45 protein-coding genes and 2 pseudogenes are annotated in these 49,647 nt (G+C 65.6%); 36 read left to right on the top strand and 11 right to left on the bottom strand.

What is annotated here, in order from left to right; all coding sequences use genetic code 11:
- From VF617_RS03110 to VF617_RS03100, 3 genes and pseudogenes are all read left to right on the top strand, one after another.
- Nucleotides 1-271 (top strand): annotated as a pseudogene (locus VF617_RS03110) (chemotaxis protein); the annotation flags it as partial.
- Between the two features lie 24 nt (nucleotides 272-295).
- Nucleotides 296-1,000, top strand: a complete 705-nt coding sequence (locus VF617_RS03105) for an SDR family oxidoreductase (protein ID WP_331013397.1) — start codon at nucleotides 296-298, stop codon at nucleotides 998-1,000.
- On the top strand, nucleotides 997-1,962 hold the full coding sequence (locus tag VF617_RS03100; protein ID WP_331013396.1) for a 50S ribosomal protein L11 methyltransferase: 966 nt from the start codon (nucleotides 997-999) through the stop codon (nucleotides 1,960-1,962). Before VF617_RS03105 ends, VF617_RS03100 begins: the two co-directional genes overlap by 4 nt.
- A gap of 6 nt (nucleotides 1,963-1,968) precedes the next feature.
- On the opposite strand, the gene VF617_RS03095 is transcribed toward VF617_RS03100, so the two are convergent.
- Nucleotides 1,969-2,508: a winged helix-turn-helix transcriptional regulator gene (locus VF617_RS03095; protein ID WP_331013395.1), complete on the bottom strand. Its 540-nt coding sequence runs from the start codon at nucleotides 2,506-2,508 to the stop codon at nucleotides 1,969-1,971.
- A 73-nt stretch (nucleotides 2,509-2,581) separates the two neighbouring features.
- On the opposite strand from VF617_RS03095, the gene VF617_RS03090 reads away from it, so the two are divergent.
- From VF617_RS03090 to VF617_RS03050, 9 genes and pseudogenes are all read left to right on the top strand, one after another.
- Nucleotides 2,582-2,986, top strand: coding sequence for a VOC family protein (locus VF617_RS03090; protein WP_331013394.1), 405 nt, complete (start codon nucleotides 2,582-2,584; stop codon nucleotides 2,984-2,986).
- On the top strand, nucleotides 2,979-3,446 hold the full coding sequence (locus VF617_RS03085; RefSeq protein ID WP_331013393.1) for a DUF6265 family protein: 468 nt from the start codon (nucleotides 2,979-2,981) through the stop codon (nucleotides 3,444-3,446). The genes VF617_RS03090 and VF617_RS03085 overlap by 8 nt, the downstream gene beginning before the upstream one ends.
- 164 nt (nucleotides 3,447-3,610) lie before the next feature.
- The gene (gene mdh / locus VF617_RS03080; protein WP_331013392.1) at nucleotides 3,611-4,573 is read left to right on the top strand and encodes a malate dehydrogenase; all 963 of its coding nucleotides are present in this window, start codon (nucleotides 3,611-3,613) and stop codon (nucleotides 4,571-4,573) included.
- Between the two features lie 80 nt (nucleotides 4,574-4,653).
- Nucleotides 4,654-4,915, top strand: a pseudogene (locus VF617_RS03075) (GIY-YIG nuclease family protein).
- A gap of 51 nt (nucleotides 4,916-4,966) precedes the next feature.
- Nucleotides 4,967-5,851 carry a succinate--CoA ligase subunit alpha gene (gene sucD, locus VF617_RS03070; RefSeq protein WP_331013391.1) on the top strand — a complete coding sequence of 295 codons (885 nt, stop codon included), beginning with the start codon at nucleotides 4,967-4,969 and terminating at the stop codon, nucleotides 5,849-5,851.
- Between the two features lie 56 nt (nucleotides 5,852-5,907).
- The gene (locus VF617_RS03065) at nucleotides 5,908-8,835 is read left to right on the top strand and encodes a 2-oxoglutarate dehydrogenase E1 component (RefSeq protein ID WP_331013390.1); all 2,928 of its coding nucleotides are present in this window, start codon (nucleotides 5,908-5,910) and stop codon (nucleotides 8,833-8,835) included.
- Between the two features lie 2 nt (nucleotides 8,836-8,837).
- Nucleotides 8,838-10,064, top strand: coding sequence for a 2-oxoglutarate dehydrogenase complex dihydrolipoyllysine-residue succinyltransferase (gene odhB, locus VF617_RS03060; RefSeq protein WP_331013389.1), 1,227 nt, complete (start codon nucleotides 8,838-8,840; stop codon nucleotides 10,062-10,064).
- A gap of 10 nt (nucleotides 10,065-10,074) precedes the next feature.
- Complete coding sequence (gene lpdA, locus VF617_RS03055) at nucleotides 10,075-11,487, top strand: dihydrolipoyl dehydrogenase (protein WP_331013388.1); 1,413 nt, start codon at nucleotides 10,075-10,077, stop codon at nucleotides 11,485-11,487.
- A gap of 40 nt (nucleotides 11,488-11,527) precedes the next feature.
- Nucleotides 11,528-12,055, top strand: a complete 528-nt coding sequence (locus VF617_RS03050) for a DUF2314 domain-containing protein (RefSeq protein WP_331013387.1) — start codon at nucleotides 11,528-11,530, stop codon at nucleotides 12,053-12,055.
- Nucleotides 12,056-12,085: 30 nt separating this feature from the next.
- Here the strand turns inward: VF617_RS03050 and VF617_RS03045 are convergent, their stop codons facing one another.
- A complete protein-coding gene (locus VF617_RS03045; protein ID WP_331013386.1) occupies nucleotides 12,086-12,733 on the bottom strand; it encodes a YoaK family protein in 648 nt (215 codons plus the stop codon).
- A gap of 53 nt (nucleotides 12,734-12,786) precedes the next feature.
- Here VF617_RS03045 and VF617_RS03040 point away from each other — a divergent pair, with 53 nt between their 5' ends.
- Nucleotides 12,787-13,422, top strand: a complete 636-nt coding sequence (locus VF617_RS03040) for a trimeric intracellular cation channel family protein (RefSeq protein WP_331013385.1) — start codon at nucleotides 12,787-12,789, stop codon at nucleotides 13,420-13,422.
- Here the strand turns inward: VF617_RS03040 and VF617_RS03035 are convergent.
- The 3 genes from VF617_RS03035 to sppA are packed head-to-tail and all read right to left on the bottom strand — an operon-like array spanning nucleotide 13,419 to nucleotide 16,298.
- Nucleotides 13,419-13,787 (bottom strand): hypothetical protein, encoded by a 369-nt coding sequence (locus VF617_RS03035; protein ID WP_331013384.1) that lies wholly within the window; start codon nucleotides 13,785-13,787, stop codon nucleotides 13,419-13,421. The two genes, VF617_RS03040 and VF617_RS03035, sit on opposite strands and share 4 nt — an antisense overlap.
- Nucleotides 13,788-13,845: 58 nt before the next feature.
- Complete coding sequence (locus VF617_RS03030) at nucleotides 13,846-14,406, bottom strand: N-acetyltransferase family protein (protein WP_331013383.1); 561 nt, start codon at nucleotides 14,404-14,406, stop codon at nucleotides 13,846-13,848.
- On the bottom strand, nucleotides 14,403-16,298 hold the full coding sequence (gene sppA, locus VF617_RS03025) for a signal peptide peptidase SppA (RefSeq protein ID WP_331013382.1): 1,896 nt from the start codon (nucleotides 16,296-16,298) through the stop codon (nucleotides 14,403-14,405). Before sppA ends, VF617_RS03030 begins: the two co-directional genes overlap by 4 nt.
- Before the next feature lie 200 nt (nucleotides 16,299-16,498).
- Here sppA and groES point away from each other — a divergent pair, with 200 nt between their 5' ends.
- The 4 genes from groES to pepF all read left to right on the top strand — a co-directional run bounded on the left by groES (nucleotide 16,499) and on the right by pepF (nucleotide 20,929).
- Complete coding sequence (gene groES, locus VF617_RS03020) at nucleotides 16,499-16,819, top strand: co-chaperone GroES (RefSeq protein WP_331013381.1); 321 nt, start codon at nucleotides 16,499-16,501, stop codon at nucleotides 16,817-16,819.
- Nucleotides 16,820-16,875: 56 nt separating this feature from the next.
- Nucleotides 16,876-18,519, top strand: coding sequence for a chaperonin GroEL (gene groL, locus VF617_RS03015; protein WP_331013380.1), 1,644 nt, complete (start codon nucleotides 16,876-16,878; stop codon nucleotides 18,517-18,519).
- Nucleotides 18,520-18,771: 252 nt separating this feature from the next.
- Nucleotides 18,772-18,945, top strand: coding sequence for a hypothetical protein (locus VF617_RS03010; RefSeq protein ID WP_331013379.1), 174 nt, complete (start codon nucleotides 18,772-18,774; stop codon nucleotides 18,943-18,945).
- A gap of 124 nt (nucleotides 18,946-19,069) precedes the next feature.
- Nucleotides 19,070-20,929 carry an oligoendopeptidase F gene (pepF, locus tag VF617_RS03005; RefSeq protein ID WP_331013378.1) on the top strand — a complete coding sequence of 620 codons (1,860 nt, stop codon included), beginning with the start codon at nucleotides 19,070-19,072 and terminating at the stop codon, nucleotides 20,927-20,929.
- Nucleotides 20,930-20,947: 18 nt separating this feature from the next.
- On the opposite strand, the gene VF617_RS03000 is transcribed toward pepF, so the two are convergent.
- A complete protein-coding gene (locus tag VF617_RS03000; RefSeq protein WP_331013377.1) occupies nucleotides 20,948-22,009 on the bottom strand; it encodes a mannose-1-phosphate guanylyltransferase/mannose-6-phosphate isomerase in 1,062 nt (353 codons plus the stop codon).
- Nucleotides 22,010-22,174: 165 nt separating this feature from the next.
- On the opposite strand from VF617_RS03000, the gene VF617_RS02995 reads away from it, so the two are divergent.
- The 6 genes from VF617_RS02995 to VF617_RS02970 all read left to right on the top strand — a co-directional run bounded on the left by VF617_RS02995 (nucleotide 22,175) and on the right by VF617_RS02970 (nucleotide 31,045).
- Complete coding sequence (locus VF617_RS02995; protein ID WP_331013376.1) at nucleotides 22,175-23,563, top strand: TIGR03013 family XrtA/PEP-CTERM system glycosyltransferase; 1,389 nt, start codon at nucleotides 22,175-22,177, stop codon at nucleotides 23,561-23,563.
- Nucleotides 23,563-25,650 (top strand): XrtA/PEP-CTERM system histidine kinase PrsK, encoded by a 2,088-nt coding sequence (gene prsK, locus VF617_RS02990; protein ID WP_331013375.1) that lies wholly within the window; start codon nucleotides 23,563-23,565, stop codon nucleotides 25,648-25,650. The genes VF617_RS02995 and prsK overlap by 1 nt, the downstream gene beginning before the upstream one ends.
- Nucleotides 25,647-27,005 (top strand): PEP-CTERM-box response regulator transcription factor, encoded by a 1,359-nt coding sequence (prsR, locus tag VF617_RS02985; protein WP_331013374.1) that lies wholly within the window; start codon nucleotides 25,647-25,649, stop codon nucleotides 27,003-27,005. Before prsK ends, prsR begins: the two co-directional genes overlap by 4 nt.
- On the top strand, nucleotides 26,989-29,058 hold the full coding sequence (locus tag VF617_RS02980) for a tetratricopeptide repeat protein (protein ID WP_331013373.1): 2,070 nt from the start codon (nucleotides 26,989-26,991) through the stop codon (nucleotides 29,056-29,058). The genes prsR and VF617_RS02980 overlap by 17 nt, the downstream gene beginning before the upstream one ends.
- A gap of 32 nt (nucleotides 29,059-29,090) precedes the next feature.
- On the top strand, nucleotides 29,091-29,900 hold the full coding sequence (locus VF617_RS02975; protein ID WP_331013372.1) for an ATP-binding protein: 810 nt from the start codon (nucleotides 29,091-29,093) through the stop codon (nucleotides 29,898-29,900).
- A gap of 128 nt (nucleotides 29,901-30,028) precedes the next feature.
- Nucleotides 30,029-31,045 carry a sensor histidine kinase gene (locus tag VF617_RS02970; protein ID WP_331013371.1) on the top strand — a complete coding sequence of 339 codons (1,017 nt, stop codon included), beginning with the start codon at nucleotides 30,029-30,031 and terminating at the stop codon, nucleotides 31,043-31,045.
- On the opposite strand, the gene VF617_RS02965 is transcribed toward VF617_RS02970, so the two are convergent.
- Nucleotides 31,042-32,817 carry an ABC-F family ATP-binding cassette domain-containing protein gene (locus VF617_RS02965; RefSeq protein WP_331013370.1) on the bottom strand — a complete coding sequence of 592 codons (1,776 nt, stop codon included), beginning with the start codon at nucleotides 32,815-32,817 and terminating at the stop codon, nucleotides 31,042-31,044. The genes VF617_RS02970 and VF617_RS02965 overlap by 4 nt on opposite strands.
- Nucleotides 32,818-32,892: 75 nt before the next feature.
- Here VF617_RS02965 and VF617_RS02960 point away from each other — a divergent pair, with 75 nt between their 5' ends.
- The 3 genes from VF617_RS02960 (at nucleotide 32,893) to VF617_RS02950 (ending at nucleotide 35,326) form a co-directional block, all read left to right on the top strand.
- On the top strand, nucleotides 32,893-33,228 hold the full coding sequence (locus tag VF617_RS02960) for a hypothetical protein (protein ID WP_331013369.1): 336 nt from the start codon (nucleotides 32,893-32,895) through the stop codon (nucleotides 33,226-33,228).
- Between the two features lie 26 nt (nucleotides 33,229-33,254).
- A complete protein-coding gene (locus tag VF617_RS02955) occupies nucleotides 33,255-33,917 on the top strand; it encodes a response regulator transcription factor (protein WP_331013368.1) in 663 nt (220 codons plus the stop codon).
- A 101-nt stretch (nucleotides 33,918-34,018) separates the two neighbouring features.
- Nucleotides 34,019-35,326: a HAMP domain-containing sensor histidine kinase gene (locus VF617_RS02950; protein ID WP_331013399.1), complete on the top strand. Its 1,308-nt coding sequence runs from the start codon at nucleotides 34,019-34,021 to the stop codon at nucleotides 35,324-35,326.
- Between the two features lie 19 nt (nucleotides 35,327-35,345).
- On the opposite strand, the gene VF617_RS02945 is transcribed toward VF617_RS02950, so the two are convergent.
- Nucleotides 35,346-36,335, bottom strand: a complete 990-nt coding sequence (locus VF617_RS02945) for an LLM class flavin-dependent oxidoreductase (protein ID WP_331013398.1) — start codon at nucleotides 36,333-36,335, stop codon at nucleotides 35,346-35,348.
- A 64-nt stretch (nucleotides 36,336-36,399) separates the two neighbouring features.
- On the opposite strand from VF617_RS02945, the gene VF617_RS02940 reads away from it, so the two are divergent.
- Genes VF617_RS02940 through VF617_RS02925 form a run of 4 tightly spaced genes read left to right on the top strand, consistent with a single transcriptional unit; the run spans nucleotide 36,400 to nucleotide 39,731 of the window.
- Nucleotides 36,400-37,068 (top strand): pyrimidine 5'-nucleotidase, encoded by a 669-nt coding sequence (locus VF617_RS02940; protein WP_331013367.1) that lies wholly within the window; start codon nucleotides 36,400-36,402, stop codon nucleotides 37,066-37,068.
- Nucleotides 37,065-37,865, top strand: a complete 801-nt coding sequence (dapD, locus tag VF617_RS02935; protein WP_331013366.1) for a 2,3,4,5-tetrahydropyridine-2,6-dicarboxylate N-succinyltransferase — start codon at nucleotides 37,065-37,067, stop codon at nucleotides 37,863-37,865. Before VF617_RS02940 ends, dapD begins: the two co-directional genes overlap by 4 nt.
- 4 nt (nucleotides 37,866-37,869) lie before the next feature.
- Nucleotides 37,870-38,628 carry a tryptophan 2,3-dioxygenase gene (locus VF617_RS02930; protein WP_331013365.1) on the top strand — a complete coding sequence of 253 codons (759 nt, stop codon included), beginning with the start codon at nucleotides 37,870-37,872 and terminating at the stop codon, nucleotides 38,626-38,628.
- Nucleotides 38,625-39,731 carry a class V aminotransferase gene (locus VF617_RS02925; RefSeq protein ID WP_331013364.1) on the top strand — a complete coding sequence of 369 codons (1,107 nt, stop codon included), beginning with the start codon at nucleotides 38,625-38,627 and terminating at the stop codon, nucleotides 39,729-39,731. Before VF617_RS02930 ends, VF617_RS02925 begins: the two co-directional genes overlap by 4 nt.
- Here the strand turns inward: VF617_RS02925 and VF617_RS02920 are convergent.
- Nucleotides 39,718-40,146 carry a CoA-binding protein gene (locus VF617_RS02920; protein ID WP_331013363.1) on the bottom strand — a complete coding sequence of 143 codons (429 nt, stop codon included), beginning with the start codon at nucleotides 40,144-40,146 and terminating at the stop codon, nucleotides 39,718-39,720. The two genes, VF617_RS02925 and VF617_RS02920, sit on opposite strands and share 14 nt — an antisense overlap.
- Nucleotides 40,147-40,148: 2 nt before the next feature.
- On the bottom strand, nucleotides 40,149-41,105 hold the full coding sequence (locus VF617_RS02915) for a P-loop NTPase (protein WP_331013362.1): 957 nt from the start codon (nucleotides 41,103-41,105) through the stop codon (nucleotides 40,149-40,151).
- Between the two features lie 70 nt (nucleotides 41,106-41,175).
- Here VF617_RS02915 and VF617_RS02910 point away from each other — a divergent pair, with 70 nt between their 5' ends.
- The 5 genes from VF617_RS02910 to VF617_RS02890 all read left to right on the top strand — a co-directional run bounded on the left by VF617_RS02910 (nucleotide 41,176) and on the right by VF617_RS02890 (nucleotide 47,487).
- Entirely contained in the window at nucleotides 41,176-42,294 is a 1,119-nt protein-coding gene (locus VF617_RS02910; protein WP_331013361.1) for a protease modulator HflK, read from the top strand.
- Complete coding sequence (locus VF617_RS02905; protein ID WP_331013360.1) at nucleotides 42,291-43,148, top strand: protease modulator HflC; 858 nt, start codon at nucleotides 42,291-42,293, stop codon at nucleotides 43,146-43,148. Before VF617_RS02910 ends, VF617_RS02905 begins: the two co-directional genes overlap by 4 nt.
- 106 nt (nucleotides 43,149-43,254) lie before the next feature.
- Nucleotides 43,255-44,757, top strand: coding sequence for a Do family serine endopeptidase (locus tag VF617_RS02900; RefSeq protein ID WP_331013359.1), 1,503 nt, complete (start codon nucleotides 43,255-43,257; stop codon nucleotides 44,755-44,757).
- Nucleotides 44,758-44,845: 88 nt separating this feature from the next.
- Nucleotides 44,846-46,507, top strand: a complete 1,662-nt coding sequence (locus VF617_RS02895; RefSeq protein ID WP_331013358.1) for a helicase HerA-like domain-containing protein — start codon at nucleotides 44,846-44,848, stop codon at nucleotides 46,505-46,507.
- A 77-nt stretch (nucleotides 46,508-46,584) separates the two neighbouring features.
- The gene (locus VF617_RS02890) at nucleotides 46,585-47,487 is read left to right on the top strand and encodes a glycoside hydrolase family 43 (protein WP_331013357.1); all 903 of its coding nucleotides are present in this window, start codon (nucleotides 46,585-46,587) and stop codon (nucleotides 47,485-47,487) included.
- On the opposite strand, the gene VF617_RS02885 is transcribed toward VF617_RS02890, so the two are convergent.
- The gene (locus tag VF617_RS02885; RefSeq protein ID WP_331013356.1) at nucleotides 47,488-48,630 is read right to left on the bottom strand and encodes a cellulase family glycosylhydrolase; all 1,143 of its coding nucleotides are present in this window, start codon (nucleotides 48,628-48,630) and stop codon (nucleotides 47,488-47,490) included.
- Nucleotides 48,631-48,856: 226 nt separating this feature from the next.
- Here VF617_RS02885 and VF617_RS02880 point away from each other — a divergent pair.
- On the top strand, nucleotides 48,857-49,647 hold a 791-nt coding region (locus VF617_RS02880; RefSeq protein ID WP_331013355.1), incomplete at its 3' end, for an OPT family oligopeptide transporter.

The following is a 49,647-nucleotide window of genomic DNA, read 5'->3' as shown; positions in this document are numbered from 1 at the left end:
CTCCACCGTCAGCGAAGTGCAGGAAAGCGCGAACCGCATCCGCAGCGCGATGGAAGTCCAGGCCCAGACCGTCACGGCGATCACCGCCGCGGTGGACGAGACCGCCTTGGCCGCCGATTCCATGTCGGCGACGATCAGCGCAATCCGCGAAGACAGCAAATCGGTCACCAGCGAGATCGACACGCTCCAGCGCAACGTCACCGAAGTCGATGAGCGCCTGCATTCGCTGCGCGACTCGGCGGAAAGCTTCTCCTCGTCGGTGGCGGCCTGATCGGATAATCGCTAATGGGGACCGATGGCTTCCACGCACATCCTTCTCACCGGCAGCAGCCGCGGCATCGGCGCAGCGATCGCCGCTTCCTTCACGGGCGATGACGTCCGCCTGATCGGGCACGGAACCCGAAGCGGCATCGCCGCCGATTTCGACAGGCCCGGCAGCGCGCAGACGCTTTGGCAGCAAGCGCTCGATGCGCTCGATGGGCGCATCGATGTGCTGATCAACAATGCCGGCGTCTTCGAAAGCAACCCCATCGGCCTCGCGCACGACGATTGGGTGACCGGCTGGGAGCGGACGATGCGAGTCAACCTGACCGCCTCGGCCGAGCTTTGCCGGCTCGCCATCCGTCACTGGCAGGCGGAGAATCGCGGCGGGCGCGTCGTCAACATCGCCAGCCGCGCCGCCTATCGCGGCGATAGCCCAGCCCACTGGCATTATGCGGCGTCCAAGGCGGGCATGGTTGCAATGACCAAGTCGATCGCCAGGGGCTATGCCAGCGAAGGCATCCTGGCATTCGCGGTCTCCCCAGGCTTCACGATGACCGGCATGGCCGAGGACTATCTGGCCAGCCGCGGCGGCGACAAACTGCTCGCCGACATCCCTTTGGGCCGCGTCGCCGAACCCGCCGAGGTCGCCACCCTCGCCCGCTTCTGCGCGTTGGAAGCCCCGCCCTCGATGACCGGCGCGGTGCTCGACGTGAATGGCGCGAGCTACGTGCGATGAGCAGTTGGAAACTCGTTCTGCCCTGCACCCGCGATGAGGCCGAGCAGCTCGAGGTGGAGGATCTCGCCCTCGATCCCCTGCCGGTGCTGCTCACCAGCGAGCGCATTCCCGACGATCCGGCAAGCTGGCAGCTCGAGGCCTATTTCCAGGGCAAGCCCAACACCGCGGCGCTCGCGGCTGTGCAGGCGCTGGTGCCGAGCGCGGCGGGGCTGAGGCCCGTCGCCCAGCGGATTCGCGATGCTGACTGGGTCACGCTGAGCCAGGCGGGCATCGAGCCGGTCCAGGCGGGGCGCTTCTATGTGCATACCGAGACCAACAAGGGCCGCGCGCCGGCGGGCGCCAAGGCATTCCGCATAGACGCCGGCCTTGCCTTCGGCACCGGCACGCATGAGACGACTTCGGGCTGCCTGATCGCCTTGGGGGAGCTGAGGGATCGCGGCGAGCAGGTCCGCAACCTGATCGATATCGGCACGGGCACCGGATTGCTCGCATTCGCCGCGTTGCATTTGTGGCCGCGCGCTTATGCCACCGCTTCCGATATCGATCCCCGCTCGATCGAAGTGACGGCGGAGAATGCCGGTATTAACAATATAACGCTCGGGGGCGGGCGCGGGCGATTGTCGCTAGCCGCGGCGGCAGGGCTGGAGCACCCCTTGCTGATCGGCCGCGCGCCCTACGACCTGGTCATCGCCAATATCCTCGCGGGTCCCCTGACGGAGCTGGCCCCGACGATCGGCATGGCGTTGGACGACGGCGGAACGCTGATCCTCGCCGGGCTGCTCCATTCGCAGGCCGAGACGGTGGCGCGCGCCTATCGCCGGCAGGGCCTTCGCCTGACGGGCAGGATCGATCGCGGCGACTGGCCAACGCTCATCCTCCAGAAGCGCCACCGCCACGGCGCAGACCGCGTCACTCGGCTAAGCCGCGGCAAGGGAGAGGCGCCCGGCTTCGGAAGCTGGTAGCTCGCCTTAGCCGGTGATTGCGCCCGCCAAGTCCTTGCCTCGCCCTGTAAGGCCATAGAGCGCGACGGGCGGATAACGGTCTTCTAGGCGGCGGCGCACCAGATCGTGCCCGATCATCGCCTGCAAGGTTTGTGACAAGGCGCGCGGGCTAACCGGGCGCAATCGCGCTTGGAGCTCGCCGAAGCGTGTCCAGTCCGGCGCCAGCCCCGCGACGATCGGCAGCGACCAGCGCGGCAGGTCCGCTGCCGAAAGCGCCAGCCGCTCGCGCTTCGCCGCGATACGCTCGCAAACCGCTCCGATCGGCCGGCCCATGTCGCTCAGCAGATATTCGGGGCGCAGCGGATGCCCGTGCCCCGGATTGGGAATCACCCAGCCGGCAACGCGCAGATATTCGAGGCATCGCGCCAGACTGTGATGCGAGAGATCGAACGCTCGGGCGATGACCGCGAAGCGCGCGCCGCCCTCGCGGCTGAGCAACGCCATCACCGGCACCGCCCAGCGGTTGCCGCCCAGGCTACGCAGCATTTCGGCAGGAACAGCGGGCATTGACACGATAGTTGACAGCGGCTCCGTAATGATATCGACTATATAAACGGAACTATAGAGTCGGAGGAATGCGATGGCAACGGTGGAAACGGAAGCACGCGCGAAGGGCATTGCGTATGACGGCGGACTCACGTGCTCCATCGGCGTCTCCAGCCTCGACAACGCGATTCCCTGGTATGAAAGCGTGCTCGGAATGACCCTGCTCTATCGCCGCGACGACATTGCATGGTGCGAGCTTTCGACCGGCGTCGACAAGGTCAATGTGGGGCTCAGCGCGCGCGAATCTGTGACCCAGGGCGGTGGCGCGACGCTCACTTTTGGCGTGAAGGACATCAACGCTGCCAAGGCAGCGCTCGAAGCCGGCGGCGTGCGGCTGGACGGGGACATCATGGAAATTTCCGGCATGGTAAAGCTGCTCACCTTCTACGATCCCGACGGCAACGCGCTGATGTTTTATCAGGACCTTGCCATTGCGTAGTGGGTTCGCCGCCGCCCTTCTCTTGCTTGCGGCCAATCCCGCCACGGCGCAGGAATCACACGTTTCAATCGACGATGCCGCCTGGCTCGCCGGGCGCTGGGTCGGCGAAGGACTCGGCGGGCACGTGGAGGAATCATGGTCCGCTGCGATGGGTGGACAGATGGTCGGCCATTTCGCTCTGGTCCAGAACAACAGGCCCGTCTTCTACGAAATCATGCTGATCGACGTGCAGCCGGGTGGGCTGCGGCTGCGGGTCAAGCACTTCAATCCAGACTTCACTGCCTGGGAAGACAAAGCCGGCTGGCATTCGTTCGAGCCGGTGGCGGCAGCCCGCGAGGATCTGCGCTTCCGCGGCCTGTGGCTACGGCGCGACAAGGAGGAATTGCTGATCACTGTCACGCTGCGTGGCGACGACGGTGTCCCGAAGGAGCACTTGCTAAGGCTGCGCCGCGCGCCCTGACGCCTAAGCCGAAATTATCTATTGCTCTTGCGAATTAGTTGCAAAGATAAAGCGGTGACTGCGCCCATCCGAGGTTGCGGGCAGCGCCCAATCGGCCTAAGCCGCGCGCGAATTCGCGGCGGGTCTCCCCGTGCGCGTGCCTGATCCAACTCAAGGGAGATCACATGGCCCGCAAGAAGATCGCGCTTATCGGCGCCGGCAATATCGGCGGCACGCTCGCCCATCTCGCGGCCCTCAAGGGGCTTGGCGACATTGTCCTGTTCGACGTGGTCGAGGGCGTTCCGCAGGGCAAGGCGCTCGATCTCAGCCAGTGCTCGCCGGTCGAGGGCTTCGACGCCAGGATCACCGGCACCAACGATTATGCCGATATCGCCGGCGCCGACGTGATCATCGTCACCGCGGGCGTCGCCCGCAAGCCGGGCATGAGCCGCGACGATCTGCTCGGCATCAACCTGAAAGTGATGAAGGCCGTCGGCGAAGGCATTGCCGCCAACGCGCCGGACGCATTCGTGATCTGCATCACCAATCCGCTCGACGCGATGGTCTGGGCGTTGCGCGAATTCTCGGGCCTGCCGCACCAGAAGGTCGTCGGCATGGCCGGCGTGCTGGATTCGTCGCGCTTCAGCCATTTCCTCGCCGAGGAATTCCAGGTCTCGGTCAAGGATGTCACCAGTTTCGTGCTCGGCGGACATGGCGACACGATGGTGCCGGTCATCGAGTACTCGACCGTCTCCGGCATCCCCGTCCCCGATCTGATCGAAATGGGCTTCTCGACACAGGAACGCATCGATGCGATCGTCGCGCGCACCCGCGCCGGCGGCGGTGAGATCGTCGCTCTACTCAAAACCGGCTCGGCTTATTATGCGCCGGCCACCAGCGGTATCGCGATGGCCGAGGCGTATCTCTATGATCAGAAGCGCGTGCTTCCGGCCGCGGCGCACCTCACCGGCCAATATGGCATCGACGATCTCTACGTGGGCGTACCTGTCGTGATCGGGGCGGGCGGCGTTGAGAAAATCGTCGAGATCAAGCTGGGCGACGAAGCCAAGGCCAACCTCACGGTCTCGGTGGATGCGGTCAAGGAGCTCTTGGTCGCGTGCAAGGCGATCGACGGCAGTCTGAACTGATTTCTGGTCCCCTGCGAAGGCAGGGGACCAGACTTGGAAGGTGAAGAACAACGGTGGAGAAGTCCGGCTACGTCTACATTATGGCGAGCGGCCGGAACGGAACGATCTACATCGGCGCGACCAGCGATTTGCCCGCAAGGCCTATCAGCATCGCAACGGATTGATCGATGGCTTCACCAGGAAACATGGTTGCAAGTTGCTGGTCTGGTATGAAGGGCACGGCGATATCGAAGCCGCCCGGGCTCGCGAGTTGCAAATGAAGAAGTGGAAGCGCTCTGGAAGCTGCGCGTGATTGAAACGATGAATCCGGGCTGGGACGATCTGTTCGAGTCTTTGTTTTAGGGCTGGGCCCCTGCCCTCGCAGGGGAACAAGGTAAGGAATCGGGAGCCGGCATGAGCATCCTCGTCGACAAGAACACCAAGGTCATCACTCAGGGCATGACCGGTGAGACCGGCAGCTTCCATACCAAGGCCGCGCTGGAATACGGCACGCGGATGGTCGGCGGTGTCACCCCCGGCAAGGGAGGCACGACGCACCTTGACCTGCCGGTCTACAACACCGTTGCCGAAGCGATTGAAAAGACCGGCGCCACGGCGAGCGTGATCTACGTTCCGCCACCCTTCGCCGCGGACTCCATCCTTGAGGCGATCGATGCCGAAGTCCCGCTGATCGTCACGATCACTGAAGGCATCCCGGTGCTCGACATGGTCAAGGTCAAGCGCGCGCTGGTCGGCTCCAGGTCGCGGCTCATCGGCCCGAACTGCCCCGGCGTGCTCACCCCCGGCGAGTGCAAGATCGGCATCATGCCCGGCAGCATCTTCTCGAAGGGCAGCGTGGGCGTCGTCTCGCGCTCCGGCACGCTGACTTACGAGGCCGTGTTCCAGACCACCAATGCGGGCCTTGGACAGACCACCGCGGTCGGCATCGGCGGCGATCCGGTCAATGGCACCAATTTCATCGACGTGCTCGAGCTGTTCCTCGCCGATCCTGAGACCAAGTCGATCATCATGATCGGCGAGATCGGCGGCGATGCCGAAGAGCAGGCCGCACAATTCCTGATCGACGAGGCAAAGCGTGGTCGTTCCAAGCCGATGGCGGGCTTCATCGCCGGCCGCACCGCGCCTCCGGGGCGCCGCATGGGCCATGCCGGCGCGATCGTATCGGGCGGCAAGGGCGATGCCGAGAGCAAGATCGCGGCGATGGAAGCCGCCGGCATCAAGGTCGCCGCCAGTCCCTCCGAGCTGGGATCGACCTTGGCCGAGGTTCTGAAGGGGTAAATGGTTAACGCGCCTCCTATATCGCGCGCGTTGAACCGACGGATTGGATTTTGACGATGGGCTATGAGAGCCTCGATTTCGACGACATCGCCGGCGGCGTGAGCCCCGCCTTCGTCGAGACGCTGTACAAGCGCTTCAAGACCGACCCGGCTTCGATCGAGGCGGGCTGGCGCCAGTGGTTCGAGGGCCTCGAAAACACCGCCCAGGGCCCGAGCTGGGCCCAGCCCAATTGGCCGCCGACCGAAACCGATGCGCTTACCGCGGCGCTCGACCCCACTCAGATGGAGCCCGCGCCCAAGCCCGCGAAAGCCGGTGCACAGGCGCCCACCAAGGCTGCGCCGTCCGAGGCGGACATCGCCAAGGCCGCTGGCGATTCGATCCGCGCGATGCTGCTGATCCGCACCTATCGGGTGCGGGGGCATCTCGCCGCCAATCTCGATCCGCTCGGCCTCGCACGCCAGGACCTGCCCCTGGATCTCAAGACCGAATATCACGGCTTCACCGACGATCAGATCGACCAGCCCGTCTATCTCGGCGGCGTGCTTGGCCTGCAATGGGCGAGCGTCCGCGAGATCGTCGATATCCTGCGCGCGAATTATTGCGGCAATGTCGGCCTCGAATATATGCACATCTCGGACGTGGAGGAGCGCCGCTTCCTCCAGGATCGGATGGAGGGCAAGGACAAGGCGATCCAGTTCAGCCCCGAGGGCAAGAAGGCGATCCTCTCCAAGGTGATCGAAGCCGAGCAGTGGGAGCGCTTCTGCGGTAAGAAATATGTCGGCACCAAGCGCTTCGGCCTCGACGGCGGCGAAGCGATGATCCCGGCGATGGAAGCGATCATCAAATATGGCGGCGCCACCGGCGTGCGCGAGATCGTCTACGGCATGGCCCATCGCGGCCGGCTCAACATGCTCGCCAACGTCATGTCCAAGCCGTTCCGCGTGATCTTCCACGAATTCGGCGGCGGCTCGTCCAATCCTGACGACGTCGCCGGTTCGGGCGACGTGAAATATCATTTGGGCACCAGCACCGACCGCGAATTCGACGGCGTGAGCGTCCATATGTCGCTGGTCGCCAACCCCTCGCACCTCGAAGCCGCCGATCCCGTCGTGCTCGGCAAGGTCCGCGCGCTGCAAACGGTGCGCGGCGATCTGGCCGACCACACCCAGGTCCTGCCCGTTCTCATCCACGGCGATGCGGCGTTTGCCGGCCAGGGCATCGTATGGGAATGCCTCGGCTTCTCGGGGATTCGAGGCTATAATACCGGCGGCTGCATCCACTTCGTCATCAACAATCAGATCGGCTTCACGACGAGCCCGCAATTCGCGCGCAGCTCGCCTTATCCAAGCGACGTAGCCAAGGGCGTGATGGCGCCGATCCTCCACGTCAACGGCGACGACCCCGAAGCGGTCACCTTCGCCTGCAAGGTCGCGACCGAATATCGCCAGACCTTCAAGCGCGACATCGTCATCGACATGTGGTGCTATCGCCGGTTCGGCCACAATGAAGGCGACGAGCCGAGCTTCACCCAGCCGCTGATGTACGCCAAGATCAAGCAGCACCCGCCAGTCAGCGAAGTCTATGCCAGGCGCCTGACGGCAGAAGGCGTGATCGACGGGGGTTTCGCCGCGGACAAGGTTCAGCAATTCACCGATTTGCTGGAAGGCGAGTTCGAGGCCGGCAAGTCCTATCTCGCGAACAAGGCCGACTGGTTTGCAGGGCGCTGGTCGGGCCTGGGGGCGCCCGCAGACGCCGAAAGCGCGCGGCGCAATGTCGATACCGGAATCGAAAAAAAGCTGTTCGACAGCCTGGGCCGCACGCTTACCGAGGTCCCCGCCGATGTGGAGATCCACAAAACGCTTGCCCGCGTGCTCGAGGCCAAGCGCGAAATGTTCAAGACCGGCGTTAATTTCGACTGGGCGACCGGGGAGGCGCTCGCCTTCGGCGCGCTGCTTTCCGAAGGCTATGGCGTCCGCCTCTCGGGCCAGGATTCGGGCCGCGGCACCTTCAGCCAGCGCCATGCCGTCTGGGTCGATCAGAAGACCGAAGCCAAATACATTCCGCTCGCGACCATCCCGCACGGGACATTCGAAGTGCTCGACAGCCCGCTCAGCGAATATGGCGTACTCGGCTTCGAATATGGCTATGCCGGTGCCGACCCCAAGACGCTGGTGCTCTGGGAAGCGCAGTTCGGCGATTTCGCCAATGGCGCGCAAATCATGATCGATCAGTTCATCGCATCGGGCGAGGCCAAATGGCTGCGCGCCAACGGCCTCGTGATGCTGCTGCCGCACGGTTACGAAGGCCAGGGCCCCGAGCACTCGTCGGCCCGCCCCGAGCGCTTCCTCCAGCTTTGCGCGCAGGACAACATGCAGGTCGTCAACATCACGACGCCCGCCAATTACTTCCACCTGCTGCGCCGCCAGATGCGCCGCAATTTCCGCAAGCCCCTCGTCCAGATGACGCCCAAGTCGCTGCTCCGCCACAAGATGGCGGTATCGTCAGCTGCGGAGTTCCAGGGCGACAGCCAGTTCCGCCGGCTCCTCTCGGATCCCTCCGCCCCGGCGGACGCGGATGTGAAGCGCCTGGTACTTTGCTCGGGCAAGGTCGCCTACGACCTGATCGAGGCGCGCGACGCGGCCGGCGACAAGAGCACGGCGATCGTCCGCATCGAGCAGCTCTATCCATTCCCCGGCGAGCCGCTCACTGCCCGCCTCAAGCGCATGGCCAATCTGGAAGAAGTTGTCTGGGCTCAGGAAGAGCCGAAGAACAACGGCTATTGGACCTTCGTGGAGCCCTTTGTCGAGCAGTCCATGCTTGATGCCGGCACCAAGCCGCGCCGCCCGCGCTACGCCGGCCGCGCCGCCGCCGCATCGCCCGCTACGGGCCTGATGAAGCGCCACCAGGCCGAGCAGGGCGCGCTCGTCGCCGACGCGCTCGGCCACTCCGTTCGTGAAGAAATCCGCCGCACCCGGAAGGCCTGAAAATGACCGATGTTACCGTACCCGTGTTGGGCGAATCGATCACCGAAGCGACTTTGGGCGAATGGCTCAAGCAACCCGGCGATCCCGTGAAGGCCGATGAGCCGATCGCCAGTCTCGAGACCGACAAGGTCTCGGTCGAAGTCCCCAGCCCCGTAGCGGGCGTGATGGGCGAGCAGCTCGTCAAGGTCGGCGACACTGTCTCGGTCGGCGGCGTCATCGCGATCGTCGGCGATGCCGGTTCGGCGACTGCGCCCGCCTCCGCGCCCGCGGCGCCCCCTGCCACCGCCATGGGCGAGCAGACCGGAGCAGGCGAGCAGATCCGCGAAGCCGCTCCCGCCGCCGCGCTTTCGCCTTCGGTCCGCCGCGCAGTGCTGGAGCATGGCGTCGATCCCGGAACCGTGCAGGGCACCGGCAAGGATGGCCGCCTGACCAAGGAAGACGTGGTCGCGGCCGCAAGCAGCAAGCCTGTGGCAGCCCCTGCCGCCGCGGCGGCCCCCGCTCCCGCCGCGGCCCCCGCCCCCAAGGGCGACCGGCGCGAGGAGCGTGTCCGCATGACGCGGCTGCGCCAGACCATCGCGAGCCGCCTGAAGGAAGCTCAGAACACCGCGGCTTTGCTCACGACCTTCAACGATGTCGATATGACCGCGGTCATGGAAGCGCGCGCCAAGTACAAGGATCTGTTCGAGAAGAAGCACGGCGTCCGCCTGGGCTTCATGGGCTTCTTCGTGAAGGCCGCGGTGATGGCATTGAAGGACATCCCCAGCGTCAACGCCAGCATCGAAGGCGACGAGATCGTCTATCACGATTATGCCGACATCTCGGTTGCGGTCAGTGCCCCCCAGGGCCTCGTCGTCCCCGTGATTCGCGACGCACAGGACCTCACCGTCGCCGGCATCGAAAAGACCATCGGCGATTTCGGCAAGCGCGCCAAGGACGGCACGTTAAAGATGGAAGAGATGAAGGGCGGCACCTTCACCATCTCCAACGGCGGCGTGTTCGGCTCTCTGATGTCCACGCCGATCATCAACCCGCCGCAGAGCGCCGTCCTGGGCCTCCACCGTATCGAGGACCGCCCGGTCGTCCGCGACGGCCAGATCGTCATCCGCCCGATGATGTATCTCGCACTCAGCTACGATCACCGCCTTGTCGATGGCCGCGAAGCCGTGACGTTCCTGGTGGCTTTGAAGAACGCAATCGAAGACCCGACCCGCCTGCTGATCGATCTCTGAGGACAGACAAATGGCTGAATACGACTTCGACGTCCTCGTGATCGGCTCCGGCCCCGGCGGCTATGTCGCCGCGATCCGCGCCGCGCAGCTCGGCTTGCGCACCGCATGCGCCGAAGCGCGCGAGACGCTGGGCGGCACGTGCCTTAACGTCGGCTGCATCCCCAGCAAGGCGCTGCTCAACGCGTCGGAGAAATTCCACGAAGCCGCCTCGGGCGCGCTCGCCAAGCATGGCGTCAAGCTGGGCTCGGTCGAGCTCGATCTGCCGGCGATGATGGCCGACAAGGACAAGGCCGTCACCGGCCTCACCGGGGGCATCGAGTTCCTGTTCAAGAAGAACAAGGTCGAATGGGTGAAGGGCCTCGCGACTTTCATCGACGCGCACACGGTGCAGGTCGGCGATCCTTCGACAGGCTCAGGACGGACGGTGACCGCGAAGAACATCGTCATCGCCACCGGCTCCTCGGTCACGCCCCTGCCAGGCGTCGAGATCGACCAGAAAATCATCGTCGACTCCACGGGCGCGATCGCGCTCGAAAAGGTCCCCGGCCATCTCGTCGTGATCGGCGGCGGCGTGATCGGGCTGGAGCTCGGCTCGGTCTGGGGCCGCCTCGGCGCGCAGGTCACCGTCGTCGAATTTCTCGATCAGCTCCTCCCCGGCATGGACGGCGAGGTCCGCAAGGAAGCGGGCCGCATTTTCAAGAAGCAGGGTATGGAGATCAAGCTCTCCACCAAGGTCACCGGCGTGAGCGTGAACGGCGGCAAGGCCAGCGTCACGGTCGAGCCAGCCAAGGGCGGTACGGCAGAAACCATCGAAGCCGACGCCGTGCTCGTCTCGATCGGCCGCCGCCCGAACACCGATGGCCTTGGCCTCGACAAGATCGACATCACCCCCAACCAGCGCGGCCAGATCGAGACCGACCACAGCTTCCGTACCAAGGTGGACGGCGTCTGGGCGATCGGCGACGTCATCCCCGGCCCCATGCTCGCGCACAAAGCCGAGGACGAAGGCATCGCGGTGGCCGAGAATATCGCCGGCCTCACCGGCATCGTGAACCACGATATCATCCCCTCGGTGGTCTACACCCATCCCGAGATCGCCGGCGTCGGGCTGACCGAGGAGCAGGCGAAGGAACGCGGCGAGATAAGGGTCGGCAAGTTCCCGATGGCTGGCAACAGCCGCGCCAAGGCCATCGACGATACGACCGGCTGGGTAAAGGTAATCGCCGACGCCAAAACCGATCGCGTGCTCGGCGCCTGGATCATCACCAGCGTCGCGGGCACGATGATCGCGCAGGTGGCCCAGGCAATGGAATTCGGCGCGACCAGCGAGGACATCGCCTATACCTGCCACGCGCACCCGACGCACAACGAAGCGATCAAGGAAGCGGCGATGGGCGTCAACGGCAAGCCCATTCACGTCTGATGCGGATGCTCGGCGCAGTCCTGCTCGCCGGGCTGGCGACGTGATTAGCGCAGCTAATCGCAAGCGGACCAGGCCCGGCCGGCCGGCGGCGCTCAAGCGCCGACCGACGGCGTGGCTCTGCCACGCCGCAGCCAGCCTTCTCGCCGCCCCGCTTCCCGCGCAAGCCCAGGACGCAACGATCGCAGTCGCCGCCAACGATCCCCAGATGCGCGCGGCAATCGCCCAAGCAAAGCGCGGCCTCCCGGTCTTCTTTGGTCACGCCACTTCCCCCGCCCCCGGCGAAACCCGCTTCATGATCAAATATGACTTGGTGCCTGAGGAAAAGGCCGAGTTCGTCTGGGCTGAAATCCTCTCGCATCGCGGCGACGTGACTATCGCCCGGCTGCTCAATGCTCCGGCGGACCGGCGCTGGAAGCGCGGCGATCAGGTCACGATCCGCGACGGCCAGATCATCGATTGGGCCTATTTCCAGGATAGCGAGATGCAAGGCGGCGGGACGATGCGCGTGCTGATCGCCCGGATGGATCCGGCCGAAGCACGCGAGATGCTAAGCCGCCTGGGCTGGTGAACGGGCGCGACGCCCGCCCCTGCGTCGCCCTTACGCCTTTCGGTCTGCCCGCCTGAGCGCCATGGTCAGCACGGCAGCGGCCAGCGGCGGCGCCCACAATGCGCCCCAGCCCCAGCGGTCGTGACTGGCCGCGCCCAGCACGACACCCGACACAAAGCCCAGCCACAACGTCAGATAAGGCACCCAGCCCCAGCGGTCCTTGTCGCCCATCAGCGCATTCGCGGCCTTCTGCCCCAGCCGGACGAGCGATCCGGTCATGTAGGTCACGCCGATCGTCACTTCGCCGTCGCGGTTAAACACGCCGTTCTCGCATCCCATCGCCGCCGCCAGCAGCAACAGCACGATCGGCCCCGGCGCGATTGCCGCGAGTACCGCCGCTGTCAGCAGCAACAGAGTCACGCCGGCCATCACCGCGGATTTTTGATCTTTCGGCCGGGCGCGGGCGATCACGCTCGCCACGATCACGCCCGCGACGAAGCACAGGATCAGCGCCGCTGCGATCGCCGCCTCGCCGAGCCCGCCATAGGTGCCCAGCCCCACGCCGAGCCGCGTCGAATTGCCGCTCATGAAGGAAGCGAAGAACCCGCCCAGGCTAGTGAAAGCGATCGCGTCGACGAAGCCGGCGAGCGCGGCGAGGCATGTGGCGATGACGATCATCGGGGGTGCGGTGCGGTCCATGGCGGTTCTCTAGCGTTTGACGCGCCCGCGCCAAAGAGTGAAAAGCTTGAGGGATGGACCCGATCGCCGCCGCCGAACGTCTGGGACCGATTCTGCCCTGGCTCGATCTGTTCGGCATCGCGGTGTTCGCCGCGACGGGTGCGCTGGCCGCTGCCCGGCGCGAACAGACCTTCGTCACGCTTGCCTTCTTCGCGCTCGTCACGGGCGTCGGCGGGGGCACGATCCGCGACCTGCTGATCGGCGCGCCGGTCTTTTGGGTGCACGACACGCGCGTCGCGGGGCTGTGCCTGGGGATCGCGGTCGCGATGTGGTTCACTCCGCAGCGCTGGTGGACGAGCAACATGTTCGATTGGCTCGATGCCGCCGGCCTCGCCGCTTATGCCGCGTTCGGCGCGGCCAAGGCGCTGGGATATGGCATTCCGCCAGTCCCCGCCGCCGTGATGGGCGTTGTGACGGCGTGCGCGGGCGGCATCATCCGCGATCTGCTGGCGGGCGAGCCGTCGATCCTGATGCGTCCCGAGCTCTACGTCACTGCCGCCGCCCTGGCCGCTGCGCTGCAGGTCGCGCTGACTCTCTGGGGCCTGCCGCCCTTCGCCGCCGGACTGATCGCGGCTGCTGCGGGCTTCGCGCTGCGCGCCGCCGCGATGCACTGGAAGCTCGGCCTGCCCGCCTATCGCCGAAGCCGCTAGGCCAGCAGCCAGTCGAGCGCCGCGCCCCGCTTGTCGAATATCGCGATATCCTCACGATCCTGCCTGACGCGCTGGAGCTGCAGCCGCGCGAGCGCCGACGGCGTCACGAAGGCGACGCGCTTCGCCAGCAAGTGCCGATATGCCGGATTGCGGAATGTTTCCTGCAGCAGCTCGATCGTCGGCCCCGGCGCGATCTGCACTTCGGAAACGTCGTAGAGCGTGACATGCTCGCCTGGGACATTGCCCAGGGAGCCGATCGCCGCGCGCACCTCTTCCGCCGCGACGCTTGCCGTTTGGGGCGAGAAGAATCCTGCCAGCCGCACATCGACCAGCCTGCGTCCATGATCGACGCTTACTTCATGCATGAATCTTGCCTCTGCTCTATCGTCACAGGCATAAGCGTCGTTTACTTACAAAGCGTTGCTAGTCGCGAACCACGCCCACATCGCTGAACTTGCGCGGCTCTGCCGGTGGCACCGCGGGATCGTTCAGTTCCGCCTGCCAGATGCCGACGTCGATCCAGCGGCCATGCTTGAAGCCGACTTCGCGGTAGACGCCCGCGCGGCGGAAGCCGACCGACTCGTGCAGCTTGATCGAAGCATCGTTTGGAAGCGCGATCGCCCCGAGCGCATGGACGAAGCCCTGCGCGCGCAGCGTATCGACCAGCGCTTCGTACAGCAGCCGTCCAGCGCCCTGCCCCTGCGCCACGTCGGCCATGTAGATTGAAGTTTCGCAGACATAGCGATAGGCCGGGCGATCGCGAAAGCGCGTGGCATAAGCATAGCCGATCACGCCGCCGGTCGCGTCGCCATTCGTCGCCACGATCCAGGGATACAGCCCTTCGCTCGCACCCATCCGCGCCCGCATTGCGCGTGCATCGGGCGGTTCGGTTTCGAACGAGACCGTGCCGGTCAGAACGTGCGGGGCATAGATCGCCGCGATCGCCCCTGCGTCTTCGGGCGTGGCGGCGCGGATCGCGATCATCCGATGAAGCGCGCGATCAGCACGTCCAGCAGACTAAGGTCCTCGGTCCGCTGTGCAGTCGGGCCCAGCCCCGCGCATTCGATGCAGCGCGCCTGCATGGAACCGCCCCTGGCCAGCCGCCGCGCATCCCCCAAAGCCTGTGCGGTGATGGCCCGCCGCTCCGCCGCGATCCGCGCGAACGCATCCTCGCCACCCGGCGAATCCGCCCAGTCGTCATCCTTATTGTCGTCGCGCGCGAAATCGCTGAAGAACTTCATCCAGCCCGAACCTTGCTTCTCCAGATAGACGGGATGGACCTTCGCCGGATCGAGCTTGGCGCGGCGCGCGGCTTCGTCGATCGCCGCGTGCAGCCCGCCGAAGCGATCGACCAGCTTGAGCTGATGCGCCGTCCCGCCGATCCACACGCGGCCCTGGCCGATCTCGTCCACGCGCTGCGGCGTCAGCTTGCGCGCATTGGCGACGAGCGACACGAAGCGTGCATAGCCTTGCTCGATCGCCGATTGCAGGATGCGATCGGTCACGGCGTTGGTGCCGCCCATGATGTTCGGCTGTCCCGAAAGCGGCGTCGTCTGCACGCCGTCGCTGGTCACGCCGATCTTGGCCAGGCTGTTTTCGAACGTCGGCAGCACGCCGAATATGCCGATCGATCCCGTGATGGTGTCGGGCTCGGCGAAGATCGTATCCCCCGCCGTGGCCACCCAATAGCCCCCGCTCGCGGCAAGGCTGCCCATCGAGACGACGATCGGCAGCCCCTGCGCCTTGGCCTGGAGGATCGCCTGGCGGATCTGCTCGGATGCCAGCGCCGAACCGCCCGGCGAATCCACCCGCACGACCAGCGCCTTGAGCTTCTTTTCGGCCAGCCCCTTGAGCAACAGCGCCGATACGGTGTCGCCGCCCGCTGTGCCCGGCCCGGCCTTGCCGTCGACGATCTCGCCCGCAACGGTGATCACGCCGATCGCGTCTCCGCTGGTCGATGCCGGATTGGCCGCCACGAAATCGGCGAGCTTGATCGATTTGAAATTGCCCGCCGGCTTGCCCGCCGGCACGCCCGCGATCTCCGCGACGCGCTTTCCGAATGCGAGCCGGTCGCCCAGCTTGTCGACCAGTCCCGCAGCCAGGTTTGCCTGGGCGATGTCGCCGCGCGCGGCCGCGACGACTTCATCTGGTTTGGTGAGATAGTCGGCGAGCTTCGCCTTGGGCCGCGCCTTGGCGATGTTCTGCTGCCATTGTCCGAAGATCGCGCCGTACAGCGCTTCGTTCGCTTCGCGCGCCTCGGGCGACATGTCGCTGCGGATATAAGGCTCCACCGCCGACTTGAACTTGCCGACCTTGTAGACATGTGCATTCACGCCGAGCTTCTCGATTAACCCCTTATAGTAAAGCTGCGTGCCCCCCGGTCCGGAAAACAGCGTGCCTCCCATCGGGTGGACCCAGATTTCGCTGGCATTGGCCGCGATGGCGTACGCGTCGTCGCTATAACCCGTGGCGTAAGTGAGCACCGGTTTGCCGCCCGCGCGAACTTTGCCCACCGCTTCCGCCACTTCGCTCACCGCGGCGGGATAGCCGCCTAGAAAGCGGTCCATATCAAGCACCACCGCCTTCACACGGTCGTCGGTACGCGCGGTGTCGAGAGCGCGGAGCACGTCGCGCAGGCGTAGTTCCTTCATCGCGTCGCCACCGCCGCCGATGCCGGCAAAGGGATCGGGATCGCTCGGCTGCTCGGCGAGCACGCCATCGAACGCGACGACGAGTGCGCCCTCGCGGATGCCCCCCGCGTTCGGCTTGTGCGACAATGCCGCGAACAGCGCAGTGAAGAATAGCAGCATCAGGACCAGAACCAGAAAGTCCTTGATTCCGACCAGAATTTTCCACGCGCCCCGAACCAGCTTCATGCCCGCTCCCACGGTAAGATTAATAGCCTGCTAGCCCATGCGCGCAGGAGAGTAAACGACTGTACTGCGCCCTTAACACAGCCAGAAAACAATCGGCGCAGCCGGTTGACGAAACGCATTGGGCTGCGCATATCTCCAGCCGCTAGCACTCGACTCGATCGAGTGCCAAACTCGTTCACCATCCGAGAGGAACCACAGCAATGAACTTCCGTCCGTTGCACGATCGCGTGCTCGTCCGCCGCGTCGAAGCCGAGCAGAAGACCGCCGGCGGCATCATCATCCCCGACACCGCGCAGGAAAAGCCGCAGGAAGGCGAAGTCGTCGCCATCGGCACCGGCACCCGCGCCGAAAACGGCACGATCACGCCGCTGGACGTCAAGACCGGCGACAAGATCCTGTTCGGCAAATGGTCGGGCACCGAGGTCAAGGTCAATGGTGAGGACCTCCTCATCATGAAGGAATCCGACATCCTCGGCATCGTCGACGGCGATGGCATGGTTAACGCTGGCGGCCTCAACTGAGCCCCTCGACAGCTTGAACTTCAACAACATCTTCAGAATTTGAAAGGGTAGCCAACATGGCAGCCAAGGACGTAAAATTCGGCCGCGACGCGCGTGAGCGCATTCTCCGCGGCGTCGACATCCTCGCCGATGCAGTCAAAGTCACTTTGGGGCCCAAGGGCCGCAACGTCGTCCTCGACAAGAGCTTCGGCGCCCCGCGCATCACCAAGGACGGCGTCACCGTCGCCAAGGAAATCGAACTCAAGGACAAGTTCGAGAACATGGGCGCGCAGATGATCAAGGAGGTCGCCTCCAAGACCAACGACATCGCTGGCGACGGCACCACCACCGCCACCGTGCTCGCCCAGGCGATCGTCCGCGAAGGCATGAAGTCGGTCGCCGCCGGCATGAACCCGATGGACCTCAAGCGCGGCATCGACATCGCCGTGGCCAAGGTCGTCGAGGACCTCAAGGGCCGTTCGAAGCCAGTCGCCGGCACCAGGGAAATCGCCCAGGTCGGCATCATCTCGGCCAATGGCGACACCGTCGTCGGCGAGAAGATCGCCGAAGCGATGGAGAAGGTCGGCAAGGAAGGCGTGATCACCGTCGAGGAAGCCAAGGGCCTCGAATTCGAGCTCGATGTCGTCGAAGGCATGCAGTTCGACCGCGGCTATCTGAGCCCGTATTTCATCACGAACCCCGAGAAGATGAACGTCGAGCTCGCCGATCCGTACATCCTGATCCACGAAAAGAAGCTGTCGAACCTGCAGGCGATGCTCCCCATCCTGGAAGCAGTCGTCCAGTCGGGCCGCCCGCTGCTGATCATTGCCGAGGACATCGAAGGCGAGGCGCTTGCAACGCTCGTGGTGAACAAGCTGCGCGGCGGCCTCAAGGTCGCGGCCGTCAAGGCTCCCGGCTTCGGCGATCGCCGCAAGGCGATGCTTGAGGACATCGCGATCCTCACCAAGGGCGAAGTCATCTCGGAAGATCTCGGCATCAAGCTCGAGTCCGTCACCCTCGGCATGCTCGGCACCGCCAAGCGCGTCTCGATCGACAAGGACAACACCACCATCGTCGATGGCGCGGGTGAGCATGATGCGATCAAGGGCCGCGTCGAGGCGATCCGCCAGCAGATCGAGAACACCACCAGCGACTATGACAAGGAGAAGCTCCAGGAGCGCCTTGCCAAGCTCGCCGGCGGCGTCGCCGTGATCAAGGTCGGCGGCTCGACTGAAGTCGAAGTCAAGGAGCGCAAGGACCGCGTCGACGACGCGCTGCATGCGACTCGCGCTGCGGTCGAGGAAGGCATCGTCCCCGGCGGCGGCACGGCTCTGCTCTATGCCACGCGCGCGATCGAGGGCCTCAAGGGCGCCAATGACGATCAGACTCGCGGCATCGATATCATCCGCAAGGCGCTTTACGCGCCGGTTCGCCAGATCGCGGCGAATGCGGGTCATGACGGTGCGGTGATCTCGGGCAAGCTGCTCGACGGCGCGGATCAGAACATGGGCTTCAATGCTCAGACCGACGTCTATGAGAACCTCGTCACAGCCGGCGTGATCGACCCCACCAAGGTCGTCCGCACCGCGCTCCAGGACGCGGCCTCGGTCGCCGGCCTGCTCATCACGACGGAAGCCGCCGTGTCCGAGCTGCCGGAAGACAAGCCCGCAATGCCCATGGGTGGCGGCGGCATGGGCGGCATGGGCGGCATGGATTTCTGACCTAGAGGTCCTGAATTAGCGCGGGCTAATTCAGGACCTCCTCAGGTCCGGACGGCGGGGCCGGCGAAAGCCGGGACGCGGCCGACGAAGCCCCGGTTGCCGGGGCCGATCCGACCATCCAGGCCCCAGCAGGCTAAACGAAAAAGGGCCGGGAGCATGCTCCCGGCCCTTTTTCGTCTCGAAACCGGATTTACACGATTTCACCGCGTTCCCCTGTTGGACGAAGCCGCAAGATTCGATAAGGCTTCGGACGTGCTGAAAAAGATCATTGGGAGGATGCGCTGCCTGATGGGCAAGCATAAGCGCTCGCGCCAGCAGGCCCAGCGTTCCGGCGATGCTGCACCATATACCAGCATCTGCACCTTTTGCGGCGTGCCCATGGTGCGCCGCGCCAAGGGCGACTGGATCGTCGCCTCGAAGCACTGACGCCCGCACTGGCGGTGTATTGGCGCGCTAATCCACAAAAGGCTTTCCCTGCCGGCCAAAGCGCGACAGATTGAGCGCTTCAACGGCGCTGAGCCTGCCGGCGCACATCCGTGGGGAAGCTTGCATGACCGAAATCACGCGCCGCGAAGCGCTAACCGCCGCCGCGCTCGTCACGCTTGCCGCCGCCGCGCCCGCCTGGGCGCAGGATGCCGGCACAAGCGCGGCGATGTGGGATCTGACCGAGATTTACCCGAACGAGGCGGCGTGGGACGCGGCGCGCAAGTCCGCGCTTGCCGCGGTGCCGGGCATCGCCAGGTATAAGGGCCGGCTGGGCGAGAGCGCGGCGACGCTTGCCGAGGCGCTCGTGCTGCAATCCGATCTCGGCCGCACGATCGCCCGCATCTATGTTTATACCAGCCTCAAGGCCGACGAAGATGTCCGGGCCTCGACCTGGCAGGAGAAACACGCACAGTCGCGCGACCTGTACACTGCCTTTGGCGAGGCGGTCTCGTGGATTTCCCCCGAATTGCTGACGGTCGGCAAGGACAGGATCGCAGGCTTCGTCGCGGCCAACGCCACGCTCAAATCGCGCTTCGATTTCTATCTGGCCGATACGCTCCGCCAAGCGCCGCACACGCTTTCGCCGGAGGGCGAATCCCTGCTTGCCAGCGTCGGCTCGCCGCTCGGCGCGCCCGGCGAAATCTCGGGCCAGCTCCGCTCGTCGGACATCCCCTGGCCCACGATCAAGCTTTCCACCGGCAAGGAAGTCCGGCTCGATTCACAAGGGTACACGCTCAATCGCGACGCGCCCGATCGCGAGGACCGCAAGGCGGTGTTCGACGCATTCTGGACGGCGCACGGCAAGTTCCGCAATTCTTTCGGCGCGACCTATACCGCCAAGGTCAAGAGCGACATCTTCTATGCCAAGGCGAGGCGGCACCCCACTTCGCTTGCCAATGCGCTTTCGGGTTCGAATATCCCCGAGGCCGTATACCGCACATTGGTGGCCGAGGCGAACAAGGGCCTGCCGCAGCTCCACCGCTATTTCGAGCTGCGCCGCCGCATCCTCAAGCTGCCCGACTTGCATTATTACGACATCTATCCTCCCCTGGTCTCGCTCGACCGGACCTTCACGCTGGATCAGATGCGCACCACGACGCTGGAAGCGGTCAAGCCGCTCGGCCCCGATTACCAGGCGCGCATCGCCAAGGCGTCGGCCGCGAAATGGATGGATCCGTGGCCGCGCCCCGGCAAGCGCCCCGGCGCCTATATGCAGCCGGGCGCCTATGACGTGCATCCCTTCCTGCTGCTTAATCTCAGCGACAAATATGACGGGCTGAGCACCTATGCCCATGAATGGGGTCACGCGCTGCATTCGCTGATGTCGAACGCGACTCAGGTCTATGAAAAGGCCGATTATCCCATCTTCCTCGCCGAGATCGCCTCGACGCTGAACGAGCAGCTCCTCGTCGCGCACATGCTCAAACAAGCCAGGACCAGGGAAGAGAAGCTCTTCTATCTGGGCCAGCAGATGGAGAATTATCGCGGCACTTTCTATCGCCAGACGATGTTCGCCGAGTTCGAGCTGGTCGCCCACGACAAGGCCGAGGCGGGCGAGGGCATGTCAGGCGAGAAGTTCAACGCAATCTATTTCGACCTGCTGAAGCGCTATCACGGGCCCAATCTCGGCCTCGACCCGGCCTATGCCAACGAATGGGCCTTCATCCCGCATTTCTACAACAGCTTCTACGTCTATCAGTACGCCACCTGCATCGCGGCGGCGACTTTCTTCGCCCAGGCGATCCTCAAGGGCGGCGCGAAGGAGCGCGACAATTATCTGAGCGTGATCAAGGCCGGCGGATCGGACTATCCAGTCGAGATCCTCAAGCGGGCTGGTCTCGATATGGCGAGCCCGGCCCCGTATCGGGCGCTTGTCGCCGATTTCAAGAGCACGCTGGACCAGGCGGAAGCGCTGATGGCATGACCGTATCGGTGGGGCGGATCAGCCGTCCCGCCGCATCGCCGCCAGCAGCCGCTTGACCTCCTGGCTCTGGCCGCGGGGCAGGATCAATATGTCGTCCCCGCTCGCCACCACGATCAAGTCGGAGACTCCGACTAGCGCGACCTTCTTGCCCGGCTCGGCGCGGACCATGCAATTCGCGGTGTCGATCGCCACCACGTCGCCGCGCACCACGTTGCCGGCCTCATCAGCCTCGCTGATGGCGTGGAGCGCATCCCAGCTGCCCACGTCGCTCCAGCCCATGCTGACGGGCACCACCGCCACGCGCGGCGCCTTTTCCATTACCGCATAATCGATCGAGTCGGCGGGACTGGCCGCAAAGGCCACGGCATCGGGCCAGATGCGCGCACCCTGGCGTCGCCCCTTGGCCATCGCGTCCTGCGCGGCCGCGAGCATCTCGGGGGCATAGGAAGCAAGCGCGCCCAGATAGATATCGGCGCGGAACAGGAAGATGCCGCCGTTCCACGCATGATCGCCGCTGGCAAGCATCGCCTCCGCCTTCTCGCGGGGGGGCTTTTCGACGAAGCTTTCGACCCGGTGGACACCCTCGCCGATCGCCTCCCCCACCTTGATATAGCCATAGCCGGTTTCCGGGGCGTCGGGTGCGATGCCGAAAGTCACGAGCCAGCCCTGGGCGACCAGCGGCAGCGCGGCCTGGATCGCGCGGTGGAATGCGGCAATATCGGCGATCACGTGATCCGAGGGCATCACCAGCAACGGATCGGCCCCTCCCCCCGCGGCGATCGCCGCCAGCGCGATCGCGGGGGCGGTGTTGCGGCCGATCGGCTCCAGGATGAGCGCCTGTGCCGCAGCGGCGACATCTGCGAGCTGCTCGTCGACCAAGTCGGCATGCGCGGCGTTCGCGACCACGATGGGGGCCGCAAAGCGCTCCCCGGCGGTCCGCCGCGCAGTCAGCTGGAGCATCGTCTCCTCGGCGGTCAGCGCCAGCAACTGCTTCGGGCGCTCCGCACGAGACAATGGCCACAGGCGCGTGCCCGATCCCCCGGACAGGATGACGGGGATGATCGGCTTCGAATCCGGCATCGTGATCGGACCTCCAAATGCAATGCAGTGATGGCGTTTGCCCGGGTCGTCAAACCCGAAGGGCGCCTTGCGGTTTCGCGAGCGTCACGGCTTTTGCGTCAAGCCGCCCGACAGGGCATGCTCATGTCGGATTTGTTTACACTTCTGGCTTAATGCAAAGGGGCCATGATCCGCTTGTTCAAGCATTACGTTCCGAACGCCGTGCTCCTGCTGGGCGCGCTGGACCTCCTCCTGCTGCTCGCCGCGGGCGAGATCGGCTGGACGATCCGCGCGAACCAATTGGGCATGGCTCCGCAATCGATGATGTCGCGCTGGCCGCAATTGGTGAGCTACGCCCTCTTCCTCCAGGTCGCGATGATGGCGATCGGGGTCTACGGCACCGAAGCGCTGCAATCATTGCGCTACGCCACCGCCCGGTTGATCATCGCGGTCTCGCTTGGCGTTATCGGGCTCAGCTTCCTCTATTTCATGATCCCCGAAATCGGCTTCTGGCGCTCGAACCTGCTCTACGCAATGGGCGCATCGATCGTCCTCCTGATCTTCCTGCGCATGCTCCTGGGCAAGGCGCTGGGCAGCCAGGCGTTCAAGCGGCGGATCGTGGTGCTGGGCGCGGGCGCGCGGGCGCAGCGGCTCAAGGAATTGTCCAAGACCCCCGGCGCGGGCTTCGCGGTGGTCGGCTATATCTCGATGAGCGAAGCCAATCGTGTGATTCCCGAGGCGATCGCGCGCGATGCGATCTACAATCTCGCGGACCATGTGGTGCTGCTGAGCGCGAGCGAAGTCGTCCTTGCGCTGGAGGAGCGGCGCAACGCACTGCCGCTCAAGGACCTGCTGCGGATCAAGACCACCGGCGTCCATGTCAACGAGATCTCGACTTTCCTCGAGCGCGAGACCGGGCGCGTCGATCTGGACAGCGTAAGCCCTAGCTGGCTGATCTTCTCCGACGGCTTTTCCTCGGGCCGGATGCTGTCGAGCGCGTTCAAGCGCCTGTTCGATATCGCCGCCAGCCTAACCCTGCTCACCTTCATGCTCCCCGTGATCCTGATCACTGCGATTGCCGTGAAGCTCGAAAGCAAGGGGCCTGCTTTCTATCGCCAGCGCCGCGTCGGCCTTTATGGAGTCGGTTTCGACGTCATCAAGCTGCGCTCGATGCGCCAGGATGCCGAAGTTGGCGGCAACGCCGTCTGGGCCGAGAAGAACGATCCGCGCATCACGCGCATCGGCAACATCATCCGCAAGCTGCGCATCGACGAGCTGCCGCAATGCTGGAGCGTGCTCAAGGGTGAGATGAGCTTTGTCGGCCCGCGCCCGGAGCGCCCCCAGTTCGTCGACGACCTGGAGACCAAGCTGCCTTATTATGCCGAACGCCACATGGTGAAGCCCGGCATTACCGGCTGGGCACAAGTCAATTACCCCTATGGCGCCTCCATCGAGGACAGCCGCCAGAAGCTCGAATACGACCTTTATTATGCCAAGAACTATTCGCCCTTTCTGGATCTGCTGATTCTCCTCCAGACGGCGCGCGTCGTGCTCTTTGCAGACGGGGCGCGGTGATGGCGCTTCAACTCATCCTGTGGAGCCATGCCCTCGCCGCGCTGCTGTTCGGCGCCCTCACCATTGCTGCCTGGCGCACGCCAGAGGCGCGCGTGCCGCGCCGCGCGCTGGTCGTCGCCTTGGGAACCACTGCGCTCTGGGCGCTTGCGGTGGCGGGCATCGGCGGCGCGGAAATGGTGACGCGCGTCGCCGAGACGCTGCGCAACCTCGCTCTGCTCGGCTTCATGATCGCGCTGCACCGGCGCGGCGATGGCGTACGGCCACCGGTGGCTATCGGCACCGTCTACGGCGTCGTCGCCATGGTGGCGGTCGCATCGCTGGTGGCGCATATCGTCGGGAATGCGGCGGCTCTCGAAGCCGCGCGCAACATCGAGACCGGCGCGTTGCTGCTTCGCATGCTCGTCGCGGTGGCGGCGCTCGTGCTCGTCCAGGCGCTCTATTCCTCGGTCAATCCAGGGCCCGCCAGCGGGCTGCGCTGGATCGTGTTCGCGCTCGCCGGCATCTGGCTGGCGGACTTCGCGATGTTCGGCATCTCCTATGTCACGGCACGCTGGGAGGCCTGGGAGTTCGCTTTTCGCGGCTTCGTGATGGCAATCGCCGCGCTGGCGATCGGCACGGGGCTTCACCGCAAGGGCGAGTGGAACGTGCAGGTCTCGCGCACGGTCGCCTATCAATCGCTGTCGCTGGTCGCCATCGGCGCATATTTCGCGCTGCTCGCCTTGGCCACCTGGGGGATCGCAGCGATCGGCGGGGAGAATGCCCGCATTTTCCAGACCGCGTTCGTCCTGGGCTCCACTGCGGCGATCCTCACCCTCGTCTCGAATTCGTGGCTGCGCGCCTGGATCAAGGTCAAGCTCGCCAAGCATCTCTTCCGCCACCGCTATGATTATCGCACCGAATGGATGCGCTTTACCGAGACGCTGGGCGCACCCGAAGGCGGCCCGGCGCTCGACGAGCGCACCGTCAAGGCAATGGCCGATCTCACCGATTCGCCTGGCGGCGTGCTGCTTGCGCCCGATGCCGGCGGGCTCGGAGCCGGGGCGAGCTGGAATTGGGATCGCTCCACGCTACCGATCGCCAGCGACATCGCGCTTGCGCGGCATCTGGAGGCGACAGGGCGAATCATCGATCTGGATTCGCTGAGGAGCAAGGACGCGACCAGCGCGGATTCCACTGCGGTGCCGCAATGGATGCTCGATACGCCTGAGGCCTGGGTTTTGGTGCCGCTCCCGCATCTCGGCAGCCTGGCCGGAGCGATCCTGCTTGCGCGGCCCCCGGTCAGTCGCCCCCTCGACTGGGAGGATTTCGACTTGCTCAAGGTCGCCGGCCGCCAGGTCGCGTCCTATCTGGCCGAAGCACGGGCGCAGGGCGCGTTGGCCGAAGCGCAGCGCTTCGAAGAGTTCAACCGCCGCTTCGCCTTCATCCTCCATGATATCAAGAACCTGGTCAGCCAGCTCACGCTCACTGCCCGCAATGCGGAGCGTCATGCGGACAAGCCCGAGTTCCGCGCGGATATGATTGCGACGTTGAAGGATTCGGCCGAGCGGATGAATGCGCTGCTCGCCCGCCTTTCGCAGCATCATCGCAGCCGCGCCGAACCACCGCATGCGACCGAGATCGTACCGCTTGTCGAGCGCGTGGCCGCCGCGCGACGCGGGCAGCATCCGGTGATCGCCACCGGGCTCCGCGCTGCCGTGGCGCAGGCCGATCCGGCCGGGCTTGAGCAGTTGCTCGGCCATCTCGTCCAGAACGCAATCGAAGCCAGCCCGCCAGGCGAGCCGGTGACGCTCGCTGTCAGCGCCGAGGGCGGGCAGGTGACGATCGACATTATCGACAGGGGTTGCGGCATGTCGCCCGCCTTTGTGCGCGACGAGTTGTTCAAGCCCTTCGTCTCGTCGAAGCAGGGCGGCTTCGGCATCGGCGCGTTCGAGGCGCTTCAGCTCACGCAGCAAATGGGCGCGCGAATCGAAGTGAGTTCGCGCGAAGGTGAGGGCAGCCGCTTTCGCGTCGTCCTGAAGGCGGCGCGCGCCGTGGACCTGTCCCCCGCGGCGGATGCCGCAAATCATGAAATCGGGTGCGCGGCATGACCGAGAAGCGCGCCTTGCCCAAGCTCCTCATCGTCGAGGACGATACCGGCCTCCAGCGCCAGCTGCGCTGGGCCTATGACGGCTATGAGATATTCACTGCCTCGACGCGCGAGGAAGCCGTGGCTCTGCTCCGCGCCGAGGAGCCCCCGGTCGTCACGCTCGATCTGGGCCTGCCGCCCGATCCCGATGGCACTGCGGAGGGTTTCGCGACGCTGGCGGCAATCCTCCAGCTTCGTCCCGATACCAAGGTCATCGTCGCCTCTGGCCATGGCGCGCGCGAATCCATGCTGCGTGCAATCGCCGCCGGCGCCTGGGATTTCTACCAGAAGCCGATCGACATCGACGCGCTGGGGCTCATCGTGGCGCGCGCGTTCCACGTCCATGCGCTGGAAGCCGAAAACCGCCGCCTTGCCGAGCGGAGCGAAGCGGGCGCGGTGCTGGGCGGGATGATCACCGGAAGCCCGGAGATGCTGAAGGTCACGCGCACGATCGAGCGCGTGGCGGGAACCGATGTTTCGGTGATGCTGCTCGGGGCCAGCGGCACCGGCAAGGAGCTGCTCGCGCGCGGGCTTCATGACGCGAGCCGCCGAAAAGGCGCCTTCGTCGCGATCAACTGCGCAGCGATCCCCGAAACCCTGCTCGAGTCCGAGCTGTTCGGCCACGAAAAGGGCGCGTTCACCGGCGCGGTCAAGACCACCGAGGGCAAGATCGAGCTGGCGCAGGGGGGCACGCTGTTCCTCGACGAGATTGGCGACGTGCCGCTGCCACTCCAGGTCAAGTTGCTGCGTTTCCTGCAGGAGCGCGTGATCGAGCGGATCGGCGGGCGCAGGGCGATCCCCGTCGATGTCCGCGTGGTCTGCGCGACGCATCAGGATGTCGATGCGATGGTCGCCGACGGGCGCTTCCGCGAAGACCTGTATTACCGGCTGGCCGAGATCGTCATCCGCATCCCGTCGCTTGCCGAGCGCCCGGGCGACGCTGGCCTGGTCGCGCGCCATTTCCTCCACAAATATGCCGCCGCGATGAACACCGGAGTGCGCAGCTTCGCCCCCGACGCGCTCGCCGCGATCGATGCGTGGAGCTGGCCCGGAAACGTCCGCGAGCTGGAAAACCGGGTGAAGCGCGCGGTGATCATGGCTGATGGCAAGCTGGTCGGCGCTGCCGATCTGGATCTGCTGGCGCAGGGCGAAACCGGCCTGGTCAACCTGAAGGCCGCACGCGAAATGGCGGATCGCAAAGCGATCCGCCATGCCCTCGCCCGCGCCGAAGGCAATATTTCCGGCACCGCGCGCTTGCTCGGGATCAGCCGCCCCACCCTCTATGATCTGATGAAGGCCTATGACCTCCAGCCCTAATCGTCTCCGCGCCCTCCCCCTGCGCCGCCTGGCCGTGATCGGCGGCGCCATCGCGGTGTTCGCCGTGATCGCCTGGTTCTGGCTACGGCCCGTAGGGCTCGATCGGGTGAGCGCGCGCGACGCGATCGCGCGTAGCGCCCAGTTGCTCAAGGCGGACAACGCCAATGCGGCGCGTGCCGAGGGCATGGCAGGCGTGCGCGGCGATCCCAACAATCCGCTGGGCCATATCACGCTCGCCATGGCGATGCTCGCACTTGACGACGGGGTCGGCGCGGAGGCCGAAATCCAGCGCGCCGTGGATACGGGCTATGACGGCAGGCTGGTGCCGCATCTGCGCGCGCATGCGCTCCTGCTTCAGGGCGAAGAGGAAAAGGCGCTGGCAGAGGTCGAGAAGACCGATCCGCGCTTCCGTCCCTATGGCCTGCGCATCCGCGCGCGCGCGATGACTGCGCTCGGCAATTATGCAGCCGCGAACGAATCGCTCGATGAAGCGGTAAGGATCGCCCCGAACGACGCCCTGGTCTGGGCCGATGTCGGCCGCTTCCGCTTCACCGCCGGGGATTTGCTCGGCGCGGCGGAGGCTTCCGATCGCGCGGTCAAGCTCGCGCCCGGGAATGTAGAAGCGCTGGTGCTGCGCGGCGAATTGGTGCGCAGCCAGTTCGGGCTGACCGCCGCCTTGCCCTGGTTCGAGCGCGCGCTCAGCCGTGATCAGGATCATCACGATGCGCTGATCGAATATGCCGCCACGCTGGGCGATTCGGGCCGCACGACGGATGCTGTCGCGGTCACCCGCCGTGCGCTCCAATCGCGCCCCGGCAGCGCGCAAGCTTATTATCTCCAGGCAGTCATTGCCGCGCGCGGTGGCAGGTTCGATCTCGCGCGCTCAATCTTGGAAAAGACCGGCGGCACGCTCGATTCAATGCCAGGTGCGCTGCTGCTTGGCGGCACCATCGCCATCCAGAAGGGGGAATACGAACAGGCGCTGGTCAAGCTGCGCGACCTGGTCGCGCGCCAGCCGATGAACATCACGGCGCGCAAGCTGCTGGCGGTCGCCTTGTTGCGGACCGACAGCGCGCGCAACGCGATCGACACCCTGCGCCCCGTCGTCGCGCGGGGCGATGCCGACAGCTATGCGCTCACGCTTGTCGGGCGCGGGTACGAGCGGATCGGCGAACGCGGCGAGGCTGCACGCTATCTCGACCGCGCGGCCTATCCGGCTATCGGCCAAGCCGATCCATTCAGCTCGGACGGCTCGACACCGGTGCTTGCCGCCGAAGCAGCGCAGCGACCCACCGATCCCGGGGCGATGATCCCGCTGATCCGCGGGTTGCTGAGCGACGGCAACAAGAGCGGCGCGCTGGCCCGCGCGCAGGATATCGTCGCGAAAAATCGCGGAGCTCCCGCCGCGCATGTGCTCCTCGGCGATGTGCTGATGATGCTCGGTCGCACCGCGGACGCGGTCGCCGCCTATCAGCGCGCAGCCGATCTGCGCTTCGATGAGCCGACGATGCTTCGGCTGGTAGAGGCACAGGATCGCGCGGGGCGGCGCGCCGATGCCGCAAATGCGCTCGCGCTGTTCCTCTCGCAGAATCCGGTCAGCATCGCGGCACTCCGTCTTTCGGCGCATTGGCAACTCGCCGCCGGCGAATATGACGCCGCGATCGACAGCCTGGAGGATCTGCGGGCCCGCATCGGGGATGGCGACGCCGCGCTCAATGCCGAGCTTGCCGCCGCTTATGCCGGGGCGGGAGAATTCGGCACGGCTGTGGAATTCGGCGAAGCGGCCTACGGCCTTGCCCCGGGCAATCCCGCGGTCGCGGACGCCTTTGGCTGGGCGATGTTCCGCGCCGGCGACGCGGGCGGCGCGATCGAATTGCTGCAAAAAGCCGTGGCGCTCACCCCGCGCCACGCCGGGCTTCGCTGGCATCTCGCGCAGGTCTATGCCGCGTCGAACCGCAAGGCCGAAGCCAAGTTCCACGCGCAAGCCGCCCTTTCCGACCCGAGCTTTGCCGACAAGGCCGCGGCACAGGCGCTGATAGCCAAATTGGGGTGAGCTCGCGTCGCCCCCGCGCTATAGCGCGGGCGATGACCGATCCCCTTGCCCGCATCGCCGACGCGCTCGAACGGCTTTCGCCGCCGCCCGCGCCCGCCGCTGACTTGCGCGCCCATGCCGCTTATATCTGGCGCGGCGATACGCTTGCGGCGGCGCGCGCCTTCGGCCCGCTGCGGCTGAGCGTGCTGCGCGGCATGGATGCGCAGCGCGACGCATTGCTCGCCAATCTCGATCGCCTCGCCGCCGGGCATGCCGCGCAGGACGTGCTGCTCTGGGGTGCGCGCGGCACGGGCAAGTCCGCGCTGGTCAAAAGCGCCGTGGGGGCAATTCAGCAAGGGGGCGGCGACCTCGCCTTGGTCGAAGCGGCGACCCATCACCTGGAGACGCTGCCGGCGCTCTTTACGTTGCTGGCGCAGGCGGAACGGCCCTTCGCGATCTTCCTCGACGATTTGGGATTCGACGCTGCCGGAGACGCGCGCGCGCTGCGCTCGCTGCTGGAGGGTGGCGCGGAGGCGCGTCCGGCCAATGTCCGGCTGATCGTCACTTCCAATCGTCGCCATTTGATCCCGCGCGATATCGCCGAGCAGGCAAGCGCGATCAATCCGCGTGACAGCATCGACGACAGTCTGGCGCTCGCGGATCGCTTCGGGCTGAGCCTGGGCTTCCACGCCATCGACCAGGACACCTATGTCGAAATCGTGCGGAGCTATGCCGAGGCGAATCGGCTCAGCTTCGATCCGGCCGAGGCGATCAACTGGGCGACGCGGCGCGGGAGCCGATCCGGGCGCGTGGCATGGCAATATGTCGTTGATCTGGCCGGACGCCTGGGCAAATCGCTTTAGGGCCTGTTCAGTTAGACGTCGCCAGCCCGCTCCCTCGCAAGCGCACAGACTCTAACTGATTGATCGCGATCAACTTAACGCCGCGTTGACTTGACTCCTTGGCTGCGCTGGGGCCTCACCTGCGCCCGATGGGGCGAATTGGGGAACTGGACCTGCCGGATCGGCTCGCGCCGACCATACCGCGCTGGGTGACGTCGATGGGCGTTGGCCTGCTGGCCGCCGCATGCGCCGGCTTCGTTCGATTTGCGATGGACCTGGTCATTCCGGGCGCGGCGATCTTCGCTTTGATTTTTCCGGCAGTGATGATCGCGACGCTGTTCGCACGGTGCCTGGCCGGCGCGACTGCGGCCGGGGTCTCGATCCTCTATGGCTGGTATTACATCTATCCGGTCAAGAACTCGTTCCGGTTCGAATCGGCCGCTGCGGCGATGACGATGCTGTCGATCATCCTTTCGGCGATGATCACCGTCGCGCTCGCCGAGATGTTCCGCCGCGCGGTTCGGCGCGTCGCCGCGGAGCGCGACCGCGAAGTCGCCGAGCGAGACCTGTTTCTCGAAGAATTCGACCACCGCGTGAAGAACAATTTCACGCTCGTCGCCTCGCTCCTCGACATGCAGCGCCGCCGCGCGGGCGAGGGCGAGACCGCCGAGGCGTTGGGTGCGGCGCTGTCGCGGGTCGAGAGCATCGCGCGCGCGCACCGTCACTTGTATCGCGGCGGCGCGACTGCGCCGGGGGCAGTCGATATGGCCGCTTACCTGCACGAGCTGTGCTCGGCGCTCTCCGAAGCATTGTTCCTGCGCGGCGCGATCACGCTCGATTGCCATTCGGATCATGCGGCGATTCCGCGCGACCGCGCCGTCTCGATCGGACTTGTCGTAAACGAGCTTGTGACCAACGCGGTCAAGCATGCCTTTCCCGGCCGCGACGCCGGCACGATCCAGGTTCGCTTCGATCAGGCTGCGCCCGGCTGGAGGCTCACGGTTCAGGACAATGGCGCGGGCATGCCCGATGCAACGCGCGTCAAGGGCCGCGAGGGCGGCATGGGCCAGCGCCTTATCGACGCCTTCGCCCGCCAGGCAGGCGGCTCGGTCGTCACCCAGAGCACGCCGGCGGGCACGACCGTGACGGTCACGCTGCAGCCCTAACCCAGCGCGTCGACTTGCTCGGCCAGCTCGAGCCACCGCAGCTCGGCCGCGTCCTTTTCCTCACGCAGCTTGCCGATGCCCTGGGTCAGGCTGGCGAACTTCGCCGGATCGCGCGCGTAGAGCGCAGGATCGTGCAATGCCGCCTCGTCACGCAGGATCTGAGCGTCGATCTCCTCGATGCGCTTGGGCAACAGCTCATAGTCGCGCTGGTCCTTGTAGCTGAGCTTGACGGCCTTGGGCCTGGGAGCCTCCACGGTAAGAGGCTTGGCGGCCTTGCGCCCCACCGGGCGCGCCGTGCGCTTCGCCGCCCAATCCGCATAGCCGCCGGCGACGACATCGACCGTGCCCGATCCGTCGAGCCCCAAGGTCACCGTCACCGTGCGGTCGAGGAAGTCGCGATCGTGGCTGACGATCAGCACGGTGCCTTCATAATCCGCGATGACTTCCTGGAGCAGGTCCAGCGTCTCCAGGTCGAGGTCGTTGGTCGGCTCGTCGAGCACCAGCAGGTTCGACGGCCGCGCGAATTCGCGCGCTAGCAACAGCCGCGAGCGCTCGCCTCCCGAAAGCGTGCCGATCTTGGCGTCCGCCAGGCTCGGCTCGAACAGGAACTCCTTGAGGTAACCATGGATGTGCTTGCGGACGCCCAGCACGTCGATCCACTCGCCGCCCTGGGTAAGCACATCGCGGACGCTCTTCGTCGGGTCCATCAGGCTGCGCTGCTGATCGATGAACACCTTGTCGAGGGTCTTCGCCAGGCGGATGAAGCCTTCGTCAGGAGCAAGCTCGCCGGTCAGCAGCTTGAGCAATGTGGTCTTGCCCGCGCCGTTCGCACCGACGATGCCGATGCGGTCGCCCTTGGTGACCCGGAGTGTCAGGTCCTTGATGATCGTGCGTTCCCCGAAGCGCTTGGTCACGCCCTTCACATCGATGACCACCCTGGTCTGCGCGCCGTCCGATCCGATCGCGAGCTTCGCCGCGCCCGCTGGCCCCATCATCGCCGCGCGTTCGGCGCGCATCTCGTGGAGCTTGGTCAGCCGGCCCTGGTTGCGCCGCCGCCGTCCCGTCACGCCGCGGAGCAGCCAATGCTCCTCGATCTTCAATCGGGCGTCGAGCTTCTGGGCGTTGCGCTCCTCTTCGGCATAGACCTGCTCGGTCCATGCCTCGAATCCGCCGAACCCCACTTCCGCGCGCCGGATCGCGCCCCGGTCAAGCCACAGCGTCTGCTTCGTCAGCCGGGTGAGAAAGGTGCGGTCATGGCTGATCGCCACGAACGCGCCCGTGTAGCGCGCCAGCCAATTTTCGAGCCAGTCGATCGCCGCGATGTCGAGATGATTGGTCGGTTCGTCCATCAGCAGCACTTGCGGGTTTTGCGCCAGCGCCCGCGCAATCGCCGCGCGCCGCCGCTCGCCGCCCGAGGCCGTCGCCGCCTCGCGGCCGAGATCGACGCCAAGCTGCCCCGCGATCGCCTCGACTTCGTAACGCTGCGGCGCGTCCTCTCCGCCCAGCGCGAAATCGAGCAGGGTCGCGAACCCGTCGACCTGCGGATCCTGCTCCAGGATCACGACATTGGTGCCGGGCTGGATCACGCGGCGGCCCTCGTCCGAATCGATCCGCCCGGCGATCAGCCGCAGCAGCGTCGATTTTCCCGCGCCGTTGCGCCCGATCAGCGCCAGCCGGTCGCGCGCGCCGATATAGAGATCGAGCCCGCGAAACAGCCAGCCATGCCCCTGGACCAGCCCGAGGCCTTCATACGCGAGAATGGGTGCAGCCATGCGGGCGCACCTAGTGGCGTGGCCGCCCACCCGCAACCTGACATGCGCCTGTCCCGCCCGTTCAGGGGCTATTCAATGCGCGGCCCCCATGGCAGACTCATGAAGATGCTGGCGAAACCGGTTCTGTGCGCGTGCCTGGCGGCGATATTGCTGCCAGCGTCGGCGTTCGCGCGCGCGCCGGATAGAGCGCCGCAAGACAATCAGACCCAGCGGCGCAAGCAGGGCCCGGGCGTCTCGGTGCGCGAAATCGAGCGCCGTGTGATCCCTCGCATGCCGGGCGCACAGTATCTCGGATTCGATTACGAACCCTCGTCGGACATTTACACGCTCAAATTCCTGCGCAATGGATCGGTCATCTGGGTGGACGTTGACGGCCGCACCGGCAAAATCGTCCGCCGCGCCGGCAACTGAACCGCTGCTGAGGGGATTGGAAAATAATGCGATTATTGATCGTCGAGGACGAGCCAACGCTCGGCCAGCAGCTAAAGAACGCGCTCGAAGGCGCGGGCTATGCCGTGGATCTCGCCACCGATGGCGAGGAGGGGCTCTATCTGGGCTCCAACGAGCAATATGACGCGATCATCCTGGATCTCGGCCTCCCCGAGATCGACGGGCTGACCGTGCTCGATCGCTGGCGCAAGGAAGGCAAGGCGACCCCGGTGCTGGTGCTCACCGCGCGTGACAGCTGGTCGGACAAGGTGGCGGGCCTGGATGCGGGCGCCGACGATTATGTCGCCAAGCCTTTCCAGACCGAGGAACTGATCGCCCGCTTGCGCGCGCTGATCCGCCGCTCCTCGGGCAATGCCTCGGCGGAGCTGACGGCGGGCGACATCCGCCTGGACACCCGTTCGGGCAAGGTCACCAAGGCAGGCGAGCCGGTCAAGCTCACCGCGCAGGAATATAAGCTGCTCAGCTACCTGCTCCATCACAAGGGCAAGGTCGTCAGCCGCACCGAGCTGATCGACCATATCTACGATCAGGATTTCGACCGCGATTCGAACACGATCGAAGTGTTCGTGACCCGCATCCGCAAGAAGCTCGGCGCGGAAATCATCACCACGATCCGGGGTCTCGGCTACAGCCTGGACGAGCCTGGCTAAGGCACGTGCACGCCGGCCATCAGGACGAGACCAATGACGCCCTGACGGCCGAACCGCGCCCGCGCACCTATGTCCGCACCACCGGATCGGTCAGCCGCCGCATGCTGCTGGTCGCGATCGCCTGGATCATGTTGCTGCTGGTCGGCGGGGGCTATGCGCTCGATCGCGTGCTGGTGACCACGGTCACGCGCAATTTCGACGACCAGCTCGATTATCTGCTGAAAGCGATGATCTTTTCGGCCGAGCTTGGACCGGGCGGCGAAGTGATCCTCAACCGCGAACTCGCCGATCAGCGCTTCCTCGAATATAATTCGGGGGCCTATTGGCAGATCAGCGGCAAGGGCTTCGAGACCTTCCCTTCCCGCTCGCTATGGGACCAGCGCCTCAAGGTCGATGCGCGCCACGGCGACAACGACGTCCATGTATATGACAGCAGGGAATTCCCCGGCCAGGTGCTGCGGATCGCCGAGCGTGACGCGATGCTGCCCGGCTCGGGCGTGCGCTGGCGCTTCCAGGTCGCACAGAGCCGCGAGACGCTCGACGGCCAGATCGGAACGCTCAGGCGCACGCTGGTGCGCAGCTTCATGCTGCTCGGGCTCGGGCTGATGATCATGGTGGGGCTCCAGACCTGGTACGGCCTCTTGCCGCTGCGCCGCGTCCGCTCGGAGATCGCGCGATTGCGCGCCGGCAAATCGGCGCGAATCGAAAAGGCGATGCCCGCCGAAGTCGCTCCGATGGTCGAGGAATTGAACGCGCTGGTCGAGCATAACGACCGCCAGGCCGAGGAAGCCCGTCGCCACGCGGGCAACCTCGCCCATGCGCTGAAGACGCCGCTCAGCGTGATCATGAACGCCGCCGCCGCCGGCCAGGCCGATCTCGGCCCCGCCGTGATCCGTGAAGCGCGAACGATGCGCCGCCAGATCGATCACCACCTTGCCCGCGCCCGCGCGGTCGGCCGCCGGGGCAGCGCGCACAGCCGCGCCGCGGTGTGGCCCTCGATCGAAGCGGTCGAGCGCGCCGTGGCCCGGCTATACCCGCAGGTCCGCATCGATGTGGACGGCCCAAAGAACCTCGTCGCGCATATCGAACGGCAGGATCTGGACGAGATGATGGGCAATCTCGTCGAGAACGCCGCCAAATATGGTGGGGGCAGCGTGTTCGTAACCGCGGGCGTCCAGGCGGGCTTCGTCGAGATCATGGTGGAGGATGACGGCGCGGGCATCCCCGAGGCCGACCGCATCCGCATCTTCGACCGCGGCGTGCGGCTGGATTCGGGCAAGCCGGGCACCGGGCTTGGCCTGGCGATCGTCCGCGACGTGGCGGAGATTTACGACGGCACCGTGAGCCTGGAGGAAAGCGAAGATCTTGGCGGATTGCTGGTGCGGCTGCGATTACCCGCCGCAGGTTGACCCTCACGGCACTCGAGGATCAGAGCCCCCGCATCGCCTCCGCCGCAATCGTCAGGCTCTTCTTCCGCGCCTCGTGATCGAACATCGCACTCGCGATCATCAGTTCGTCCGCGCCCGTCCGCTCGATAAAGGCTCCGATCTCGCGCCGGACCTTCTCCGGCCCGCCCACTGCACTGGCCGAAAGCACATGATCGAGCACCGCCATTCCCTGCGCGCCCAGGCTTTCGCGGTATCCCGCCACCGGGGGCGGGAGCTGGATGCCGCGCCCCGTAGTGCGGATCGCGACGAACGCCTGTTGCTGCGACGATGCCAGCAGTTCGGCTTCCGCGTCGGTATCCGCTGCGAACACGTTGAACCCGAGCATCAGATGGGGGTTGCCCAGCACCTCGGACGGCCGGAAATTGCGGCGATATACGTCGCTCGCTTCGTCCATCAGCCCGGGCGCGAAGTGCGAGGCAAAGGCATAGGGTAGCCCCAGCGCCGCCGCTAGCTGCGCGCCGAACAGGCTCGATCCGAGAATCCACAGCTTCACATTGGCCCCGGCCCCGGGCGTCGCGCGAATGCCCGTCTTGCCATCGTCGGCGAAGAAGCTCTGCAACTCCATCACGTCTTGCGGGAAGGCACTGGAATCGGTCTCCAGGTTTCGCCGGATCGCGTGCGCCACCCGTTGGTCCGAACCCGGCGCGCGGCCCAGGCCAAGATCGACTCGCCCCGGAAACAGGGCGTCGAGCGTGCCGAACTGTTCGGCGATCTGGAGCGGGGCGTGGTTGGGCAGCATGATCCCGCCCGCCCCCACGCGGATCGTCGAAGTCGCCGCGCCGACATGGGCGATCACCACTGCGGTCGCGGCGCTGGCGATGCCCTCCATCCCATGATGCTCGGCGACCCAATAGCGGCTATAGCCCAGGCTTTCGGCGTGGCGCGCGAGATCGGCGGCATTGGCGAAGGCCCGGGCGGCGTTCCCGCCCTGGACGATGGGAACGAGGTCGAGCAGCGAGTAAGCGGTCATACCTGCCAGATGGTGCGCGCCGAGCGCCCTTGCCACCCCGAGCGGCAAACCTTAACGCGCCGCCATGCAAGCAGCACTATCGCACGTCCGCAACTGGATCTTCGATCTCGACAATACGCTCTATCCGGCGAGCGGGGATCTCTGGTCGCAGATCGACGCGAAGATCGGGGCATATGTCCAGACGCTGCTTAACTGCGGCCCCGAGGAAGCACACCGCATCCAGAAGGGCTATTTCCACAGCCACGGCACCACGCTCAGTGGCCTGATGGCCGATCACGGCGTCGATCCGCATCATTATCTGGACGCCGTCCACGAAGTCGATCTGAGCGGCATCGAAACCAATTTCGCGCTTGCCGAAGCCTTGGTCCGCCTGCCCGGTCGCAAGCTGATCTTCACCAACGCCAATGCGCCTTACGCAGTGAAGGTGCTCGAACGGCTCGGCCTCGGCGGCACTTTCGAAGCCGTGCACGACATCCACGCCACCGAATATCGGCCCAAGCCCGATCCCGCGGCTTATGAGGGGCTGTGCGCGGCGTTCGACCTCGATCCCAGGGCAAGCCTCTTCGTCGAGGACATGGCGCGCAATTTGAAGCCCGCCAAGGCGATCGGAATGACCACTGTGTGGATCGACAACGGCTCCGAGCAGACGGCCGATGCGGACCGCGGCTTCATCGACTACACCATCACCGATCTCGGCGACTGGCTGCATCAGATCCTGGAGGACCAAGAGTGACTCTCGAAACCACCATCGATGCCGCCTGGGAAGCCCGCGCCGAACTCAATATCGGCACGCAGGGCGAAGCGCGCGATGCCGTAAACGAAGCGCTGAACCTGCTCGACAGCGGCCAGGCCCGCGTCGCCGAACCCGGCGGTGACGGCTGGCAGGTAAACCAGTGGCTCAAGAAGGCGGTGCTTCTCAGCTTCCGCCTAAATGACAATGCGGTCATGCCCGGCGGCTTCGACAAGGTCCCGCTCAAGACCGCTGGCTGGGACGATGCCCGCTTCCGCGAGGCCGGCTTCCGCCAGGTGCCCGGCTCGATCGTCCGCCATGGCGCGTTCATCTCGAAGGGCGTCGTGCTGATGCCCAGCTTCGTCAATATCGGCGCTTATGTCGGCGAAGGCTCGATGGTCGATGGCTGGGCGACGGTCGGCAGTTGCGCGCAGATCGGCAAGAACGTGCATCTCTCGGGCGGCGTCGGCATTGGCGGCGTGCTTGAGCCGCTCCAGGCCGATCCCGTCATCATCGGCGACGGCGCGTTCATCGGCGCGCGGGCCGAAGTCGCCGAAGGCGTCCGCGTCGGCGAAGGCGCAGTGCTCTCGATGGGCGTCTATCTCGGCGCCTCGACAAAGATCATCGACCGCGCCACCGGCGAAGTGCATCGCGGCTACGTGCCCCCTTACGCCGTGGTTGTCCCCGGCACCCTGCCCGGCAGGGACGGGGGGCCGGGCCTCTACTGCGCGGTAATCGTCAAGACCGTGGATGCGCAGACACGCTCGAAGACCGGCATCAACGAGTTGCTGAGGGACTGAGTTCATGTCCGAGCCGATGACCTATGGCCGCTATCTGGCGCTCGACCGGTTGCTGGACGCGCAGCACCCGATCTCGGATCATGACGACGAGCTGCTTTTCATCATCATCCACCAGACCAAGGAGCTGTGGCTCAAGCAGATGCTGGTCGAAGTGCGCGAGGCGATCCGCCTGGTACGCGCGGACAAGCCTGTCGAGGCATACAAGTCGCTCGCCCGCGTCAGCCGCATCCAGGCGGTGATGACGCTTAGCTGGGATGTCCTCGCGACGATGACGCCCAGCGACTATACGCGCTTTCGCGAAGTACTCGGCCGATCGTCGGGCTTCCAGTCGGATCAGTTTCGCGCGGTCGAGACGCTGCTGGGCGTGCGCGGCGGCGGCGTCCCTGGCCCTCTCACCGATGCGGCTTTGGCCGATCCGAGCCTGTGGGACGAAGCGAACGCCGCGCTAGCTCGCGCTGGCTTTCCACTGCCTGACATCCAGCGCGATTGGTCCCAGCCGTACGAGCCGAGCAAAGCGGTCGAGGACGCTTGGGCGCAAGTCTATCGTGACACTAGCCGCTGTTGGGAACTCTACCAGCTCGCCGAAAAGCTCGTCGATATCGACGATGCGCTTGCCACCTGGCGGCACAAGCATGTGCTGACCGTCAGCCGCGTGATCGGCATGAAGACGGGCACCGGTGGAACGGCGGGCGTGCCTTATCTCGAATCGACGCTGTCCAAGCGCGCCTTTCCCGAGCTCTGGTCGCTGCGCACGCAATTATGAGCTTCAAGCGTCTCTTCCAGCGCGCGCTCGCCGCCGCGCCCGAGCGCCTCCATTTCGCCGCGCACTCGCATCACCTGTGGCCCGACGCCAGCTATGTCGGGCAGCTCGCCGCCTGGGACGACGCCGCGCGGCTCGCGGATCGCAAATGGGAACGGGTGATGGGCCAGATCTGGCCCGCCGGGCAGCATCATGTGGCGACCGAACTCCGCCTGCCCGATCCTAACACCATCGTCTTTGCACCCAACACGCACGATCTGCTCCTCCGCATCGTCTCGGCGTTGCCCCAGCACCCCTTGCGCATCCTGACCAGTGACGGCGAATTCCACAGCTTCCGTCGTCAGGCCGAGCGCTGGGAAGAGGCTGGCGCCGCGAGTGTCGAGCGCGTTCCGCTGACCGGCATCGTCAAACGCGCCCAATCGGGCGAGCACGATCTGATCTTCGTCAGCCACGTGCAGTTCAACACCGGCCATGTATTCGAGAACCTCGCGCCGCTCGCTCAGCTCTCTCGCCCGGAGGGCCCCTGGGTCGTGATCGACGGGTATCACGGCTTCATGGCCATGGAGACCGACCTCTCCGGCGTAGCCGACCGCCTCTTCTACCTCGCCGGCGGCTATAAATACGCAATGGCCGGCGAGGGCTGCGCCTTCCTTCACGCGCCGCCCGGCTACGGGCCCCGGCCCGAGATCACCGGCTGGTATGCCGAGTTCGACGATCTAGCGGCTGCCCCCGGCCGGATCGGCTACGCTCCCGATGCCCGCCGCTATCTGGGCTCGACCTTCGATCCTTCGGGGATTTACCGCTTCGTGGCAGTGCGCGACATGCTCGACGACGAAGGCCTGACGACCGCGACGATCACCGCGCATGTCGATGCCCTGCGCGCGCGCCTGTTGGCGGACCTGCCTCTGGGAGCCGGACTGCTCAATCCCGGCTCCCCCGCCCGCTTCGTCGCGCTCCGAAGCCCACAGGCCCAGCGATGGCAGGCCGAACTGGAGGCGCAGGACATCATCACCGATGTGCGCGGCGACGTGCTCCGCATCGGCTTTGGGCTGCATCAAGATGCACGCGATGTCGGTCGGCTGGTCGAGGCGCTCAAGCGACTTTAGCGACGCCCAGCCGGGGTATCTCGATCTTGGGGCAGTGGTTCATCACCACTTTCAGCCCCGCGGCCTCTGCGCGCGCGGCGGCCTCTTCGTTGATCACGCCGATCTGGAGCCACACCGATTTCGCGCCCGCTGCAATTGCCTCGTCCACCGCGTCGCCCGCAGCCTGCGGCCGCCGGAAGATATCGACCATGTCGATGGGCTCGCCGATCTGCGAAAGCTCGCGATACACGAACTCGCCATGGATGTGCTCGCCCGTAATCTGCGGATTGACTGGAATGACGCGGTAGCCGCGGCTCTGGAGAAATGCCATCACGCCATAGCTCGGCCGGTCCGCGCGATCGGACGCGCCGATCATCGCGATCGTGCGCGTTTCCTCCAGCAGCGCCTTGATATCCTCGTCGCGCGTCAATGGCATGATCAGCCTCCCAGCCAGCGGTCGAGTTTCTCGGCCAGTTCAGCAAACACCTGCGCCTCCGGCCCGTTCCCGGCGGCAGGCGGCGTGCCCGCATCCGAAGCGGCGCGGATCGCCATTTCGAGAGGGATGCGGCCGAGGAACGGAATGCCGAGCTTTTCGGCCGCAGCCTCCGCGCCTCCGCGCCCGAACGGATCGGAGACTTCGCCGCAATGCGGACAGGCATAGCCGCTCATATTCTCGATGATCCCGATGATCGGAATGCCCGCCTTGGCGAACAAGTCGATCGCGCGTGTCGCGTCGATCAGCGCGAGATCCTGCGGTGTCGATACGATGACCGCACCAGCGGGCTTGTGCTTCTGGATCATGGTGAGCTGCACGTCGCCGGTGCCGGGGGGCAGATCGAGCATGAGCAGCTCCGCATCGCCCCAATCCGCATCGACAAGCTGGCCGAGCGCCCCGCCGGCCATCGGCCCGCGCCACGCGATTGCCTGCCCCTCGGCGACCAGCCCCCCCATCGAGAGCAGCGGCACACCATAAGGAGTCGCGACGGGCAGCAGCGTCTTCTCGCGCGCTTCGGGCCGCACGCCTTCGACTCCCATCAACCTCGGTTGTGAGGGACCATAGATATCGGCGTCTACCAATCCGATCCTGCGCCCGCGCCGCTGCAGCGCGATCGCCAAATTGGCGGCGACGGTGGACTTGCCCACCCCGCCCTTGCCGCTGGCTACCGCGATCAGCCGCCGCGTGCGGCGCTCGCTGGTAAGCAGGACGCGAACCTCTTCCACCCCTGGAACCGATGCCGCTGCGGCGCGGATATCCGCCTCGAGTTCGGCGCGCGTCGCTTCCGAAAGCCCGGTCACATCGAGCATGATGCTGGCGCGGCCATTTTCCAGCCGGGCGGTCGCTCGCCCGGCGGCGATCGGATCGAGGACGCCCTGAATCACTCTGCTATCGGTCATTGTCCGCCAGATAGAGGCACAATCGGCGCGTGCCACTGTAAATCCGCCACGGCAGCCCTATAAAGAGCTTATGGCGAACCTCACGGGCTGGCGATCATGGGCCGGCATCTTCAAGAACGAACCTCCTAAAAGCCCTTGGGGCGGCGGCTCCGGCAGCGGCGGCGGCGATAAGGGGGGTGGAAACGGCGGCGACGGCGGGGGGCCGCGCAATCCCTGGTCGCTCCCTCCGGGCGGCAAGCGCCCGCGCGGCGGCGCAGCCACCACGCTCGACGAATTGCTCCAGCGCGCGCGGCGCGGCGGCGGACCCAATTTGCCGGGCATCCCTCAGGGCAGCCGCTTCTGGGGCCTGGTAGTCGGCGGGCTGCTGCTTGCCTGGGTGGTGTTCACGTCGATCCACTCGATCGGACCCCAGGAACGCGCTGTTGTTCAAACGCTCGGCCGCTTCTCGGGCCAATTGGAGCCGGGCTGGCGCTTCACGCTGCCCGCGCCGCTGTCGATGGTCGAGACAGTCGATGTCCAGGCGATCCGCGACGAGAAATTCCCTGAGACCGACCGCGAATATCTGATGCTGACCGGCGATCAGAACATCGTCGATCTGGCTTATCTGGTGCAGTGGAAGGTGCGCAGCGCTTCCGACTATGTCTTCCAGGTCAAGAATCCGCGCGACACCGTGCGTGACACGGCGGAGACGGCGATGCGCGCCGTCGTCGCCAATGCGTCGCTCAACGATACGATCACATCGGGCCGCGCCAAGATCGAGGCGCAGGTCGTTCTGTTGATGCAGCAGATTCTCGACGAATATAATTCGGGGATCCTCATCCAGAGCGTGTCGATCCAGAAGGCCGCGGCCCCGCAGGCCGTGGACGAAGAGTTCAAGCAGGTGACCGCCGCGCAGCAGCAGGCGCAGGCGGCCAAGAACAATGCCAATGCCTATGCGCAGCAGGTGCTCGCCGCCTCGCAGGGCGAAGCGGCCGAGTTCGACAAGATCTACGAGCAGTACAAGCTAGCTCCAGACGTCACGCGCCGCCGCCTCTATTACGAGACGATGGAACAGGTGCTGTCCAAGACCAACAAGACGATCGTCGAGGCGCCGGGGGTCACCCCCTATCTCGCGCTGCCCACTGTTGGCCGAAAGGCTGCCGAAGAACCGGCAATCACCAACAAGCCAGCCTCGGGAGCACCGCGATGACCCTTGGTTTCCTCCGCAATCCGATAGCCCTGGCGGCGGCGGGCGCGATCCTGCTCGTGCTGTTGTTCAGCTCGTTCTCGATCGTGCCCGAGACGCGCCAGGCAGTCGTCCTGCGGCTCAACGAGCCGTACCAGACGGTCAACGCCTATAAGCCCGGGGAGCAATTCGGGCGCACCGGTTCGGGCGTGCTGTTCCACATCCCCTTCGTCGATCGCGTCGTCTGGGTAGACAAGCGTGTGCTCTCGCTCGACCTGACCAACCAGCCGGTGCTTTCGACGGATCAGCAGCGCATCGAAGTCGATGCGTTCGCCCGCTTCCGCGTCACCAATCCGCTGCGCATGGCGATCACCGTCGGCTCGGTGGAGCGTGTGACCGAGCGGCTCCAGCCGCTGTTCAGTTCCGCGCTGCGAAACGAGCTTGGCAAGCAACCCTTCTCGGCCTTGTTGAGCGCCGAGCGCGGCCAGGTGATGGACAATATCCAGAACAATCTTCAGGCGCTCGCCGGCCAATATGGACTTCAGATCGTCGATGTACGGATCAAGCATGCCGACCTGCCGAGCGGTTCGCCGCTCGAAAGCGCGTTCGACCGGATGAAGACCGCCCGGCTCCAGGAAGCAGCGACGATCCGCGCCCAGGGGCTGAAGGAAGCGCAGATCATCCGCGCGACCGCCCAGGCCCAGGCCGCACAGATCTATGCCGCCGCATTCAACAAGGATCCGCAATTCTACGACTTCTATCGTGCGATGCAGTCGTACCGGCAGACGTTCCTGAACACCGCGGCTGACAAGGGCGAGACTTCGATCATCCTGAGCCCGCAGAACAGCTATCTTAAGGAGTTCATGGGGCAGCGATGATTCTGACGGCCGAAAGTCTGTCGAAACGTTCATATTCAATCGCCGTTCATGCAATCGGCGCAAATATGGCTCCTGCGCTTTTCGTATCTTGAGAGGATTCACGCCCGTGCGTTACGCCTACGCCCTTTCCACTGCCCTGTTGCTCGGCGGCGCCGCCGCCACTTTGACGCTCAACCAGCCCGCCGGCGCGCAGACCGCGCAGAACGAGCCGGGCACGATTTCAGCCAGTGCTCCGCGCGCGGGCGCCCCGATGAGCTTCGCCGACATGGTCGGCAAGCTCCAGCCCGCCGTGGTCAACATCTCGACTACCCAGCGCGTGAAGGTAGCGAACGTCAATCCGTTCGCCGGCACGCCGTGGGAGGGAATAGTTCCCCAGGGCCAGGGCGGGCCGACCACCCAGAAAGCGGAATCGCTCGGTTCGGGCTTCATCGTCTCCGCCGATGGCTATATCGTCACCAACAACCATGTGATCTCCGCTGGCAACCAGCGCGGCGTGGTGGTCGAATCGATCACCGTGACCCTTCCCGATCGCCGCGAGTTCAAGGCAAAGCTGATCGGCAACGACACGGTATCCGACCTGGCCGTCCTCAAGATCGAGGGGCAGAACCTGCCCTTCGTCAAATTCGGCGATTCGAGCGCGACTCGCGTCGGCGACTGGGTGGTCGCGATCGGCAACCCGTTCGGTCTCGGCGGTTCGGTCACCGCGGGCATCGTCTCGGCGGTGCATCGCGGCATCGGTCAGTTCGATCGCTTCATCCAGACCGACGCCTCGATAAATCGGGGTAATTCGGGCGGCCCGATGTTCGACCTCAACGGCAATGTGATCGGCATCAATTCGCAAATCTATTCGCCGACCGGCGGCAATGTGGGCATCGGCTTCGCGATTCCGGCGGAACAGGCCCAGCCGATCATTGCGACCCTGATGAAGGGCGGCGCGATCAAGCGCGGCTATCTCGGCGTGACTCTCCAGCCGCTCACCCCCGACATGGCCGATGCGTTCGGCGTGCCCAAGGGAGTCGGCGAAGTGATCAGCGACGTGAAAGCCGGCGAAGCGGCGCAGAAGGCCGGAATCCAGAACGGCGACGTCGTAGTCAGGATCGGCGGGAAGGACGTCACGCCCGATCAGACGGTTTCGCATCTGACCGCCGGACTTGCGCCGGGCTCGCGCGTCCCATTCGAAGTGATCCGTGACGGTCGGCGCCAGACGCTCAACGTGACTCTGGGCAATCGGCCGCCCGAAGACCAGCTTCGCCAGCTCGATCCCGCCGATGAGAATTCAGGGCCCGGCGCCGGCGACGTGGATTCCATGGCGGCGGCATCGCTCGGGCTCCAGGTTCGGACGCTGACGCCAGACATCGCGCGCCAGGTCGGCGTCGATCCTGCGATGCAGGGCGTACTGGTTCTGGGAATCGCTCCGAATAGCGACGCGGCGGGCAAGGGCATCCAGCGCTTCGACGTGATCCTTTCGGTAAATCGTCAGCCCGTGACCAGCGCCGCGGACATCGCGCGGATCGTCACTGCCGCGAAAAACGCGGGCCGCAACACCGTCGCCCTCTTCGTCCAACGCCGGGGCCAGGGTCAGTTCATCCCGATCGAAATCCCGCGCTGATCGGCTGTTTTCGTCCCTCCTTCGAGAGGGACGCTAGCAACTCGGCCTGTTTCTCCGCTATTGCGACAAGCGGGACAGGGAGCGCGAAGTGACGACAGAGACCAGCATTTTCATCGGCGCGGCTTCCGGCAAGCCGGTCGAGTTGGTTCTCAGGCGCGCCAATCGCCACGGGCTGATCGCGGGCGCGACCGGAACGGGCAAGACCGTGACCATCCAGGGGATGATCGAGGGGCTGTCCGCCGCCGGGGTCCCCTGCTTCGTCGCGGACGTGAAGGGCGACCTTTCCGGGCTGGCTATGGCCGGGCTGCCCACCGGCAAGCTGCATGATTCATTCGCGGCGCGGGCGGCTGAGATCGGCTATGCGGCCTGGGCCTATGGCGATACGCCGGTGCAGTTCTGGGATTTATACGGCGCGCAGGGTCATCCTATCCGCACGACCGTGAGCGAAATGGGGCCGCTGCTGCTGTCGCGGCTCCTCGACCTCAACGAAGTTCAGGAGGGCGTGCTCACCATTGCCTTCACACTTGCGGACCGCGAAGGGCTGCTGATCCTCGATCTCGACGATCTCCAGTCGATGCTGCTCCATTGTGCCCAGCGCGCGGACGAGTTGACCGCGAGTTATGGCAATGTCTCGAGGCAATCGGTCGGCGCTATCCAGCGCGCATTGCTCCAGCTCCGCGCCCAGGGCGGCGACTATTTCTTCGGCGAGCCAGCGCTCTCGATGCACGATTTCATCACCGTGGACGACCGGGGCCGCGGCATCGTCAATGTCCTTGCCGCCGATAGATTGATGGCCTCGCCCAAACTCTACGCCACATTCCTGCTCTGGCTGCTCTCGGCGTTGTTCGAATCGCTCCCGGAAATCGGCGACCCCGACAAGCCGGTGCTCGCCTTCTTCTTCGATGAGGCGCACTTGCTGTTTGACGATGCGCCCGAGGCGCTGCTCGACAAGATCGAGCAAGTCGTCCGCCTGATTCGCTCGAAGGGCATTGGCGTGTATTTCATCACCCAGAATCCGATCGATGTGCCCGATCCGGTCGCGGGCCAGCTCGGCAATCGCGTCCAGCATGCGCTGCGAGCCTTTACGCCGCGCGACCAGGCCGCAGTGAAGTCGGCAGCTACCACCTTCCGCGCCAATCCGGGCGTCGATGTCGAAACCGCGATCACCGAACTCAAGGTTGGTGAGGCGCTGGTCTCGATGCTTCAGGAAGACGGCTCCCCCGCACCGGTAGAGCGAGCGCTCATCAAGCCGCCCGGCTCCCGCGTCGGCCCGGTCACGCCGGTCGAGCGTGGTGTGCTGGTCCAGACCGATGCGATCGGAAGCAAATACGACACGCTTATCGACCGCGAATCGGCGGAGGAGCTGCTTGCAGCAAAGAGCGCGGAGGCCGCAGCCGCCGCAGCAGAGGCTGCCGCTGTCAGGGAAGCCGAAAAGGCTGGCGCTGCACGGGCCAAGGAAGATGCGCGGTTGGCGAAGGAAGCGGAGCGCCAGCGGCTCGCCGAGCAGCGCCACGCCGATCGCGAGGCCCGGCTGGAGCGCCAGGCGCAACGCGACGCCGAGCGCGAGGCGGCGAACAATCCCTGGAATCGCGCGATTACCTCCGCCACCCGCTCGGCTACGTCCGCGGCGGGCCGCGCGGTTGCGGGCGAAGTCAGCAAAGCGGTTTTCGGGAAGAAGAGCGGGATCGGCGCCAGCGTCCTCGGGGGCCTCGTGCGTGGCGTGCTGGGCGGGCTGTTCAAGGGGCGATGAGCATAAGGCTAGCCCTGGGCTGTTTGCACGTCCTCACGTTGATATTTGCCGGCCAGGCTTTCGCGCAAGCCAAGCCGATGTTCCGCGATCCGGTCTATGACGGCGCCGCCGACGCCTCGACCGTGCGCGATCCGGAGCGGCGCGAGTGGCGGATGTTCTACACCAATCGCCGCGCGACGCTGAAGGGTGGCGACGAGAAGGATGTCACCTGGGTGCATGGCACCAAAATCGGCATGGCCACGTCGCGCGACGGGAGCCGCTGGAAATATGCCGGCACTGCGGCAATCCCTGCCTCGTGCACCGGCGCTACCCTCTGGGCGCCCGAGATCGGCTATTTTGCTGGGCGCTGGCACATGTGGCTGACGATCGTGCCGGGCATCTTTTCCAATTGGAATGCGCCGCGTTTCATCGTCCACCTGACCAGCAAGGACCTCAAGCGCTGGACCTGTGGCGAGCGGCTTGCACTCGGGTCCGACCGTGTGATCGACGCCAGCGTCGCCGAGATCGCGCCAGGTAAATATCGGCTCTGGTACAATGACGAGCGCTCGGGCAAATCGATCCGCAGCGCTGACAGCGCCGACCTGGTCCATTGGCTGCCCGGGCCAGGCGTCGTCGATACGCCGGGCGAAGGGCCGAAGGCGTTTCGCTGGCGAAATCGCTGGTGGCTGATCTCCGATGCATGGCAGGGCCTGCTCGTAATGCGCTCCGACGATGCAGCCCAATGGACGCGGCAGGAGGGATATCTGCTCGCCGAGCCCGGCGCCCTGCCCACCGATCGCGCCAAGGGGCAGCATCCCGACATCGTAGTCGCCGATGACCGCGCCTATCTTATCTACTTCGTCCACCAGGGCGGCGAACCCGAAGCGGCAAGTGATCCGCGCTGGCACCGGCGCAGCGTGCTGCAGATCAGCGAGCTGATCGAGCGGGACGGCCGTCTGACCATAGATCGCGCGAGGCGGGCCGCACTGCCAAAGCCTTGATCAGGCCGCCCTCGTCGCGGCGTCGCCACGCATCGCTGCTTTCGGCCGCTGGCCCGAAACTCCGACGATGGGCCAATGCGGAGCTCGGGCATCGATGGCGTTGAGAAGGCGCAGGAACTCGACCTCGGCCGGGTCATGCGCGACGCCGTCCGCATCGAAGATGTCGTGAAACCATTTATCCGCCAGCCCCGCGAAATTCGGGTTTTCCCATGATTCCCATGGCAGGTGCGTCTGCGTCTTGCCCCGCACCAGGCCCCAGCAGAAGGCGCCGACGCCATTGGCCTTGGCCACGGGCAGGATCGCCTCGAAAGTGCTGCCTGCCGGACGCGCCATGAATTCGGTGCACAGGATCGGCCGTCCGAACGCCCGCAGCCAGCCCACGCGCTGGCGGAAATCCTCAGCCACGCCGTAATTGTGGAAGGAAATCACGTCCGAGAGCTTCGTCTGGGCCTGTTGAAGCGGAGTCAGCCCATCCGGGGACGACCAGTCGCCCAGCCAGATCGCACTGGTCAGCGGTTGTATCGGGTTCATCGCCCGCGCCCATCCAAAGGCGTCGCGCAGCAGTGGTAGAACCAGAGCGGCTTTGGCCGCGAGCTCGCCCGCATCGCAGGCGGACACTTCCGGGCCGTTATCGGGTTCGTTCCAGATGTCCCAGGCGAACACCCGCTTATCCTTGCTGAAACGACCCACTACGCCGCGCACATATTCTTCGAGCCGTCCGCGTTGTGCTGGGTCGCGCAGCGCAGGCACGCCGGGTGACTGGACCCAACCCGAATTATGTACGCCGGGCGTGGGCTGGGGCTGGAGTCCGAGCAGGGGCTCGGGATGCCAGCAGGAATCGAAGAGCACGAGCATCGTGCGGATGCCGTGGCGATCCGCCGCAGCCAGGAATTGATCGATGCGATCGGTAAAGCCCGCGGAATCCTCGGCCCACAAGAGGTCGTGCAGGTAAACGCGCACCGCGTTCATCCCTACCGAAGATGCGAGCGCCAGCTCGGCCTCGATCACCGGCAGGTCGAAGCTTGCCGCCTGCCACATCTCGAGCTGATTGATCGCATTCGAGGGAGTGAAGTTGCACCCCATCGGCCATCGCTGGGCCGACCACCAGCAATTGGCTTTTGCGATCGTCCACTGTCTACGCATAATTCGCCTCATGCCGATCGATGCAACGGCTTGGTTTTACACTACAAACCCTAACATAGGATAGCTAGGTGAATTGGAGATGTATTCCTCTGCGTTCCACCGCGCTTACTTGCCCGATCACATCAATCGCACGTCAGCCCGCTCGCGGCAGCTAAGAAAACGCTGTCCATGCAAGGCTTGGGATGCCACCTTGATGTCTTGACCAGGCTGATTGTTAGGATCCTGCATGAGCACCCAGCCCGCCCGCCCCACCGCCGAGCTTACTATCCGGGGCATCATCCTCGGCGCGATCATCACCGTGCTGTTCACGGCGGCAAACGTCTATGCAGGCCTCAAGGTGGGCCTGACCTTCGCCACGTCGATCCCGGCCGCGGTCGTATCGATGGCAATTCTGCGCTTCTTCCGTAATTCGAGCATCCTGGAGAACAATATCGTCCAGACGATCGCCAGCGCGGCGGGCACGCTGGCGGCAATCGTCTTCGTGCTGCCCGGCCTGATCATGGTCGGCTGGTGGAGCGGCTTTCCCTATTGGACCACCGTGGCCGTGTGCATCACGGGCGGCGTGCTCGGCGTGATGTTCTCGGTGCCGCTGCGCCGCGCGCTGGTGGTCGATACCGACCTGCCCTTCCCCGAGGGCCGCGCCGCCGCCGAGGTGCTGAAGGTCGGCGCCGGCAGCCGCGCCGGCGAGGCGGAGAGCGGCCGCGGCCTGCGCCTGATCGTCGTCAACGCGCTGGTCTCGGCGGGCTTTGCGATCGTCACCCAGACCAAGGTCGCCGCCGCCGAGGCTGCCTTGTTCTTTCGTGCCGGCGCGGGCGCCACCGGGATCACCGGCGGGCTCTCTTTCGCGCTGATCGGCGCCGGCCACCTCGTCGGCCTGTCGGTCGGGCTCGCGATGTTCGTCGGCGTGATCATCGGCTGGTGGATCGCGCTGCCGATTCTCACCGCTCTCACCCCCGCCGCGGTCGGCACCAGTGTCGAGGCGTGGGCCGGGGGCGTGTTCCGCACCGACGTCCGCTT

Source organism: Sphingomonas sp. (assembly GCF_036388215.1).
Taxonomy (GTDB): domain Bacteria; phylum Pseudomonadota; class Alphaproteobacteria; order Sphingomonadales; family Sphingomonadaceae; genus Sphingomonas.
Note: the sequence above shows the minus strand (reverse complement) of the source record. Positions and strands in the feature narration are given on the sequence as shown.

Excerpts from the sequence above, each read along its gene's own strand:
- VF617_RS03105 (WP_331013397.1), top strand. The coding sequence starts at position 296 with ATGGCTTCCACGCACATCCTTCTCACCGGCAGCAGCCGCGGCATCGGC.
- VF617_RS03100 (WP_331013396.1), top strand. The coding sequence starts at position 997 with ATGAGCAGTTGGAAACTCGTTCTGCCCTGCACCCGCGATGAGGCCGAG.
- VF617_RS03095 (WP_331013395.1), bottom strand. The coding sequence starts at position 2,508 with ATGCCCGCTGTTCCTGCCGAAATGCTGCGTAGCCTGGGCGGCAACCGC.
- VF617_RS03090 (WP_331013394.1), top strand. The coding sequence starts at position 2,582 with ATGGCAACGGTGGAAACGGAAGCACGCGCGAAGGGCATTGCGTATGAC.
- mdh (WP_331013392.1), top strand. The coding sequence starts at position 3,611 with ATGGCCCGCAAGAAGATCGCGCTTATCGGCGCCGGCAATATCGGCGGC.
- sucD (WP_331013391.1), top strand. The coding sequence starts at position 4,967 with ATGAGCATCCTCGTCGACAAGAACACCAAGGTCATCACTCAGGGCATG.
- VF617_RS03065 (WP_331013390.1), top strand. The coding sequence starts at position 5,908 with ATGGGCTATGAGAGCCTCGATTTCGACGACATCGCCGGCGGCGTGAGC.
- odhB (WP_331013389.1), top strand. The coding sequence starts at position 8,838 with ATGACCGATGTTACCGTACCCGTGTTGGGCGAATCGATCACCGAAGCG.
- lpdA (WP_331013388.1), top strand. The coding sequence starts at position 10,075 with ATGGCTGAATACGACTTCGACGTCCTCGTGATCGGCTCCGGCCCCGGC.
- VF617_RS03045 (WP_331013386.1), bottom strand. The coding sequence starts at position 12,733 with ATGGACCGCACCGCACCCCCGATGATCGTCATCGCCACATGCCTCGCC.
- VF617_RS03040 (WP_331013385.1), top strand. The coding sequence starts at position 12,787 with ATGGACCCGATCGCCGCCGCCGAACGTCTGGGACCGATTCTGCCCTGG.
- VF617_RS03035 (WP_331013384.1), bottom strand. The coding sequence starts at position 13,787 with ATGCATGAAGTAAGCGTCGATCATGGACGCAGGCTGGTCGATGTGCGG.
- VF617_RS03030 (WP_331013383.1), bottom strand. The coding sequence starts at position 14,406 with ATGATCGCGATCCGCGCCGCCACGCCCGAAGACGCAGGGGCGATCGCG.
- sppA (WP_331013382.1), bottom strand. The coding sequence starts at position 16,298 with ATGAAGCTGGTTCGGGGCGCGTGGAAAATTCTGGTCGGAATCAAGGAC.
- groES (WP_331013381.1), top strand. The coding sequence starts at position 16,499 with ATGAACTTCCGTCCGTTGCACGATCGCGTGCTCGTCCGCCGCGTCGAA.
- groL (WP_331013380.1), top strand. The coding sequence starts at position 16,876 with ATGGCAGCCAAGGACGTAAAATTCGGCCGCGACGCGCGTGAGCGCATT.
- pepF (WP_331013378.1), top strand. The coding sequence starts at position 19,070 with ATGACCGAAATCACGCGCCGCGAAGCGCTAACCGCCGCCGCGCTCGTC.
- VF617_RS03000 (WP_331013377.1), bottom strand. The coding sequence starts at position 22,009 with ATGCCGGATTCGAAGCCGATCATCCCCGTCATCCTGTCCGGGGGATCG.
- VF617_RS02995 (WP_331013376.1), top strand. The coding sequence starts at position 22,175 with ATGATCCGCTTGTTCAAGCATTACGTTCCGAACGCCGTGCTCCTGCTG.
- prsK (WP_331013375.1), top strand. The coding sequence starts at position 23,563 with ATGGCGCTTCAACTCATCCTGTGGAGCCATGCCCTCGCCGCGCTGCTG.
- prsR (WP_331013374.1), top strand. The coding sequence starts at position 25,647 with ATGACCGAGAAGCGCGCCTTGCCCAAGCTCCTCATCGTCGAGGACGAT.
- VF617_RS02980 (WP_331013373.1), top strand. The coding sequence starts at position 26,989 with ATGACCTCCAGCCCTAATCGTCTCCGCGCCCTCCCCCTGCGCCGCCTG.
- VF617_RS02975 (WP_331013372.1), top strand. The coding sequence starts at position 29,091 with ATGACCGATCCCCTTGCCCGCATCGCCGACGCGCTCGAACGGCTTTCG.
- VF617_RS02970 (WP_331013371.1), top strand. The coding sequence starts at position 30,029 with ATGGGGCGAATTGGGGAACTGGACCTGCCGGATCGGCTCGCGCCGACC.
- VF617_RS02965 (WP_331013370.1), bottom strand. The coding sequence starts at position 32,817 with ATGGCTGCACCCATTCTCGCGTATGAAGGCCTCGGGCTGGTCCAGGGG.
- VF617_RS02960 (WP_331013369.1), top strand. The coding sequence starts at position 32,893 with ATGCGCGGCCCCCATGGCAGACTCATGAAGATGCTGGCGAAACCGGTT.
- VF617_RS02955 (WP_331013368.1), top strand. The coding sequence starts at position 33,255 with ATGCGATTATTGATCGTCGAGGACGAGCCAACGCTCGGCCAGCAGCTA.
- VF617_RS02950 (WP_331013399.1), top strand. The coding sequence starts at position 34,019 with ATGCTGCTGGTCGCGATCGCCTGGATCATGTTGCTGCTGGTCGGCGGG.
- VF617_RS02945 (WP_331013398.1), bottom strand. The coding sequence starts at position 36,335 with ATGACCGCTTACTCGCTGCTCGACCTCGTTCCCATCGTCCAGGGCGGG.
- VF617_RS02940 (WP_331013367.1), top strand. The coding sequence starts at position 36,400 with ATGCAAGCAGCACTATCGCACGTCCGCAACTGGATCTTCGATCTCGAC.
- VF617_RS02930 (WP_331013365.1), top strand. The coding sequence starts at position 37,870 with ATGTCCGAGCCGATGACCTATGGCCGCTATCTGGCGCTCGACCGGTTG.
- VF617_RS02925 (WP_331013364.1), top strand. The coding sequence starts at position 38,625 with ATGAGCTTCAAGCGTCTCTTCCAGCGCGCGCTCGCCGCCGCGCCCGAG.
- VF617_RS02920 (WP_331013363.1), bottom strand. The coding sequence starts at position 40,146 with ATGCCATTGACGCGCGACGAGGATATCAAGGCGCTGCTGGAGGAAACG.
- VF617_RS02915 (WP_331013362.1), bottom strand. The coding sequence starts at position 41,105 with ATGACCGATAGCAGAGTGATTCAGGGCGTCCTCGATCCGATCGCCGCC.
- VF617_RS02910 (WP_331013361.1), top strand. The coding sequence starts at position 41,176 with ATGGCGAACCTCACGGGCTGGCGATCATGGGCCGGCATCTTCAAGAAC.
- VF617_RS02905 (WP_331013360.1), top strand. The coding sequence starts at position 42,291 with ATGACCCTTGGTTTCCTCCGCAATCCGATAGCCCTGGCGGCGGCGGGC.
- VF617_RS02890 (WP_331013357.1), top strand. The coding sequence starts at position 46,585 with ATGTTCCGCGATCCGGTCTATGACGGCGCCGCCGACGCCTCGACCGTG.
- VF617_RS02885 (WP_331013356.1), bottom strand. The coding sequence starts at position 48,630 with ATGCGTAGACAGTGGACGATCGCAAAAGCCAATTGCTGGTGGTCGGCC.